Annotated in this window: 42 protein-coding genes; 21 read left to right on the top strand and 21 right to left on the bottom strand. The window is 72.2% G+C overall.

What is annotated here, in order from left to right; translation table 11 throughout:
- Positions 1–183 precede the first annotated feature (183 nt).
- Positions 184–1,128: an FKBP-type peptidyl-prolyl cis-trans isomerase gene (locus tag ABZ194_RS25750; protein ID WP_355599583.1), complete on the top strand. Its 945-nt coding sequence runs from the start codon at positions 184–186 to the stop codon at positions 1,126–1,128.
- A 654-nt stretch (positions 1,129–1,782) separates the two neighbouring features.
- Here the strand turns inward: ABZ194_RS25750 and ABZ194_RS25755 are convergent.
- Positions 1,783–2,919 (bottom strand): DUF3866 family protein, encoded by a 1,137-nt coding sequence (locus tag ABZ194_RS25755; protein WP_355599584.1) that lies wholly within the window; start codon positions 2,917–2,919, stop codon positions 1,783–1,785.
- Between the two features lie 56 nt (positions 2,920–2,975).
- On the opposite strand from ABZ194_RS25755, the gene ABZ194_RS25760 reads away from it, so the two are divergent.
- From ABZ194_RS25760 to ABZ194_RS25795, 8 genes are all read left to right on the top strand, one after another.
- The gene (locus tag ABZ194_RS25760; protein ID WP_355599585.1) at positions 2,976–3,935 is read left to right on the top strand and encodes a WYL domain-containing protein; all 960 of its coding nucleotides are present in this window, start codon (positions 2,976–2,978) and stop codon (positions 3,933–3,935) included.
- Between the two features lie 85 nt (positions 3,936–4,020).
- Positions 4,021–4,977 carry a WYL domain-containing protein gene (locus tag ABZ194_RS25765; protein WP_355599586.1) on the top strand — a complete coding sequence of 319 codons (957 nt, stop codon included), beginning with the start codon at positions 4,021–4,023 and terminating at the stop codon, positions 4,975–4,977.
- 24 nt (positions 4,978–5,001) lie between these two features.
- Positions 5,002–5,190, top strand: coding sequence for a hypothetical protein (locus ABZ194_RS25770; RefSeq protein ID WP_355599587.1), 189 nt, complete (start codon positions 5,002–5,004; stop codon positions 5,188–5,190).
- Between the two features lie 64 nt (positions 5,191–5,254).
- Positions 5,255–5,578 carry a Sec-independent protein translocase subunit TatA gene (tatA, locus tag ABZ194_RS25775; RefSeq protein WP_355599588.1) on the top strand — a complete coding sequence of 108 codons (324 nt, stop codon included), beginning with the start codon at positions 5,255–5,257 and terminating at the stop codon, positions 5,576–5,578.
- 47 nt (positions 5,579–5,625) lie between these two features.
- Entirely contained in the window at positions 5,626–6,525 is a 900-nt protein-coding gene (gene tatC / locus ABZ194_RS25780) for a twin-arginine translocase subunit TatC (RefSeq protein ID WP_355599589.1), read from the top strand.
- 27 nt (positions 6,526–6,552) lie between these two features.
- Positions 6,553–7,437, top strand: a complete 885-nt coding sequence (locus ABZ194_RS25785; RefSeq protein ID WP_355599590.1) for a YegS/Rv2252/BmrU family lipid kinase — start codon at positions 6,553–6,555, stop codon at positions 7,435–7,437.
- A gap of 153 nt (positions 7,438–7,590) precedes the next feature.
- Positions 7,591–10,320 (top strand): DEAD/DEAH box helicase, encoded by a 2,730-nt coding sequence (locus ABZ194_RS25790; RefSeq protein ID WP_355599591.1) that lies wholly within the window; start codon positions 7,591–7,593, stop codon positions 10,318–10,320.
- Between the two features lie 161 nt (positions 10,321–10,481).
- Entirely contained in the window at positions 10,482–10,649 is a 168-nt protein-coding gene (locus ABZ194_RS25795) for a hypothetical protein (protein ID WP_355599592.1), read from the top strand.
- A gap of 153 nt (positions 10,650–10,802) precedes the next feature.
- Here ABZ194_RS25795 and ABZ194_RS25800 read toward each other — a convergent pair whose 3' ends face one another.
- The 3 genes from ABZ194_RS25800 to ABZ194_RS25810 are packed head-to-tail and all read right to left on the bottom strand — an operon-like array spanning position 10,803 to position 14,447.
- Positions 10,803–12,230, bottom strand: coding sequence for an RNB domain-containing ribonuclease (locus ABZ194_RS25800; protein WP_355599593.1), 1,428 nt, complete (start codon positions 12,228–12,230; stop codon positions 10,803–10,805).
- Between the two features lie 37 nt (positions 12,231–12,267).
- A complete protein-coding gene (locus ABZ194_RS25805; protein WP_355599594.1) occupies positions 12,268–13,197 on the bottom strand; it encodes a 5'-3' exonuclease in 930 nt (309 codons plus the stop codon).
- Positions 13,198–13,214: 17 nt separating this feature from the next.
- A complete protein-coding gene (locus tag ABZ194_RS25810; protein WP_355599595.1) occupies positions 13,215–14,447 on the bottom strand; it encodes a SpoIIE family protein phosphatase in 1,233 nt (410 codons plus the stop codon).
- Positions 14,448–14,679: 232 nt separating this feature from the next.
- Between ABZ194_RS25810 and ABZ194_RS25815 the strand changes: the two genes are divergently transcribed.
- Together ABZ194_RS25815 and ABZ194_RS25820 are read left to right on the top strand one after the other, a co-directional pair.
- Positions 14,680–15,789 carry a Xaa-Pro peptidase family protein gene (locus ABZ194_RS25815; protein ID WP_355599623.1) on the top strand — a complete coding sequence of 370 codons (1,110 nt, stop codon included), beginning with the start codon at positions 14,680–14,682 and terminating at the stop codon, positions 15,787–15,789.
- A gap of 100 nt (positions 15,790–15,889) precedes the next feature.
- Positions 15,890–17,032 (top strand): acyl-CoA dehydrogenase family protein, encoded by a 1,143-nt coding sequence (locus ABZ194_RS25820; RefSeq protein ID WP_355599596.1) that lies wholly within the window; start codon positions 15,890–15,892, stop codon positions 17,030–17,032.
- A gap of 38 nt (positions 17,033–17,070) precedes the next feature.
- Here ABZ194_RS25820 and ABZ194_RS25825 read toward each other — a convergent pair whose 3' ends face one another.
- The 3 genes from ABZ194_RS25825 to ABZ194_RS25835 all read right to left on the bottom strand — a co-directional run bounded on the left by ABZ194_RS25825 (position 17,071) and on the right by ABZ194_RS25835 (position 20,373).
- Positions 17,071–17,760, bottom strand: coding sequence for a hypothetical protein (locus ABZ194_RS25825; RefSeq protein ID WP_355599597.1), 690 nt, complete (start codon positions 17,758–17,760; stop codon positions 17,071–17,073).
- 134 nt (positions 17,761–17,894) lie between these two features.
- Positions 17,895–19,307, bottom strand: coding sequence for an NAD(P)/FAD-dependent oxidoreductase (locus ABZ194_RS25830; RefSeq protein WP_355599598.1), 1,413 nt, complete (start codon positions 19,305–19,307; stop codon positions 17,895–17,897).
- 73 nt (positions 19,308–19,380) lie between these two features.
- The gene (locus ABZ194_RS25835) at positions 19,381–20,373 is read right to left on the bottom strand and encodes a pirin family protein (protein ID WP_355599599.1); all 993 of its coding nucleotides are present in this window, start codon (positions 20,371–20,373) and stop codon (positions 19,381–19,383) included.
- 148 nt (positions 20,374–20,521) lie between these two features.
- Between ABZ194_RS25835 and ABZ194_RS25840 the strand changes: the two genes are divergently transcribed.
- Complete coding sequence (locus ABZ194_RS25840) at positions 20,522–20,998, top strand: winged helix-turn-helix transcriptional regulator (RefSeq protein WP_355599600.1); 477 nt, start codon at positions 20,522–20,524, stop codon at positions 20,996–20,998.
- Positions 20,999–21,096: 98 nt separating this feature from the next.
- On the opposite strand, the gene ABZ194_RS25845 is transcribed toward ABZ194_RS25840, so the two are convergent.
- Entirely contained in the window at positions 21,097–22,293 is a 1,197-nt protein-coding gene (locus ABZ194_RS25845) for an ROK family transcriptional regulator (protein ID WP_355599601.1), read from the bottom strand.
- 315 nt (positions 22,294–22,608) lie between these two features.
- On the opposite strand from ABZ194_RS25845, the gene ABZ194_RS25850 reads away from it, so the two are divergent.
- The 4 genes from ABZ194_RS25850 to ABZ194_RS25865 all read left to right on the top strand — a co-directional run bounded on the left by ABZ194_RS25850 (position 22,609) and on the right by ABZ194_RS25865 (position 28,355).
- A complete protein-coding gene (locus ABZ194_RS25850) occupies positions 22,609–24,819 on the top strand; it encodes an ATP-binding domain-containing protein (RefSeq protein WP_355599602.1) in 2,211 nt (736 codons plus the stop codon).
- Positions 24,820–25,350: 531 nt separating this feature from the next.
- The gene (gene lnt, locus ABZ194_RS25855; RefSeq protein WP_355599603.1) at positions 25,351–26,997 is read left to right on the top strand and encodes an apolipoprotein N-acyltransferase; all 1,647 of its coding nucleotides are present in this window, start codon (positions 25,351–25,353) and stop codon (positions 26,995–26,997) included.
- Positions 26,997–27,740 carry a polyprenol monophosphomannose synthase gene (locus ABZ194_RS25860; RefSeq protein ID WP_355599624.1) on the top strand — a complete coding sequence of 248 codons (744 nt, stop codon included), beginning with the start codon at positions 26,997–26,999 and terminating at the stop codon, positions 27,738–27,740. The genes lnt and ABZ194_RS25860 overlap by 1 nt, the downstream gene beginning before the upstream one ends.
- A 72-nt stretch (positions 27,741–27,812) precedes the next feature.
- Positions 27,813–28,355 (top strand): FxsA family protein, encoded by a 543-nt coding sequence (locus ABZ194_RS25865; protein WP_355599604.1) that lies wholly within the window; start codon positions 27,813–27,815, stop codon positions 28,353–28,355.
- 23 nt (positions 28,356–28,378) lie between these two features.
- Here ABZ194_RS25865 and ABZ194_RS25870 read toward each other — a convergent pair whose 3' ends face one another.
- The 8 genes from ABZ194_RS25870 to ABZ194_RS25905 all read right to left on the bottom strand — a co-directional run bounded on the left by ABZ194_RS25870 (position 28,379) and on the right by ABZ194_RS25905 (position 35,501).
- Positions 28,379–28,825, bottom strand: a complete 447-nt coding sequence (locus tag ABZ194_RS25870; RefSeq protein ID WP_355599605.1) for an SRPBCC family protein — start codon at positions 28,823–28,825, stop codon at positions 28,379–28,381.
- Between the two features lie 61 nt (positions 28,826–28,886).
- Positions 28,887–31,037: a peptidase domain-containing ABC transporter gene (locus ABZ194_RS25875; RefSeq protein WP_355599606.1), complete on the bottom strand. Its 2,151-nt coding sequence runs from the start codon at positions 31,035–31,037 to the stop codon at positions 28,887–28,889.
- Complete coding sequence (locus ABZ194_RS25880) at positions 31,034–31,222, bottom strand: hypothetical protein (RefSeq protein ID WP_355599607.1); 189 nt, start codon at positions 31,220–31,222, stop codon at positions 31,034–31,036. Before ABZ194_RS25880 ends, ABZ194_RS25875 begins: the two co-directional genes overlap by 4 nt.
- The gene (locus tag ABZ194_RS25885; protein ID WP_355599608.1) at positions 31,219–32,229 is read right to left on the bottom strand and encodes a TIGR04500 family putative peptide maturation system protein; all 1,011 of its coding nucleotides are present in this window, start codon (positions 32,227–32,229) and stop codon (positions 31,219–31,221) included. The genes ABZ194_RS25880 and ABZ194_RS25885 overlap by 4 nt, the downstream gene beginning before the upstream one ends.
- Positions 32,226–33,206 (bottom strand): MvdC/MvdD family ATP grasp protein, encoded by a 981-nt coding sequence (locus ABZ194_RS25890; protein WP_355599609.1) that lies wholly within the window; start codon positions 33,204–33,206, stop codon positions 32,226–32,228. Before ABZ194_RS25890 ends, ABZ194_RS25885 begins: the two co-directional genes overlap by 4 nt.
- A 188-nt stretch (positions 33,207–33,394) precedes the next feature.
- On the bottom strand, positions 33,395–33,535 hold the full coding sequence (locus tag ABZ194_RS25895) for a putative ATP-grasp target RiPP (RefSeq protein WP_355599610.1): 141 nt from the start codon (positions 33,533–33,535) through the stop codon (positions 33,395–33,397).
- 224 nt (positions 33,536–33,759) lie between these two features.
- Positions 33,760–34,326: a snapalysin family zinc-dependent metalloprotease gene (locus tag ABZ194_RS25900; RefSeq protein WP_355599611.1), complete on the bottom strand. Its 567-nt coding sequence runs from the start codon at positions 34,324–34,326 to the stop codon at positions 33,760–33,762.
- 53 nt (positions 34,327–34,379) lie between these two features.
- The gene (locus ABZ194_RS25905) at positions 34,380–35,501 is read right to left on the bottom strand and encodes a S1 family peptidase (RefSeq protein ID WP_355599612.1); all 1,122 of its coding nucleotides are present in this window, start codon (positions 35,499–35,501) and stop codon (positions 34,380–34,382) included.
- A 620-nt stretch (positions 35,502–36,121) separates the two neighbouring features.
- On the opposite strand from ABZ194_RS25905, the gene ABZ194_RS25910 reads away from it, so the two are divergent.
- Both ABZ194_RS25910 and ABZ194_RS25915 read left to right on the top strand, forming a co-directional pair.
- Positions 36,122–36,292, top strand: a complete 171-nt coding sequence (locus tag ABZ194_RS25910; protein WP_355599613.1) for a hypothetical protein — start codon at positions 36,122–36,124, stop codon at positions 36,290–36,292.
- Between the two features lie 113 nt (positions 36,293–36,405).
- Complete coding sequence (locus tag ABZ194_RS25915) at positions 36,406–36,855, top strand: hypothetical protein (RefSeq protein ID WP_355599614.1); 450 nt, start codon at positions 36,406–36,408, stop codon at positions 36,853–36,855.
- A 115-nt stretch (positions 36,856–36,970) separates the two neighbouring features.
- Here ABZ194_RS25915 and gdhA read toward each other — a convergent pair whose 3' ends face one another.
- The 5 genes from gdhA to ABZ194_RS25940 form a co-directional block, all read right to left on the bottom strand.
- A complete protein-coding gene (gene gdhA / locus ABZ194_RS25920) occupies positions 36,971–38,314 on the bottom strand; it encodes an NADP-specific glutamate dehydrogenase (RefSeq protein WP_355599615.1) in 1,344 nt (447 codons plus the stop codon).
- 160 nt (positions 38,315–38,474) lie between these two features.
- A complete protein-coding gene (locus tag ABZ194_RS25925; protein ID WP_355599616.1) occupies positions 38,475–39,203 on the bottom strand; it encodes a DUF3152 domain-containing protein in 729 nt (242 codons plus the stop codon).
- A gap of 165 nt (positions 39,204–39,368) precedes the next feature.
- A complete protein-coding gene (locus ABZ194_RS25930) occupies positions 39,369–39,812 on the bottom strand; it encodes a type II toxin-antitoxin system PemK/MazF family toxin (protein WP_355599617.1) in 444 nt (147 codons plus the stop codon).
- A 118-nt stretch (positions 39,813–39,930) separates the two neighbouring features.
- Entirely contained in the window at positions 39,931–40,125 is a 195-nt protein-coding gene (locus ABZ194_RS25935) for a DUF5302 domain-containing protein (RefSeq protein ID WP_355599618.1), read from the bottom strand.
- A gap of 246 nt (positions 40,126–40,371) precedes the next feature.
- Positions 40,372–40,554: a hypothetical protein gene (locus tag ABZ194_RS25940; protein WP_355599619.1), complete on the bottom strand. Its 183-nt coding sequence runs from the start codon at positions 40,552–40,554 to the stop codon at positions 40,372–40,374.
- Positions 40,555–40,633: 79 nt separating this feature from the next.
- Here ABZ194_RS25940 and ABZ194_RS25945 point away from each other — a divergent pair, with 79 nt between their 5' ends.
- The 3 genes from ABZ194_RS25945 (at position 40,634) to ABZ194_RS25955 (ending at position 43,043) form a co-directional block, all read left to right on the top strand.
- The gene (locus ABZ194_RS25945; RefSeq protein WP_355599620.1) at positions 40,634–41,080 is read left to right on the top strand and encodes a MarR family transcriptional regulator; all 447 of its coding nucleotides are present in this window, start codon (positions 40,634–40,636) and stop codon (positions 41,078–41,080) included.
- Between the two features lie 30 nt (positions 41,081–41,110).
- A complete protein-coding gene (locus ABZ194_RS25950; protein ID WP_355599621.1) occupies positions 41,111–41,335 on the top strand; it encodes an HGxxPAAW family protein in 225 nt (74 codons plus the stop codon).
- Between the two features lie 382 nt (positions 41,336–41,717).
- The gene (locus ABZ194_RS25955; RefSeq protein ID WP_355599622.1) at positions 41,718–43,043 is read left to right on the top strand and encodes a cation:dicarboxylase symporter family transporter; all 1,326 of its coding nucleotides are present in this window, start codon (positions 41,718–41,720) and stop codon (positions 43,041–43,043) included.
- The last annotated feature ends 91 nt before the right edge of the window (positions 43,044–43,134 follow it).

Raw genomic sequence — 43,134 nt, forward strand, 5'->3', positions numbered from 1 at the left:
GGGGAGACCTCCTCGGCGGGCGACCGGCGGTGAAGCAGGAAACCCCGCGGGCGACCGTGGGAATCTCCTCCCTTCAGGGAGGAGAGGATGTCAAGCTTCGGTAAGGTCGTCCTCCGGCTTACCGTACCCGTATGTGAAGGCGGGTAGTGTGGCGCAAACCTGACGTCTGCTTGAGGGATACCTATGCGCCGCCGCAGCATGGCCGTACTGGCCGCAGTGCCTCTTATGTTCGCCGCAGCCTGCGGCTCCGGGGGCGAGACCACCACCGTCGGCACCGTCGGTGGATCGGCCCCGGCGCTGAAGGTGACCGGGGCTGCGAACGCCAAGCCGAGTGTGGCCTTCCCGCCGAAGGTCGTCGAGACCTCCTCCTACCAGGTGGTCACGCCCGGCACCCTCGGCGCCCCCGCCAAGGCGGGCGACAGCGTGGTGGTCAACTTCACCGTCTTCACCTGGGACGGCAAGGACAACAAGCTGGCAGCCTCGACCTATGACGAGGGCGGGCCGCAGCTCATCACGCTCAACGAGCAGGTTCCCGAGATCCTGCGCAAGGGCTTCGCGGAGACCAAGGGGGGCGGCCGTTTCCTGTCGGTCGTCGCCAAGGACGCGCTTCCCAAGGAGCAGCAGGCCCAGGCGCCCGCGGGTCAGTCGCAGGTCTTCGTGGTCGACGTGGTCGGTGTTCCCGAGGGCAAGGCGGCTCACGGCGCCGCGGCCGACGCCGGCCTCAAGGGGGTCAAGGTGGAGAACCCCGGCGGTGACGCCGCGCCCAAGCTGACCACCAAGACCAAGGAGAAGGCTCCCAAGGAGCTCGTCGCCAAGACCGTGATCAAGGGTACCGGCCCCGAGGTCAAGTCCGGTCAGTCGATCCTGGTCCAGTACGCGGGCAAGATCTGGGGCTCGGACCTTGAGTTCGACAGCAGCTGGTCGCGCGGCGGCGAGCCGATCATGTTCCAGATCGGCACCGGCAAGGTCATCAAGGGCTGGGACCAGGGCCTGGTCGGCGTCCCCGTCGGCAGCCGGGTGCTGCTGAGCGTCCCGCCGGACCTCGGCTACGGCAAGGAGGGCTCAGGCGAAAAGATCAAGGGCACCGACACCCTGGTCTTCCTGGTGGACGTGGTCGCGGCCTACTGACGATCGCCCGCTCGGGTGCTCTCTCCGGGCACCGTGCCCGGCGGTTCCATCGAGTCGTCTCACTCCGGGGTCCGGCCACGCGGCCGGACCCCGGAGTTGTTGACGGCCGTCCCGGGCGGGGCCTCCGGCCTGGGACGGCCGGTGGGGCCGTGCGCACCGGTACGTTTTCCCGGGTGACCGGTGACCGGTGACCGGTGACCGGGTGAGCCGCTCCCCGAGCCGGATGGTGTGCCGACGGTCACCCGGCGCGGGGACATGTTCGGATATTCCGGAAAACACGACCATCTCTACGGAAACAATGCTGCGGAGATTGACGAGGCGTCACTTTTCCTGACTCTGCGGCATGGTCGAGTCAGAGACCGTGTTTACAGCGGGCCGTGTTTACAGCAGGGTGCTTTTTCTCCAAGAATCGCGGCTCTTGTCATAAACGGCGCGTGGATGGCCAGACGTCGGCCCGGCGAACTCCGAGATTCGGGAACCCATGATTCGGAGGGCGTGTCAATCTCCGTGTCGCGGTGAAAACCCGCCGCGGTGGCACCGGAAGGCGGGGTTCGGCCGACCGGTGGACGACGCCCGGTCCACCGGTGAGCGCCCGGCCGAGGTCCCCCGAGTCGCACCGAGGCCCATCGGGGGGGCCGGGGCCGCGGAGAGGGGTCATCCGCCCACCGAGGGCAGCAGCGAGGCGGCGTGGCGGCCGGCGGCGGCCGAGGCCAGGAAGTAGGCCAGGTCCTCGTCCAGGCCGCGGCCCATCGTGGACAGCCGGACCGGAGAGTCTCGCAGCGCCTCGTACAATCCGTCCACCGGCACCCCGACCAGCTCGTGCCGTACGGCCAGTGGCCCGGCCTGCTCGGCCACCCGCCTGCCGAAGTCGCCGGGCAGCTCCGGCACCGCGACCTGGGCCGGTGCCAGGGCCACCCGGCCGTAGGCGGTCAGCGAGTGGTGGGAGACCCCGATGTGCCGCTCCCGCAGGTCGCCCTCGCTGACCCGCAGCGCCGCGACGGGGCGCCCTCCGAGCACCGAGACGGCGTTGACCGCCTCTCCGGCCGAGACGCCGGAGAAGCCCCAGCGGGTGCCGGTACCCAGGTTGCCCGGTCCCTGGGTGACGATCGCCACGTCGGCGCCGAGCACGTGCCGGGCCGCGAGCAGTCCCGTGTGCGGCGTCACGGCCTCCAGATCGCCGCCGAAGGCCTGGCCCACCGTGACCACCCCGTCCAGCCAGCCCACCTCCCTGAGCCGGGCGCAGGACATGGAGAACCAGGCGGGCAGCGCGCCGCCGTCGAGCATGACGTAGGCGACCCGGGCGGCGGGCCCGCCGGGCTCCGCCTCGGCGGGGCCGGACGTCCGGCCGGAGGGCCGGAGGGGAGGGCGTGAGCCGTACAGGCCGCACAGGATCGCCGGGAGCGCCGAGTGCAGATCGGCGACGATCACCGGCATGCCGTCCAGCGAGTCGGCGTCGCGGAGCGTTTCGTGAAAGGGCGATTCCTGCTCGTCGACGCCCAGCACGGTGGGCTGCAGCGGGGTGTAGCGGGCCTTCACCAGATGTCCGGGGCCCTGTGGATCTTTCGGTAATCTGTCCGGAAGCGCCACCACCATGGCGTAGCCTCCCGTACCGAGACCCATCGCGAGCGCGGTCGTGTTGAGCAGCACCGCATCGCCTGGCTCCGGGTGTCCCACCAGGGCGGGATAGGCCAGCGCGCGAGCGCTGCCCTCCTCGGTGGTGACGTCCAGTTCCATCGCCCCCGGCCACTCGCGCCGGATCCGCACGACCTCGCCCCTGCGCCATCTGATCACCGGGGAAGAGTAGCGTCACCTGGACGTAGAGTCATTTGAACAGGGAAGGAGGCCGGATGTCGCGCCGGAAGACCGAACGGTTGCTGAACCTTGTGATCTGCCTGCTGGCCACGCGGCGGCCGCTCAGCGCCGAACACATTCGCCACGCGGTGCCCGGCTACGACGCCGCCAACGACGAGGCCTTCCAGCGGATGTTCGAGCGGGACAAGAACGAACTGCGCGAGATCGGCATTCCGATCGAGGTCCACAAGGACCCGTGGGAGGAGGATCCGGGCTACCGGATCGTCCGGCAGGCCTACGAGCTGCCCGAGATCACCCTTGAGCCCGACGAGGCCGCGGTGGTCGGCCTGGCGGCCCAGGTGTGGCAGCGGGCCAGCCTGGCCGAGGCCGCGAGCGGGGCGCTGCTGAAGCTCCGGGCCGGGGGAGTGGAGACCGACGAGGGCGGCGGGATGGCCGGCGGGGCGCTGGAGCTGCGGGTGGACACCCGGGACCCGTCCTTTCCCGCGCTCTGGGAGGCCGTGCGCGACCGGCGCGCGGTCCGTTTCGACTACCGGGCGGCGTCCAGCGGGAGCGTGCTCACCCGTACCGTGGAGCCGTGGGGCGTGGTCAGCCGCCGCGGCCGGTGGTACGTGGTGGGCCACGACCGCGACCGTGACGCGGCCCGGGTGTTCCGGCTCAGCCGGATCAGCGGCCCGGTCGTCCCGGTGGGCCGCCCGGGGACGGTGACGGTCCCCGAGGGGGTCGACATGACGTCGATGGTCGGCTACCGCGACGACATGACGGTCTCCGAGCGCACCGCCCTCATCCGGGTCCGCGAGGGCGCCTGCCAGGGGTTGCGCCAGGTGGCGAGGGCCGTGCGGCCGGGAGCCGACGGCTGGGACGAGCTGGACGTGGACTTCTCCGATCCCGGGCGGCTGGCCGGATGGGTCGTCGGCTTCGCAGCCGACGCCGAGGTGGTCGGGCCGCCGGACGCCAGGGAGGCCGTGATCCGCCGTCTGAAGGGGGCCCTGGCGTGACGCGCGGGAGGGCGGCGTGGCGCGTGGGGGCGGGGAAGCGGCGGACGATCGATCGGGGCGTCATGGACGTGGAGCGGAGCGAGGCATGAGCACGGCCGACCGGTTGCCCAGACTGCTGGCGCTGGTGCCCTATCTGATGTCGCACCCCGGGGCGCAGGTGCCCGAGGTGGCGAAGATCTTCGGGCTGAGCGAGAAGCAGCTCATCGACGACCTGCAGCTGGTGTGGATGTGCGGGCTGCCCGGCCACACGCCGGGTGACCTGATCGACGTCTCGTGGGACGGCGGTGAGATCGTCATCGACAACGCCGACACCATCGCCCGCCCGCTGCGGCTGGGCGTGGACGAGGCCAGCGCCCTGCTGGTGGCCCTGCGCGTGCTCAGCGAGATGCCCGAGTTCGGCGAGCGCGACGCGCTGGTCCGGGTCATCGCCAAGTTCGAGCGGGCCGCCGGTGAGGGCGCGGCGGCGGTCAGCAGCCAGGTCGCCGTCGAGGTGGACGCGACGCCCGACGCGCTGCCCGTCGTCAACGAGGCGCTGCGGCGCGGCAGGCGGCTGTCGCTCCGCTACTACGTGCCGGGCCGCGACGAGATCACCCCGCGCGAGGTCGATCCGATGCGCCTGGTCGTGGTGGACGGCCGCTCCTACCTGTCGGGCTGGTGTTACCGGGCCGAGGCGGTGCGGCTGTTCCGGCTGGACCGGGTGCTCACGGTCGAGCTGCTGGACGTGGCGGCCGACCCGCCGGCCCACGCCGAGCCCGGCGAGGTGACGCCCGGGGTGTTCCGGCCGTCGCCCACGGACGAGCTGGTGGAGCTGGAGCTGACCCCGGCCGGCCGCTGGGTCGCCGAGTACTACCCGTGTGAGCAGGTCACCGAGCTTGGCGAGGGCCGCCTGCGGGTGGCGCTGCGGGCCCGCGACCAGGGCTGGCTGGTACGGCTGGCCCTGCGCCTGGGCGACACCGGCCGGGTGCTCTCCCCGGACTCGCTGGCCGCGGGTGTCAGGGAGGCCGCGGCCTCGGCGCTGAGCCGGTACGAGTCGGCCTCCTGACGTCCGGCGTTATGATCTGCCGGTATGACCTGGATCTTCGCCGCGGCCGGGCTGGGCCTCGCCGGGCTGCTCCTGCTGGGTTTCCTGGCGTTCCGCGTGCTGCTGGCGGCCCGGAGGCTCGGCGGGGAGGTGGAGCGGGCCGGCCGGAGGCCGGCCCCGGCACAGCGCGTCCTTGACGAGCGGATCCGGACAGTCCGGTCGCGGAAGGGGTGAGTCTGTGTCCGGGGGAGCGTACGATCGGGCTGAGAGTGCATGTCGTTCGGCGTAAGGATGTGTCATGCCCAACCTGGGTGTTCCCGAGCTTCTGATCATCGGATTGCTTCTGGTGCTGCTCTTCGGCGCGAAGAAGCTGCCCGACACCGCTCGCTCCCTCGGCCGGTCGCTCCGCATCTTCAAGTCGGAGACCACCAAGCTGCGTGAGGACGAGGAGACGACCACGGCGACCGCCACCGTCGTCCAGCCTCCGCCGGCCGCCGTTCCGGCTCCGCAGCCGATCCCGCCGGCCGCCCCGCCGACCGCGACGGTGGAGGAGCAGGCCCGCGCGCTGGAGGAGCAGGCCGCCAGGCTACGCGCTCAGGCGGGCGCCCCCAAGCCCCAGTAGGCTGCCCTACGTCCGGATCATTCCACTCGTCAGACCGGGATTCGTGAATGGCGTTGCTGAAGTGGCCCAGACCGGGCCGTAACGGGCCGGGGTCATCCCACGACGCGGCCGAGGGGCGCATGCCGCTCATGGAGCATCTCCGTGAGCTGCGCAACCGCCTGGTCATCGCCCTGCTCGGTCTGCTCGTCGGCATCGTCATCGGGTTCGTCTACTTCGATCCGATCTGGACGTTCCTGCAGAGGCCGTACTGCGCACTGCCGCAGGCCCAGCAGCTGAGGCCGGGCGAGTGCTCGATGCTGGTCCTCGGGGTCTTCAACTCCTTCTTCGTCAACCTCAAGGTCGCGGCCATGTTCGGCATGGTGGCGTCCTCGCCGGTGTGGCTGTGGCAGCTCTGGGCCTTCGTCACGCCGGGTCTGTACCGCAACGAGAAGCGCTACTCGGTCATGTTCATGGGGCTGGCCATCCCCCTGTTCCTCGGTGGCGCGGCCCTGGCCTACGTCGTCATGTCCACCGGCCTGTCGATCATGCTCGGCTTCGCCCCGCCCGGCACGCTGACCGGTCTCACCATCGACGAGTACCTCGACTACGTCCTGATCATGATCATCGTGTTCGGGATCTCGTTCGAGCTGCCGCTGCTGATGGTCTTCCTGAACGTCATCGGGGTCCTGCCGCGCTCCCTGGTGGCCAAGCACCGCCGCATGGTCATCTTCGTCATGTTCGTCTTCGGCGCCGTCGCCACCCCGGGGGGCGACCCGTTCACGATGATCGCGCTGGCCCTGCCGATGGTGCTCCTGTTCGCCCTGGCCGAGGGCTTCATGTATCTGCGCGAGAGACGCCTGCCCAAGGACGAGGACTTCTCCCACCTGTCCGACGACGAGGCGTCCCCCCTGCTGGAGGACGACTCCCCTCTCGATCCGGGCACGGCGGGTGGCGACCCCGATAAATAGCGTCAGATAGGCGGTATGTTCCGGTCTGTGTCCGGAGAGATCGTCGTCCTCGTCAACCCCGCGGCCCGTGGCGGCCGTTCGCGCGCCCTGCTCGCCCCGGTGCTCGGCAGGCTCCGGAGGGGCGGCCGTGAGATCTCGGTGATCGTCGAGGGGTCCGCGGCCGAGACCCTTGAGCGCGCCCGTACGGCCGTCGCCGAAAACCCCGGCGCGCTGGTGGCCTTCGGCGGCGACGGCCTGGTCCACCTGGCCCTTCAGGCGGTCGCCGGCACCGGCGTGCCGCTGGGGGTCATTCCGGCGGGGACCGGCAACGACATCGCCGCCGCGCTCGGCCTGCCGAAGGGCGACCTGACGGCCGCCGCCGACGTCGTGCTCAGGGGCGAGACGCGGGTGATCGACGCCGCGAAGGCCGGCGGCGAGTGGTTCGCCGGGGTGGTGGCCTGCGGGTTCGACTCCCGCGTCAACGAGCGGGCCAACCGGATGACCTGGCCGCCCGGCATGGCCAGATACGTCGTCGCGCTGGCCGGGGAGCTGCGCTCCTTCAGGCCGATCCCCTTCCGGATCGGCCTGGACGGGCCGGACGGACCCGAGACGATCGAGTGCGAGGCCATGCTGGTCGCGGTCGGCAACACCTCCTCCTACGGCGCGGGGATGCGGGTCTGCCCGGACGCCGTTCCCGACGACGGCCTGCTGGACGTGACGATCCTCGGCGCCGTGCCCAAGCGGACGTTCCTGCGCACCTTCCCCCGCGTCTACCGGGGCTCCCACGTCACCCACCCCTCCGTCGCGGTCAGGCGCGCCCACAGGGTCACCCTGGAGGCCCCCGAGGTGGTCGCCTACGCCGACGGCGAGCGGCTCGGCCCCGTCCCGCTCGTCTGCGAGATCGTCCCCGGCGCGCTGCGGGTCCTGCGCTAGGCCGGGATCCGCTCGCCGGCGGGCCACGGGTCCTCCGCCGGAAAAGGGTCCTCCTCCGGCGGCGGCACGGGCCGGTACGGGGCCGGCCGATCGCCTCACCGACCTGAGCCGCGGCGGACCGACCGGAATCCCGATATCGGTAGGCTTGGAGACATGACGACCCCAGCGGAACGTTACGCTGCCTTCCGTCAGAGCCAGGCCGACAGCGGGCCGGCGCTGACCTCGTTCCGTGGTCTGTACGACTTCGAGCTGGACGACTTCCAGCTCGACGCCTGCCGCGCCCTGGAGGCCGGCGACGGGGTGCTCGTGGCGGCCCCCACCGGGTCGGGTAAGACCGTGGTGGGCGAGTTCGCGGTGCACCTGGCCCTGCAGGAGGGCCGTAAGTGCTTCTACACCACCCCGATCAAGGCGTTGTCCAACCAGAAGTACAACGACCTGGTCAAACGGTACGGCGCGGCCAAGGTCGGCCTGCTCACCGGAGACAACAGCGTCAACGGCGAGGCCCCGATCGTCGTCATGACGACCGAGGTGCTGCGCAACATGCTCTACGCCGGTTCCGCCACCCTGGCCGGGCTCGGCTTCGTGGTGATGGACGAGGTGCACTACCTGGCGGACCGGTTCCGCGGCGCGGTCTGGGAAGAGGTGATCATCCACCTGCCCGAGTCCGTGCGGCTGGCCGCGCTGTCGGCCACGGTCAGCAACGCCGAGGAGTTCGGCGAGTGGCTGGGTGAGGTCCGCGGCGACACCAGTGTCATCGTGGACGAGCACCGCCCGGTCCCGCTCTGGCAGCACATGCTCGTCGGTCACCGTCTCCACGACCTGTTCGTCTCCGACGAGGACGGCCGGCGTCCACTGGTCAACCCCAACCTGCTCCGTCTGGCCAGGGACGAGGAACGCCAGTCGTACGGCAAGGGCCGGCGAGGCTACTCCCGGCCGCGCAGGGGCGGGCCGCCCGACCGCGCCCAGGCCATCGAGCGCCTCGACGCCGCGGGCCTGCTGCCCGCGATCACCTTCATCTTCTCCCGGGCGGGCTGTGACGCGGCCGTCCTGCAGTGTCTGCACGCCGGCATCCGGCTCACCACCGACGCGGAGCGCCACGAGATCCGGCAGATCGTCGACGAGCGGACCGCGCACCTGCCCGACGAGGACCTGGCCGTGCTCGGCTACCTCGAATGGCGCGACGCCCTGGAGCGCGGCCTGGCCGCCCACCACGCGGGCATGCTCCCGGCCTTCAAGGAGGTCGTGGAGGAGCTGTTCACCCGTAACCTGGTGAAGGCCGTGTTCGCCACCGAGACCCTCGCGCTGGGCATCAACATGCCCGCCCGCTCCGTGGTGATCGAAAAACTCGACAAGTGGAACGGTGAGACCCACGCCGATCTCACCCCGGGTGAGTACACCCAGCTCACCGGCAGGGCCGGGCGGCGCGGCATCGACGTCGAGGGTCACGCGGTGGTTCAGTGGCAGCCGGGTATGGACCCGCTCCAGGTCGCCGGTCTGGCCAGCACCCGCACCTACCCGCTGCGCTCCAGCTTCCGCCCCTCCTACAACATGGCGGTCAACCTGGTCGGGCAGGTTGGCAGGGAACGTGCCAGGACGCTCCTGGAGTCCTCTTTCGCGCAGTTCCAGGCGGACCGGGCCGTGGTCGGCATCGCCAAGCAGGTACGCCGGCACGAGGAGGCCCTGCAGGGATATCGCGAGGCGATGACCTGCCATCTGGGGGACTTCGAGGAGTACGCCGCGATGCGCAGGGCGTTGTCCGATCGGGAGGCCGAGCTGTCACGCCGGCGAGGCGCGGCCCGCAGGGCGCAGTCACTGCGCTCGCTGGAGGCGCTGAGGCCCGGCGACATCATCCGCGTTCCCGGTGGCCGCAGGGCCGGGCTGGCGGTCGTCCTCGACCCCGGCCTCAACTCCCGGGGGGAGGGCCCCTCCCCGCTGGTGCTCACCATCGGCAAGCAGGTCAAGAAGCTGTCGCCGGCCGACTTCCCGGTCCCGGTGGAGCCGGTCGAGCACCTGCGCATCCCGAAGAACTTCAATCCGCGCTCACCGAAGGAGCGGGCCAACCTGGTCTCCTCCGTGCACGCCAAGATCGGTGACCGCGACTTCGGAAAGCCGGACAGGGCCCGCGACCACGCCGTCGAGGACGACGAGATCATCCGCCTGCGCAGGGAGATTCGCCGGCACCCCTGCCACGGCTGTGACGAGCGGGAGGACCACGCCCGCTGGGCGGAGCGCTACTACAAGCTGCTGCGCGAGACCGAGGGCCTGCGCCGCAGGGTCGAGGGCCGCTCCCACGTGATCGCCCGCACCTTCGACAAGGTCTGCGGGGTGCTCGACCAGCTCGGCTACCTCGACGGCGAGGCCGTCACCGCCGAGGGCCGCCGCCTGGCCCAGCTCTACACCGAACTCGACCTGCTCACCGCCGAGTGCCTGCGCGCCGGGCTCTGGGACGACCTCGATCCGGCCGAGCTGGCCGCCGCCGTCTCCTCGCTGGTCTTCGAGTCCCGGCAGGCCGACGAGGCCCGGCAGCCCCGGATCCCCGCCGGCGGCGTGCAGAAGGCGCTTGGCGAGATGGTTCGCCTCTGGGGTGAGCTGGAGTCCATCGAGAGCGACCACGGTCTGTCGTTCATCAGGGAGCCCGATTTCGGGTTCGCCTGGGCGACCTTCCGCTGGGCCAGGGGCCATAATCTGGACGCCGTGCTCGGTGACGGGGTCAACGGCTCCGAGCTGGCCGCCGGTGACTTCGTGCGCTGGGTCAAGCAGCTGCTCGATCTGCTCGGCCAGATCTCCGACGCCGCTCCGGCCGGCGGCAGGGTGAGGCAGAGCGCGGGCAAGGCCATGGACGCGCTGCGGCGTGGGGTGGTGGCCTACTCGTCCCTGGCCTGAGGAGCGGCCTGAGAAGCGGGGGGAGGCGGCCAACTGACCGCCCGGTCAATACCTCGTGACGGCTGGCGTGCAGAACGTCACCTTCAGGGCTGTTTCTGGGGAGATGGTACTGGAAATCCCCATGTCGGACCCCGTTGAGTCCCCCGTACACGGAGGTAGGCATGTTCGCCCTCATCGCCGCGCTGCTGTTCGCCCTCGCTCTGATCTTCCAGCTCGCCGGCGTGGCCGTCGGCACCATCGTGACCGTCACCACGCTCGTCCTCGCCGGGCTGATCTGCGTCGCACTGCACCTGCTGGGTGTCGGCGCGGGCTGGAGCCTGAAGCGCTGACCGCTCCCGCGGCTCCCGGGGCCGCGTCCGGCCCCCGGGCGCGGCGCCGGTGGTCCCGGGGTTTCGGTACTCCGGGAATTCGAGTGACCCGGGCGGTCCCGCGGCCTGTGCGGAGCACCCGGCCCCCTCTTTCGGGAGCCCGCCGCCTCCCCGTCAGGCCAGGCTGAAACGGACCTCTCTGGTGGCCGGGTCGGCACGCGTCAGCCGTACCCGGACCGTCTCGCCCAGCGGAAGCCGCTCACCGTCGCAGCGGGCCACCACCGGGGGGTCGCCGATCTGCACCTGGCCCCACGGACGGCCGTCGTCCACCTCGATCACCACCGCGTCGAACGTCTGGCCCACGCGCTCGCGCAGCACGAACGCCTCCACCAGGTCCACGCACGCCCGCTCGACCGATCCCGCCCGCCGCCCGGTCACGTGCATGATGCCCGGCAGTTCGCCCATGGCCCGCTGGATCTCCTCGGGCACCGGCTCACCCGCCGCGACGGACAGGCAGATCTCGGTGGCGTAGCGGTCGATGAGGCGGCGCAGCGGCGCGGTCACGTGAGCGTACGGCGCGGCCACCGCCGCGTGCCCGGCGTGGACGGGGGGCTCGCCGTTGAAGGCCACATACCCGGCCCCGCGCAGCAGTACCGTCGACTCCGCCAGGAACGCGGCCTGCTCGGGGAGTTTGGGGTCGAGGCCGTGGACGACGTCGCCGTAGGCCGCGCCCTCCGGCCACGGCACGCCGAGCGCGGCGGCCACCCGGCGGACCTGGGCGATCCGCTCGGCGGGGGCGGGCGGCAGCACCCGCAACAGGCCGATCTCGGCGTCCAGCATCATCGAGGCGGCGGCCATCCCGGTCAGCAGTGAGATCTGCGCGTTCCACGCCTCGGCGTCCAGCGGGGCGCGCAACTCCACCCGGTAGCCCTCCCCGTCGGGGACGACCTCCTGCTCGGGTGTGGGCAGCGTGACACCGCCCCTGGCCCGCTCCAGCCCCAGGCGGAGCCGGCCGATCTCGGCCAGCAGCCGCAGCGTGCCGTCGGCGGTGCCGGTGTCCACCGAGGCCTGGACATAGTCGTAGTCGAGCCGTTCGCGGCTGCGCACCAGCGCCCTGGTCACGTCGGCGCCCACCGTCCGCCCGTCGGCGTCCAGGTCGACGCACCACAGGACGGCCGGCCGGATGGCGCCGGGCAGCAGGCTGGCCGCGCCCTCCGACAGGATCGCCGGATGCAGGGGCACCCGCCCGTCGGGCATGTAGACGGTCTCGCCCCGGCTGCGGGCCTCGGTGTCGATCGCCCCGCCGGGCCGTACGAACGCGGCGACGTCGGCGATGGCGTACCAGACGCGGTAGCCGCCGGGACGTTCCTCCAGGTGCACGGCCTGGTCCAGGTCCATGGATCCCGGCGGGTCGACGGTGATGAGCGGCAGGTCGGTGCGGTCCAGGTCGGGCAGCGCGGGCACCTCGGCGACCCACTCCGCCTCCTCGGTCACGGCCCGGGGGAATCCCTCCGGCAGCTTCACCTCCCGGCGGATCCGGTCGAAACCGTCACGGAGTCGTGGATGGGACTCTCCGGGCACCCGGATGCTCTTGTGCGGCACGGGGGTCAACCTACCGCTCCGTGCCGCGTGGGCGGCCTCAGCCCCCGGACGCCCCCGGGGCCTCGAACAGGACCTCCGACAGGCGGCTCAGGGGACCGTTCAGGCCGTAGCGCCCGGCCAGGGCGTCGAGCGCCTCCGGGTCGCGAGGCCTGAGGGGCAGGGAGAGGTCCAGGTCGGGGAGGGGCACGTCACGGACGACCTGGACCACCGCCGGGGCGACCCGCAGGTAGTCGCGGGCCGCGCTCAGCCTGGCCCGCCGGGCGGCGGTGAGGCCGTCACCGCCCTCTCCGCCGTCCAGGGCTCCGATGAGGGCCTCCAGCGCGCCGAACCGGTTGATCAGGTCGGCCGCGGTCTTGTCGCCGACCCCCGGCACGCCGGGCAGGCCGTCGCTGGGGTCGCCGCGCAGGGTGGCGAAGTCGGCGTAGCGGCGGCCGGGCACGCCGTACCTGGCGGACACGGCGGCCTCGTCGACGACCTGGAGGTTCTTGACGCCCTTCGCGGTGTAGAGGACCCTGATCGGCCGGGTGTCGTCGACGAGCTGGAACATGTCCCGGTCGCCGGTGACGATGTCCACCGGGCCCCGGGCCCGGACGGCCAGCGTGCCCATCACGTCGTCGGCCTCGTAGCCGGGCACGCCGACGCGGGCGATGCCCGCCGCGTCGAGAACCCGCTCGATCACCGGCACCTGCGGGGCGAGCGTGCCGGGGATCTCCTCGCCGCCGCCGGGGGCGACCCGGTGGGCCTTGTAGGTCGGGATCGCCGCCACCCGGAAGGCGGGCCGCCAGTCGGCGTCCATGCAGGCGGCCAGCGCGCCGGGGGAGTGCTCCCGGACCAGCATGGCGATCATGTCGATGAGGCCGCGGATCGCGTTGACGGGCATGCCGTCGGGGGCGGTCACCGACTCCGGCACCCCGTAGAAGGCGCGGAAGTACAGGGACGGGGTGTCGAGAAGCATCAGCCCGGGCATGGCGACCATTTAACCAATCAACCAAGCACCCCGATCACCAGCACGCAGGTGTCGTCTTCGGGGTTGGGCCCGCCGACCGACTCGATCAGCCGGTCAAGCCCGGTGGCCAGCTCGGCGTCCGAGGCGCCGCGGAAGAGGTCGGCCGCCGCGGCCAGGGTCAGCGCGAGACCCTCGTCGATGTCGCGGTCGCGCCGCTCGACCAGGCCGTCGGTGAAGAGAAGCAGCAGGTCGCCCGGGAGCAGTCTCACCCCGGCCGGCTCGTACGGCTCGGTCAGAGTGGCGCCCAGCAGGACCCCGGCGGGCGGATCGAGCTGGGCGGCCACCCCGTCACGGATGAGGATCGGCGCGGGGTGCCCGGCCTGGCTCCAGGCGAACACGCCGGTGGCCGGGTCCAGGTGGCCGATCACCGCGGTCGCGGTGGTCTCCTCCATCCGGTGCATTACCAGGTCGTTGAGCCAGGTCAGCAGCCGGTCGGCGGGTTCGCCGGTCATCGACAGGCCGATCAGCGCGTGCCGGAGCCGGGCCATCCGGGTGATCGCCGGCAGGCCGTGGCCCGACACGTCGCCGATGGTCAGCAGCACCCGGCCGTCGGGCAGGGGGACGGCGTCGTACCAGTCGCCGCCGAGACCGTCCTTCACCCCCGCCGGAATGTAACGGACCCCGATCCGGGTGCCGGGCGGCCCGGCGGCCGGCCCGAGGCCGGGCATGATCGCCTCACGCAGGGCCGCGTTGACCTGCCGCTCCCGGGCGGCCCGCTCGCGGACCTCCAGGAGCCGGCGCCGGGACCCCAGCATGACCTGCTCGGCTCGGCGGCGGCCGGTGACGTCCTGGATCACACCGTGAACGGCGGCGCGTCCCTCGGCCGTGACGAGGTCGAGGACCACGCACAGGTTCCGGACCTCCCCCCGGCGGCGGATGCGGAACTCGGCCCGCCCCGGCTCGGCCAGGTTCACCACCGCCCGCAGCAGCGCGTCGAGGGCAGCCCGGTCCGCGGGCTCGACCTGGCCGACCAGGTCGCGCAGGTGGATCGGGCCCGCGCCGGGGTCGCGGCCGAAGATGACGTAGGCGTGGTCGGACCAGGTGGACTCCCCGGTCTGGAGGTTCCACTCGACCCAGCCCAGGTTGCCCAGTCGTTCGGCCTGGGCCAGTCGCGCGGTGAGAAGTTGTTGTTCCACGGCCATGTGCTCGCCCAGCTCTCCGCGTAACCGCTGCACCATCTCTGCGGCGGTCAGCGGGGCGGAACCGGTCACGAGGTCGTTTCGTGGGTGGAGGGGTGGCTGGTGGCCGCCCACTACGCCGACCATGTAGCTCGCTCTCGAAATGTGGGGACCTGCGGACATCCTGCCGACAAAATGTGATCGTCCTTCAACGGATTGTAGTGATGGTGCCGCGGACCTGGCGGCTTTTCCCGGACTTTCCCCGGCCACCCCCGGCGCCGGGTACGGTCGTGATGTATCCCGGATTACATTGGTTGATGTGACAATGGAGTCCTCTGATCTGTATCCCATCACCCGCCTGGCCGCGGCCCGTGAGGCGGCGGCCGTCGCCGGACTCGACGCGCTGCTGCTCACGCCCGGGCCCGACCTTCGCTATGTGACCGGCTACGAGGCGTTGCCGCTGGAGCGGCTCACCTGCCTGGTGCTGCCCGTCAAGGGTGAGGCCTTCCTTACCGTGCCGCGGCTGGAACTGCCCGCCGCCGAGCACTCCCCGGCGTCGAGGCTCGGCGTCGAGTTCGTGCCCTGGGAGGAGACCGACGACCCCTACGCGGCCGTCGCCGCGCGTCTGGGCGGCGTCGCCCGGGTGGGCCTGGCCGACCGCATGTGGGCTCTGCAGTCGCTGCGCTTCCGCGACGCGCTGCCCGGCACCGAGCAGGTACTGGCCGGGACCGTGCTGCGGGATCTGCGCATGCGCAAGAGCCCGGCCGAGGTGGCAGCCCTCCGAGAGGCCGGGGCGGCGATCGACGCCGTGCACGCGCAGGTGCCCGGCTTCCTGCGGGCCGGCAGGACCGAGCGCGAGGTCGGCAGGGACATCGCCGAGGCGATCATCGAGGCCGGGCACTCGATCGTCGACTTCGTCATCGTCGCCTCCGGGCCCAACGGCGCCAGCCCCCACCACGAACTGTCCGGCCGGGTCATCCAGCCGGGTGAGCCCGTCGTGGTCGACATCGGCGGCCAGATGCCCAGCGGCTACTGCTCGGACTCCACCCGGGTCTACTGCATCGGGGAGCCCCCGGCCGCTTTCGCGAAGTACTACGACGTGCTCCAGCGCGCCCAGGAGGCCGCCTGCGACGCCGTACGGCCGGGCGTTTCGTGCGAGTCGGTCGACGCCGCCGCGCGCGACGTGATCGCCGCCGAGGGCTACGGGGAGTACTTCATCCACCGCACCGGTCACGGCATCGGCCTGGAGACCCACGAGGAGCCCTACATCGTCGCGGGCAACGCCGAGCCGCTGGCGCCGGGCCACGCCTTCTCCATCGAGCCGGGGATCTACCTGCCGGGGGCCCACGGTGCTCGCATCGAGGACATCCTGATCTGCACCGAGGAGAGCGGCGAGCGGGTCAACCACCGGCCTCGCGAGCTTGTGGTCGGATAATCACACGCACTCGTCATCGTGTAACAAGTGCCACAATCGGGGTGGCCGGTGATCCCGGCTGCCCCGTTGTCGTTCGCGCCATGACCTGGAGTGTGCGGATATGACCGTTGAGCGAGTGCTGCCGACCCCCGAGGCCCACGATCTGCTGGAGCTGGTCCGCGACCTGATCGGCAAGGAGGTCGCGCCCCGGGCGTCGGCCGACGAGGCCGCCGGGCGCTTCCCCCGCGAGGTGTTCGCCACCCTGGGCGGGGCGGGGCTGCTCGGCCTGCCCTATCCCGAGGAGCACGGCGGCGCGGCGCAGCCGTACGAGGTCTATCTCCAGGTGATCGAGGAGCTCGCGGCCGGCTGGCTGGCGGTCGGGCTCGGCCTGTCGGTGCACACCCTGTCCTGCTTCCCGGTCGCCGCCCACGGCACCGCCGCGCAGCGTGCCGCGCTGCTGCCGGACATGCTCGGCGGCGAGTCGCTGGGCGCCTACTGCCTGTCGGAGCCCCACTCGGGATCCGACGCCGCCGCCCTGACCACCCGGGCGGTCCCCGACGGCGGTGGCTACGCCGTGGACGGCGTCAAGGCGTGGATCACCCACGCCGGCGTCGCCGACTTCTACACCCTGCTGGCCCGGACCGCCCCCGGCGGAGGGCGCGGCGTCTCCTGCTTCCACGTACCCGCAGGGACCGGCGGCCTGTCGTTCGGCGAGCCCGAGCGGAAGATGGGCATGCGGTCCTCGCCGACCGCCCAGGTCCGCTTCGACGGACTGCGGCTGGCGCCGGACGCGCTGCTGGGCGCGGAGGGCGAGGGTTTCCGCATCGCCATGGCCGCCCTGGACGGCGGCAGGCTCGGCATCGCCGCCTGTGCCGTCGGCCTGGCCCAGGCCGCGTGCGACGCGGCCGTCGCCTACGCGGGGGAGCGCCGTCAGTTCGGCTCGCGGATCGCCGACTTCCAGGGGATCGGCTTCATGCTCGCCGACATGGCCACCCGGATCGCCGCCGCGCGCGCCCTCTACCTGGAGGCCGCCCGCCTGCGCGACGCGGGCCGGCCGTACGGCACGCGGGCCGCGATGGCCAAGCTGTTCGCCACGGACATGTGCATGAAGGTCACCACCGACGCCGTCCAGGTCTTCGGCGGCTACGGCTACGTGGAGGACTTCCCGGTCGAGCGCTACATGCGGGAGGCCAAGGTCCTGCAGATCGTCGAGGGCACCAACCAGGTGCAGCGCCTGGTGATCGGCCGCTCGCTGACCCGTTAGGGGCGGCCGGGGGCACGGGTGCCGCGATCACGGTGAGGTCACCACAGCAGGCGCAGCAGGGAGAGCACGGTGAAGACGGCGGCGCAGGTGAGCGTGATGATCATGGTGCGCAGCCGGGCCGAGGTCGTCGGGCGGAGCAGGAGCGGGAACGACAGGCCCATGACCACCAGGGCGGAGAGGATCCACGGTCCGCCGGGCTGCACCCCGCCGTGGGGCAGGGAGGCCGCCTGCTGGATGTCCCGGGCGCCCTCGGTGAACATCAGGCCGCCGACCAGCCCCACGGCCACGTCGCCGGCCAGGTCGCGCCGCCGGCTGAGGTAGCCGAGCGCGCCGAAGCCGATCACCGTGATGCTCAGCGCGGCCTGCCAGCTCTCGTCGGGCCTGCTGATCAGGGTCGCGTCGTGGTTGAGCGCGTGGGCGACCATGTGGCCGGCCATCAGCCCCGCGGCGGTCAGCAGACCGTTCAGCGCGGCCCAGGCCGCGCTCGCCGCGGCGCGTGTCATGACGAGGACCAGCAGCCCGTAGGCGTACGGGTCGTAGACCGCGGCGATGTCCGCGGGCAGCACCTCGGCGAGCGACTCGCCCACCAGGCCCAGGACCATGCCCAGTCCGAGCCCGGCGAGCATCCAGTTGATGATGAGGCATTCCCGCCTGTCCAGCGCCTGGAAGTCGACCTGCCAGTGTGTCTCGCGCCGGCTACGGCGCATGCCCCTGTCCATGGCCGCCATTTCGCCCCCTAAACGTGGTGGGAGTCGGCCTGCCCAATACGTTTCTTCACATTGGTGCCCCATGGAGCCGAAAATATGACAAAAGAGGCAAAAAAATCGTTTTCCGCTGTCCGGCGCCGACCTCGCCGGACCCCTCAGAGCCCGTACTCCTCCAGCAGGCGCAGCCAGACCTCGCTGACCGTGGGGAAGGCGGGGACCGCGTGCCAGAGCCGGTCGAGCGTCACCTCGGCGGTGACCGCGACCGTCGCCGAGTGCAGCAGCTCGGCCACCCCCTGGCCGGCGAAGGTCACGCCGAGCAGGACGCGCCGCCGCTCGTCCACGACGGCCTTGGCCCTGCCCCGGTACCCGTCGCCCAGCAGGGAGGCGCCGGAGACCGCGCCCAGGTCGTACTCGACCGCGCGCACGTCGAACCCCTCGGCCCTGGCGACGGCCTCGGTGCGCCCGACGGCGCAGACCTGCGGGTCGGTGAAGATCACCTGGGGGGCGCCGTACCCGTCCGCCGCGTCGCGCAGCGCCGGCAGGTCGTCGCGCTCCCCCCGCGCCCGCGCCACGATGACGTCGCCGCACACCCGCGCCTGGTACTTGCCCATGTGGGTGAGCAGGTTGCGGCCGTTGACGTCGCCCACGGCGTACAGCCAGCCGCCGTCGGCGTCGGTCGCGAGCATGCTGTCGTGGACCCCCACCGGGCCCGTGTCCGGCAGACCCGCGGTGTCCAGGCCGAGGTCCGCCGTCGCGGCCCGGCGGCCGGTGGCCACCAGCAACTCGTCGGCCTCCACCCGTGACCCCTCGGCCAGGTGCACGGTGACCGCGCCGCCGGGCTCGGGCCGCTCCACCCGGACCACCCGGGCGCCGGCACGCACCTCGACGCCGCCGGCGGCGAGCGAGGCCGCCACGAGCTCCCCGGCGAACGGCTCCATCCGGCCGAGCAGAGAGTCACCCCGCACCAGAAGCGTCGTCTCCCCGGCGCCGAGCCCGTGCAACGCCTGCGCCATCTCGCAGGCCACCACGCCCCCGCCCAGCACGGCCAGCCGCCGCGGGACGGCCCGGACGGCCGTCGCCTCGTGACTCGTCCACGGCGAGGACTCGGCCAGCCCGGGGATCGGCGGGATCACCGGGCGGCTGCCGGTGGCCAGCACGACGGCGTGCCGGGCGCGCAGCGGGCGGACGGAGCCGCCCGGGACGGCCACCTCGACCCGCCTGGTGCCCCGCAGCCTGCCCCGGCCCCGCACGAACGTCGCGGGCAGGTTCTCGACCCACTCCACCTGCCCGCCGTCGTCCAGGTGCGACACGGCCTCGTCGCGCCGGGCGAGTACGGCGGCGACGTCGATCGGCCCCGGCTCCAGGCCGGGCACCCGGCCGACCTCGGCGGTGAGCTCCACCGGGCGGAGCAGGGCCTTGCTGGGGACGCACGCCCAGTAGGAGCACTCCCCGCCCGCCAGGTTCTCCTCCACCACCGCGACGCTCAGCCCCCCTCGGGCCACGCGGGCCGCGACGTTCTCCCCGGCGGGACCGGCGCCTATCACGATCACGTCGAACTCGTCGGACACGATTGCCTCTACCTCCCAGAGCGAACGGGCCGGCCGCCGGTCTCGGCGGGACGGTCCCGGGCGCACCAGCCTTTCATCCCCGCCGACGGCGCGGGGGGATCCGGCCGGGCGTCTCGCGGCGACGCCCGCGAGCCCTCAGCGGGACCCCGGGCAGTTCCGGCGCGGGCAGCGGGGCGCCCACGGGGCCCGGCACCGTGCCGAACCCCCCGCCCCCCGTCCACTCCCGCCGGAACTCCACGATCTCGTCGTGATCGCGGCCCACGAAGTTCCACCACATCACGATCCGCTCCTCGAACGGCTCGCCGCCCAGGAGCAGCACGCGCGCCGGCCCTCCGGCCCGCAGGACGAGGCCCGGCCGGCCGGTGCCGAGATACAGCAGGGGGCCGGGCGCGAGGCCGGTCCCGCCGACCTGGGCCGCGCCGGACAGGGTCAGCGCCGCGTACTCGAAGTCCGGGCGCAGCGGGATCCGGGCCTCGGCCCCCGCCTCCAGGGACACCTCGGCGCCGACGAGGGGGCTGTAGGTCCTGGCGGGTGACACCGCGCCGCCGAGCTCGCCCACGAGCACGGTCGCGGTGAAGCCGGGGCCGGCCAGTGACGGCAGCGCCGGATGGTGCGCGAAGCGCGGCTCCACCCACCGGTGGGCGTCGGGCAGCGCCACCCAGAGCTGCACCCCGTGCAGTTCGGCGTCGCGGGGCGACTCCTCCGCGTGGGAGACGGCACGGCCCGAGGTCATGAGGTTGAGCTGTCCGGGCCTGATCGGCTGCTCGCTGCCGAGGCTGTCGCGGTGCAGCACCTCGCCCTCCACCAGCCAGCTGACCGTCTGGAGACCGCTGTGCGGATGCGGGGGCACCCGCATGGTCGCCGCCTCCGGGCCGTAGTGGTCCACGAAGCACCAGGCGCCCACCATCCGGATCTCCCGGTTCGGCAGGGTCCGGGTGACCCTCATCCCCCTCGGGCCGCCCAGCACCACGTCGCGGCCTGCCAGCAGCTCGTTCACCGGTTCCGTGGCGACGTCCGCGAGGCCGCCGCACTCCGCCTCCCGCGGGTTCCGCTCCAGGTTGCTCATCCGCAGACTGTACGACGCCCGCCCGCCCCGGCCGTCCCGCGCCCTCTGCGCGGCGCCCGTCCCGGTGAGGCGCGCCGGGCGGGGTTGGGACCATGCCGTGACCATGGGGCGGTGCCGGGGCGCGCCGGGTGCCGTTACCGTTGACCGGGTGGAGGAGATCGACCGCCGGATCGTGACGTTGCTGGCCGGGGACGGCCGGATGAGTTTCACCGACCTCGCCAGGGAGACCGGGCTGTCGGTGTCGGCGGTGCACCAGCGGGTGCGGCGGCTGGAGAAGCGCGGGGTCGTGCGGGGGTACGCGGCGCTTGTGGACTACAACGAGGTCGGGCTCCCCCTCACCGCTTTCGTGTCGATCAAGCCCATCGACCCGGCCGCCGCCGACGACGCCCCCGACCGGCTGTCCCACCTGGGTGCCATCGAGGCGTGCCACAGCGTGGCCGGCGACGAGAGCTACATCCTCAAGGTCCGTGTCTCCTCGCCGCTCGGGCTGGAGGAGCTGCTCAACCAGATCCGTACCTCGGCCAACGTCTCGACCCGTACCACCGTCGTGCTCAGCACGCCGTACGAGCACCGTGCCCCCGAGATCCTGGGCGCGGACGACGACACCTCCGCCGAGCCGGCCTGACGCCTCCGGCTCGTCCGCGCCTCTCCCCCGGGACACCCGGCCGCCGGCGAGGCCCGCCGGCGGCCGGATATCCCGCCACCTCGCCGGTGGGGGAGGGGTCAGGCGGGGAGGGAGGAGCCGAAGACCTCGTCACGGGCGGCGGCGAGGGCGAGATCGAGCGCGCCGGTGAGGACCGGGTTGCCCTCGACGGCGGACAGCAGCAGCGGGGGCCGGGGGACGGTCAGCGCGTGGAGTTCCCGCTCGACGAGCTCTCGCAGGGTCTCGCCGCCGGCCAGGGGGGTTCCGCCGGTCAGCACGATGAGCTCCGGGTCGACGACGGAGGTGATCGAGGCCAGGCCGACCGCCAGCCTGGCGGCCACGTCGCGCAGCCCGGCGCGGGCGTCGCCGGCGTGCTTGCCGCCGCCCTCCGAGACCCGCACGGCGTTCCGCACGGCCTGCGCGAAGGTGGCGCCGCGCACGCCGTACGATCTGAGGATCCTGAGTACGGCGGCCCCGCCGGTGAGGGCCTGGTAGCCGTGGGCGGCGAGGTGTCCCGGCTCGCGGGCGACCGGCGCGCCGGGGGCGGGCAGGCAGCCGATCTCGCCGGCGCCGCCGGTGGCGCCCCGGTGCAGCCGGCCGCCCAGCACCAGCGCGGAGCCGAGGCCCTCGTCGGCCCTGAGCAGCACGAAGTCCCGGTGCCCGCGGCCCGCGCCGTGCGCCTTCTCGGCCTGGGCGACGAGGTTGACGTCGTTCTCCACGGCGACCTGGACGCCGAGCCCTCCGCCGAGGGTCGCGACCAGGTCGGGGATGTGCCAGCCGGGAGTGCTCCCGCCGGTGGCGTAGCCGAGCCGGCCGGTGCCGGGGTCGACCGCGCCCGGCACGCCGATGACCACGCGCCGCAGGCCGGCCGGGGCCCGGGCCCCCTCAAGCGCGGCGCGGACCTTGTCCACAACGTTGCCCGCGGAGCGGCCCGGGGTGGGCAGCCGGTACTCGCCGACCACCGTGCCGGTGATGTCGGCGACCCTGGCGTCGATGTGCGCGGGGGTGACGTCCAGCGCGGCCACGTACGCGGCGGCGGGGTTGAGCCGGTAGACCTCGGCGGCCCGGCCGGGCCGCCCCTCGCGGACGCCGTTCAGCACGACCAGGCCCGCCCCCCGCAGCCGGGCGAGCAACTGGGAGGCGGTGGGCTTGGACAGGCCGGTGATCGCGCCGATCTCCGGCCGGGTCAGCGGCCCGCGCTCCAGGAGTGCCTGCAGGGCGGCGCGATCGTTGATCGCCCGCAGCAGGCCGGGGGTGCCCGGGGTCGGCTGGGTCACCGGTCCTCCATGTCCGTGTGTGTCGCGGTACCGCCCATCCGGCGGAGTTAGGAAACCTTCCTAACGTGAAGTGACGGTAAGGAGACCCGGTGAACCCGGTCAAGTACGCGGGGGGTGCCGCAATCAACCTGTGACGACGGCCTGATGGGGGAACATCTCAACGGACCTGCTAGGGTGATGGTTTGTCACAACAACTAGCCCAATGGCCCGGAGTATCCCATTACTATCAACGATAATGGAGCGACGGCGACCCGTCAAATCGAGCTCGCCAAGGAGCAGGAGTACGTCTCCGGTCTCTACCAACGGCTCGACCTGTTGCGCGAGCGCACCCAGCGTCAGCTGGACGGCGTGCTGGCCCAGGGCGGGAGCGGCGGCACGCACCAGAACCGCTCCGAGCGGGACACCTTCGCCGGGATGTACGCCGAGCGTTTGGGCCGCCTCTGGGCGGTCGAGAACGGTCTTTGCTTCGGACGGCTCGACAACGCCGACCAGACCTCCCTCTACATAGGCCGCATCGGCCTGGCGGACGACGAACAGCGGCGGCTGCTGATCGACTGGCGGGCCCCGGTGGCCCAGCCGTTCTACGGTGCCACCCCCGCGGCCTCGATGGGGGTCACCCGCCGCCGCCACCTGCAGACCAAGGGCCGCAGGGTGATCGGGGTCGACGACGACCTGCTCGACCTCGACAGCCTCACCGAGGAGGACGCGGCCACTCTCAACGGCGAGGCCGCGCTGCTGGCCTCCATCGCGGCCAGGCGCACCGGGCGCATGCGCGACATCGTGGCCACCATCCAGTCCGAGCAGGACCGGATCATCCGCTCCGATCTCAGCGGCGTGCTGGTGGTGCAGGGCGGCCCCGGCACCGGCAAGACCGTGGTGGCCCTGCACCGGGCGGCCTACCTGCTCTACACCCACCGTGACAGGCTGGCCCGCAGGGGGGTGCTCATCCTCGGCCCCAACCTGACCTTCCTGCGCTACATCGAGCAGGTGTTGCCCTCCCTGGGCGAGACCGACGTGCTGCTGTCCACCGTCGCCGAGCTCTATCCCGGGGTCACCGCCACGGTCAGGGAGCGTCCCGAGGTCGCCGCGCTCAAGGGCGAGGGGCGGATGGCCCAGGTGGTGGCGCGGGCCGTAAGGGAGCGGCAGCGGGTGCCGCGCAGGCCCGTGGAGATCCGCCTCGACCGCCACACCCTCAGGCTCGACGGCCCCGTGCTGGAGGCCGCGCGCAACCGGGCGGCCCGCTCCAGGCGACCGCACAATGAGGCGCGCGGGATCTTCGTCCGCCACCTGCTCAACGTGCTCGCCCGGCAGGCCGCCAGGGAGCTCGGGAAGGGGACGATCAGCGACGACGAGCTGGCCGACATCCGCGAGGACCTGCGCACCGAGCGGCCCGTCAAGGCCGCGCTGAACAGGTTGTGGCCCTACACCACCCCGCAGCAGCTCCTCATCGGGCTGTTCACCTCCCGTGAACGGCTGGACTACGCCGCGGCCGACCTCACCGAGGCCGAGCGCGGGCTGCTGCTGCGCGAGCCGCCGCGCAAGGGGGACGGCTGGTGGGCCGCGTCCGACGTGCCGCTGCTGGACGAGGCCGCCGAGCTGCTCGGCGACATCGACCCGGCGGTGCTGCGGGCCGGCGCGTGGGTCGCCGAGGAGGAACAGGCCGCGGCGCGCGCCGCCGCGCTCGACGAACGGCGGCACCAGCTGAACTACGCCAAGGAGGTGCTGGAGCTGACCGGGCTGTCGGAGATCATGGACGCCGAGAGGTTCGCCGCCAGGCACCTGAACGACGAGGTGTACCTGACCACCGCGGAGCGGGCCGCGGTCGACCGCACCTGGGCCTTCGGCCACATCATCGTGGACGAGGCGCAGGAGCTGTCGCCGATGGACTGGCGGATGGTGATGCGGCGCTGCCCGAGCCGGTCGATGACGATCGTCGGCGACCTCGCGCAGACCGGGTCCTCCTCGGGGGTGAGGTCCTGGGCCCGGATGCTCGACCCGTACGCGGCCGGGCGCCGGCGAGAGGAGCACCTCAGCGTCAACTACCGAACCCCGGCCGAGCTGATGGCCGTGGCCGCCGACGTGCTTCCCCTGATCGGCCCCGGCCTGGTCGCGCCCACCTCGGTCCGTGAGACGGACGCGCGTCCCTGGGCCGCGTCCCCGCTGGAGTCGCTGCCCGAGGTGATCAAGAGCGAGATCGTCGAGGGCGGACGCCTGGTCGTGATCGTCCCCGAGTCCGGGGCGAGAGAGCTGGGGGAGGTCGTGACCCGGTCCGTCGAGGGGGCGGTCGCCGGGCCCGGGGCCGCCGCCCTGGACGCCCCGGTCGCGGTCCTGACCGTCGCGGAGGCCAAGGGGCTGGAGTTCGACGCGGTCGTCGTGGTGGAGCCCGAGCTGATCCTGCGGGAGTCCCCCCGGGGGGCCAGCGACCTTTACGTCGCGATGACCCGGGCGACGCAGCGTCTTGGCGTCGTCCACAGCGGCCCGCTGCCCGAGGCGCTCGCTCGACTTGAGCGACATCGGATCACATGAGACCATTGACGGCTCTCGTCGATCATGTCCCAGCTGCGAAAACTTGATGTTTCCGCAGTTGGGGACAGGGTTGACATCTGCGCTGGGGTCGGTAGTTTGCTGCCCAGTCCAGCACGGGACTGGCCGGTTGGCCGCCTTTCGACATCGTCGGTTCCTGCGCCCGTGACGGGGGTCACCCCGTCCGTACAGCCAGGCGCAGGGCCGCCGTTCCGTCGAGGCGGGGCACCCCATCCGGGCGGGGGGTTGGACCCAGGAGGGGCCCGGACACCCAGTAGACAACGGCAATCCGCGCTCGCCGCCGACGGGACGGAACCGGTCCGAAGGGTCGTCCGGGCCCTCTTCCCGCTCCCGTGCGAGCGCCGCAAGCGTCGGGGTGATCCTCAAACGAGGGTCACCCCGTTGCCGTGCCCGAGCCCGGTGATCCCCCGCTTTGGGAGTGTGGCGGCCGGGCGGTACCGTTCGGGGGAAAGACAGGTCAGGGCCGCGTAATCCGTCCCCACGACCCCCACGACATCCCGAGGAGCCCCGCCCGTGGCGCAGGAGAAGACGGCCGCCCCGGCGCCGGAGGCGGTGGCGACGGGCGGCCCGCCGGGCGGGCGGCCCCCCCTCCGGCGGCGGATCCCCGCGGCCGGGATCGCGGGCGTCGTCGCCGGCGGCCTGCTGCTCTTCCTCGCCTTCCCGCCCCTCGGGCTCTGGTTCCTGGCGCCGCCGGCCATGGCGCTCCTCGTCCTGTCGGTGCGCGGTGTGCGCCCCCGGCGCGCCCTGTGGCTGGGCTTCCTGGCGGGCCTCGCCTTCCTGCTGCCCGCGCTGCACTGGGTCAGCCCGATCGGAATGGACGCCTGGCTGGGCCTGGTGGCCCTGGAGAGCCTGTTCTACGCGGCCTGGGCCGCCGGGGCCGCCCTCACCTCCACGCTGCCCCTGTGGCCGTTGTGGAGCGCCGCGCTCTGGGTGGCCGTGGAGTGGGCACGGGGGACCTTCCCGTTCGGCGGATTCCCCTGGGCGAGGGTGGCCTTCAGCCAGGGGGAGTCGGTCTTCACCCCCTACGCGGCCCTGGGCGGGGCGCCGCTGGTGAGCTTCGCGGTGGCCCTGTGCGGCGGCCTGATCGCGCTGGCGGCGCTGAGGCTCGCACCCGGGTCCCCGCGGTCCTCCCGGAACCCGCCGCTCACCCGGGCGCTCGTCCTGCCGCTCGCCGGGGCGCTGGCGGTCCCGGCAGCCGCGTTCGCCGTCCCCCGGCCCGGTGACGAGGGCGGGGCCGTGACCGTCGGCGTCATCCAGGGCAACGTCCCCGGGCGAGGCATGAACCCCCTGGGGGACTCGCCGGCCGTGGTCCTCGGCAACCACACCCGCATGCTGCACGAGATGGCGCGGGCCGTACGGGAGGGCGGGACGCCCAGGCCGGACCTGGTCGTGCTGCCGGAGAACTCCACCGACATCGACCCCTACCGCAGCGACCTCGCCCACCGGGCGATCGACGAGGCGGTCAAGGACATCGGGGTGCCCGTCCTGGTCGGCGCCGTGGTCGGCGTCGGCGAGGCCAACCGGGCGACCCGCAGCCTGGTCTGGGACCCGGTCAGCGGCCCCGGCGCCTACTACGACAAGCAGAGGCTCGTCCCGTTCGGCGAGTACACCCCGCTGAAGGACCTCGTGCTGGCGCTGTTCGACCGGGCCGGTCTGGTCGGCAGGCAGTCGGTGCCCGGCACCCGCGACGGCGACCTGAGGGTGGGCCCGGTGACCATCGGCGCGATCAACTGCTACGAGGTGGCCTTCGACGGCGTCGTGCGCGGGACCGCGGCCACCGGCGCCAGCCCGCTGGTGGTGCAGACCAACAACGCCACCTACGCGCTGACCAACCTGCCCGCCCAGCAGCTCGCCATGTCCCAGCTGCGCGCCGTCGAGCACAACCGCGCCGTGATCACCGCCGCGATCACGGGTATATCCGCCTACGTGACCCCCGACGGCACGGTCGCCTGGCGGACCGGCGAGCTGGTCCCCGCGGCGAACGTGCTGACCGTTCCGATCAGAACCTCCGTAACGGTCGCCACCCGCGTGGGCGCGCTGCCAGAGTGGGCCATGGTACTTGTGGGTACGGGCGCGCTGGCCATGGGCCGGTGGCGCCGGACGCGCCCCCCGGCACACTTCCCGGGCCGGGAGGACAGGCGGCAGGTGGGAGAGGCGTGATGGAGCGGATGCTCGGCCGGGTGCTCGTCATCGTCCCGACCTACAACGAGCGGGACAACCTGCCGATGATCACCGAGCGGGTTCGCGCCGCGGTGCCCGAGGCCCACCTGCTGATCGCCGACGACGACAGCCCCGACGGCACCGGTGCGGTCGCCGGCGCGCTGGCCGGATCCGACGACCACGTCCACGTGCTGCACCGTCCGGGCAAGCAGGGGCTGGGCGCCGCCTACCTCGCGGGCTTCCGCTGGGGCCTGAACGAGGGCTTCGACGTCCTCGTGGAGATGGACGCCGACGGCTCCCACCGGCCCGAGGAGCTCCCCAAGCTGCTGGAGGCGCTCGCGGACGGCGCCGACCTGGTGATCGGGTCCCGCTGGGTGCCCGGTGGCAAGGTCGTCAACTGGCCCGCCTCCAGGGAGTTCCTCTCCCGCGGCGCGAACGTCTACACCCGGATGATGCTCGGCGTCCCGGTCCGCGACGCCACCGCCGGATTCCGCGCCTACCGCGCCTCCACCCTGCGGAAGATCGGCCTGGACGACGTGGAGTCGCAGGGCTACTGCTTCCAGGTGGACCTGACGCTGCGCACCGTCCGCCACCACCTGCGCGTCGCCGAGGTGCCCATCACGTTCGTGGAGCGCACCGCCGGGGCCAGCAAGATGAGCCGGGGCATCGTGGCGGAGGCGCTGTGGCGGGTCACCGTGTGGGGTCTCTCCGGCCTGCCCGGACGTCTGCGCCGTCCACGCTGAGCGAACGCGGAACGCGCCGCCGCCCGAGGACGTTGTCACTGTTGTAGGGCTGTCGCGTGAGTTGAGGAAAAGATGCGCCTTGTGCTGTTCCTGATCCTCCTGGGGATCCCGGTCCTGGAGATCTGGACGCTGATCCAGGTCGGCCAGGCCATCGGCGGCTGGCCCACCGCCGCCCTGCTGCTCGCCGCCGCCCTGCTGGGCGTCTGGATCATCCGCGGGGAGGGCCGCAAGGCCCTGCGGAACCTGCAGGAGGCCCTGCGGAGCGGCCGGATGCCCGAGCACGACCTCGCCGACGGCGCGGTGGCCGTCGCGGGCGGCATGCTCCTGATCGTGCCGGGCTTCGTCACCGACCTCCTCGGGCTGCTCTGCGTCCTGCCCCTCACCCGGCCGCTGGTCCGCGGACTCGGTGCGGCGCTCTTCGCCCGGCGGATCCGCGGGCTCGCCGAGGCGGGTCCGGGCGTGGGCTCGCCGTTCGGCGAGGCGGGCCCGCCCTTCGACCTCTTCGACGCGGCGCGTGGCCGGGGCTCGGGCCCCGTCATCCACGGCGAGGTCATCAGGGACGAGCCGGGCGGCCCGGCCGTCCGCGACTCCGGACGCGGCATCACCGACCGCTGAGGCCCACCGGGAGCCGGCGGGGGTCAGCGGGACACGCTGAGGCCGGCCAGGCGGCGCAGCGAGAGCCGGAACAGCGCCGCGTTCACCGGTCTCACCAGCGGCCATCCGAGCCGCCCCACCGGCCCGAACGGCAGGTCGAGCTCCTCCTCCCAGACGATGGTGCTGCCGCCGTCCTCGCGGGGCAGCACGCGGAAGACGCCGGTCCCGCGCACCAGGCGGCCGGTGTGCCGGACCGTCACGCTCCTGGGCGGATCCCACCCGGTGATCTCCATGGTGTCCAGGAACCCGACCGGGCCCAGACCGGTGAAGGCCGCCAGGCGGCTTCCGACGCCACGGCCGTCGCCGGCGGTGACGCGCGCGCGGGTCAGGACCATCCACTCGTCGTGGCGCGGCCAGTCGGTCAGCACGGAGAACACCCGCTCGGGACGGGCCGCCGTGTTCACCGAGACGGTGATGCGGGAGTGGGTCACGCCCGTTCCCTCCCCCGGGACGCCCACCCCCGAAACCCCGTCCCCCTCCGTGGAGGCGGCGTCAGGGGGAGGCGGGGACCGCCCCCGAGGTCTGGGCGGCCACCAGGGTGGCGTAACGGCCGCCCCGGGTGAGCAGGCCCTCGTGGGTGCCCCGCTCCACGATCCGTCCCTCGTCGACGACCAGGATGAGGTCGGCGTCCCTGACCGTGCTCAGCCGGTGGGCGATCACGATGCGCGTCTGGGTGAGCCAGCCGAGGTTGGCCTCGATCCGGGCCTCGGTGGTGCTGTCCAGATGGCTGGTGGCCTCGTCGAGCAGCAGGATCTTCGGCCGGGACAGCAGCGCGCGGGCGAGGGCGAGCCGCTGCCTCTGGCCGCCGGACAGGCCGCCGCCCTCCACGAGCATGGTCTCGTATCCCATCGGCATCATGCAGATCTCGTCGTGCAGGCAGGCGAGCTCGGCGGCCTGCACGATCTGCTCCGTCGACGCCTCGGGGGCGTTGAGCGCGATGTTCTCCCGGATCGAACCGGTGAACAGCGACGGCTCCTGGGTGACCACGCCGAACTGGCGCCGCAGGGAGCGGAGGTTGAGCTCCGTCAACGGCACCCCGTCATAGCTGAGCCGCCCCTCCGACGGGGTGTGCAGGGCCAGCAGCAGCCGGGCCAGGGTGCTCTTGCCCGCCCCGGACGGACCGACCAGGGCGATCTTCTGCCCGGAGCCGATCGACACCGAGACGCCGCGGAGCGTCCACGGGCCACGGGGGTCGTAGCGGAAACCGACTCCGTGCAACTCCACCGATCCGCGCAGTCTGAGCACCTCGACGCCGGAGGTCGGCTCGGGCTCGGAGGCGAGGATGTCGGACAGCCGGTCGAAGTGCGCCCCGGCCTGCTGGAGTCCCTGGAAACTGGTCATCAGTGAGGCGATGGGGGTGAGCGCGGCGACGGCCAGGGCGTTGAGCGCGAGCAGGGTGCCCAGGGTCAGCTCCCCGCCGAGCACCCGCCACGCGCCGACCCAGAGCAGCGCGAGCGGGGCGAGCAGGCGGAGCGTCCCGAGGGCGGCGTCCAGCAGGCCCTGGGTCAGGCCGCCCCGCATGTCGGCGTTGAGCTGGTGGGTGAAGTGCTTCGACCACTGCGCGACCGCGCGGTGCTCGGCCCCGGACGCCTTGAGCGTCTCGATACCGCCGATGGCCTGGACGAGCTGACTCTGGGTGGCCGCGAAGGCGGTGAGCTCCTCCTGGGTGAGGCGTCCGACCCTGCGTGCGGTGACCAGCAGCAGCAGCACCTGCAGGGCCGCGAACCCGAGCAGGCAGGCGCCGAAGACGGCGTCCCGGCTGAACACCAGGATCAGGTAGCCGATGGCGAGCGGGCCGTCCAGCAGCGCCGACAGGGCCTGCCCGGTGAGCATCTCGCGCAGCACCGCCACGCTGCCGGCCCGCGTCATCAGGTCGCCCTTGCCGCGCAGCGCGAAGTAGCGGTACGGCAGGGCGACCAGGTGGGCGACCACCCCGCCGGTCAGCTCGGAGTCGGCCCCGGCGCGGATGGCGACCAGCAGGACCGAGCGGAGGCAGCCCACCACGAACTGCGTCGCGGCGGCGAGCGCCAGCCCCAGGCCGATCACGGCCAGCACCCCGCCCGCCCCCGCGGGCAGGACCCGATCCACCAGCGCCTCGGAGAAGAACGGCAGCACCAGGCCGAGGAGCTGCAGCAGCAGCGAGGCCAGGACCACCTGGGCGAGCAGCCCCTTTCTCCGCATCAAAAGCGCGCGGATGAACCGTCGGCGCCAGGCGTGGCCGGGGCTGGAGCGCCCGGGGCGGAAGCCGGGTCCGGGTTCGAAGGCGAGCAGCACGCCGGTGAAGCCCTCGTCGAACTCCTCGGTGGTGAGCCTGCGGCGCCCCCCGGCCGGGTCGACGACGTGGACCCGGTCCCGCTCCCAGCGTTCGACGACCACGAAGTGGTTGAACTGCCAGTGGACCACGGCCGGCATCGGCACGCGGGCGAGGTCGGACGGGGCCAGGGAGAAGGCCCGCGCCTTCAGCCCGCACTCCTTGGCACCCTCCAGCAGCGCCTTGGCGCTGAGACCGTCCCTGCCGATCTGGAGCCGGTCGGTGATCTCGTGCAGCGAGGTGCGGCGGCCGTGATGGGACAAGACCATGGTCAGGCAGGCGGCCCCGCACTCCGTGGCGGTGTTCTGCAGCACGACCGGCACGCGTCTCACGGCGCACCCCCCGTCCGGGCCCGCAGCAACAGGGCGAACGCGACCCCGGCGGCCAGCAGCAGCGCCACCAGCGCCCAGAGCGCCACCAGCGTGCCCGTACGGATCGTCAGCGGGATCCCCTCCCGTTCCGAGGAGGCCCGGTGCCGCCGCAGCGACTCCTCACGGAAGACGGCGCGTCCCATCACCAGTGCCACTCGATCGAGGCGTGCCCGCGGCGCTCGGCCAGCCACTCGGCGAACGCCACGCGGCCGGCCGCGGCCAGCGTCCGCTCGTCCGCCGACGCGGGGATCACGGGGACACGGTCCAAGACGATCCCGGCGATGAAGGCCGTGCCGTGGGCCACGGGCCCGACCACGGTCCCCGGCGAGGCGTCCCTGAGCGGTTCCGGCAGCTCGAAGGCCAGGCGCTCGGCGATCGTCGTCTCGGTCCCGCCGTCCGCCTCCGCGGTGAGGGCGGTCAGGTCACCGCCGCCGATCCGGGCGAGTTCGGCGGCACGGCGGGCGAGAGACCGCTCGGGGCCGGTGATCCAGACTCCGCGGACCCGGTCGAACGTCCGGGGTTCGGCCGCCAGGCGCACCGGTCCGAGCTCGGCCTCCCTGCGCCGGCGGAAGCTCCGCCGCCTGGCCACACCGGCGATGTAGGTCTCGAACTGGGGCGGGGTCATGCCCATCTCGGCCAGCCAGGCCAGTGTCGAGGCGCGGTCGTGCAGACCCCGGCCCCGCCGGAACTCGTCCGCCGCGGCCTGCAGCTCCTCGTCGTCGACCGGCCCGGTGTCGCCCTGGAGTTCGTTGAGGATCAGGCACTGATCGACGATCTCGTCGTGCGGCGTCGCGTCGCGGCGCGACAGCGACCGGATCATGGTCAGCGCCTGGGCGACCGACAGGTGCACGTCGTCGACGCTGACCAGCTGGCCCGCCGCCCAGTGCGTCGAGTGGTCGATCAGCCAGGGCACGCCGTCGTCGGCCGGCGCGGTGAGCGCGACCGTTCCGCCGTCCGGGGCCTCCAGCAGAAGGTCGAAGTCGACCACCTGGGTGCCGGGGCGTTCGTCGACGACGAGTTCGGCGTGGAGGCCGGGATGCCCGGCCGCCCACGCGGCGGCCGCCCGCCGGGCCTCCTCCACCCGGGCCCGCCGCCGGGGCAGGCCGCGCAGCAGCCGCACGCCGGACTCAAGTATCGTCCCGAGATCACTCATGATCCATTCCTGTTGTCCGTCTCCACGAGCCAGTCGGCGATCGCGTCGCCGATGGGCAGTCCTGCGCGCTGCTCCAGGAAGCCCCAGGCCCCGTTGGGGTTGATCTCCAGGAACACGTACGCCCCTTCCGGGGTGAGGATGAGGTCGATCGCGCCGTAGGTCAGCCCCAGTGAGGTGACGAGCTCCACACACCGGCGTTCCAGGTCGCCGGGGAGCCGGTGGGCGGTGTAGAGCACCCGGTCGTCGTCGTAGTGCCGCCAGTCGTCTCTGGCCCGGTGGGACGCCTGCGAGTCGATCTCGGCGGCGAAGACCCGGTCACCCACCACGATCACGCGGAGTTCCACGGCCTTGGGAATGTACGGCTGCAGGATGACCGGTTCGTGCCGGAGGCGGTGGCGCGAGGTGAGGTGGCGCCGGGTGAGGACGGTGGTGTACGTGCGGTGGTCGACGCCGTCGACGTCGAACTCGCCGGAGTCGATCTGCTTGGCGATCAGCCGCCCGGACGTCCTGTCGTGGAACGGCACCAGTTCGGCCGGATCGTTGGTGAAGACGGTCTCCGGCACCGAGAAGCCGAGCGCCGCCGCGCGGGCCATGTGAATGATCTTGTTGTGCGCCCGGCGCTCGGTGTCCCTGCGCGAGGGCAGCCAGCGGGCCGGGGCCAGCTCCCAGGCTCCGTCGAGCAGGAACTCCGCCTGCCGGACCACGTGACGGCGGTGGGAGGGCGCGGTCACGTTCCCGGCCGGGGTGGGCGCGTTCGGGCGCCGCCGCCACACGGCACGCACCGTCGACAGATCCAGCCGCTCGGTGCCGGTGTCGAGCACCATCCGGTGCCCGTCGCCGGTGAGGACGGCGGTGAGGGTGCCGAGGGCCGGGAAGTCGCCCGGGTCCCACCAGGTCACCGGCGCGCCCCGGCGCCTCAGTGCCGGCAGCACCATCTCGACCGTGTCGTCGCGCCGGTCGCTCAGTATCAGGATCACGTTCACCCTCGTCATGGAAGAGACGGCGGGGCGGGGAGCGCCCACCCCGCCGCGTGTCCGATCATCGACCCTCCGCCCTCACCGGGTCCGGCGCCTCCCACCGCGCCGGTACGGCGAGGCGGTGACGCCGGCCTGATCGGCGGCCGGCGAGCGGCGCGCGATCCGGTGAGGGGTCCCGGTCACGGCACCTAGCTGACGGTCCACTCGCAGGCCTGGCCCTTGCTGTTGCGCCAGGACACGGACATCCGGCCGCCGGAGACCTCGCCCAGCTCGGCCTCGGACAGCTCGGCTCCCTCGAACGGGATGTCGTCAATGTTGATCTTCGACATTCTTGGTTCCCTTCCGCCGCTTTCACGACGATGGTCGATCCCCCCGGGGCACCGGCGCGCGGTGACCCGCTTACGTGAGGAGACGTTAGGGACCCCAACTTGTCGATCTCTTGTAGCGGACTTGGAGCCGCGGCTCATCGGGGTCGCCCGGTCGCTTCGGGGCCCGGACAGACGGAAGGCCGGGCCGGTCGGGGCGACCGGCCCGGCCAGACGGCCGTGGTGTCCTACGGGGTCGTGGACTCCAGGTCGTCGACATAGGTCCGGCCGAAGCCGGCGGCCGGGGCGAAGCCGCGGAAGTTACCTTCCACCTCGGCCCTCTCGGCCGCGTTCGGATAGGGGTTGGTGCAGCCGGTGCCGGCGCTCGCACCGGACATCAGGTCTTCGCACAGGCCGGTGCGCCGGTCGGGCAGACCCAGGATGTGGCCGATCTCGTGGGTGGCGATGCGCAGCGGGTCGTGACCCTCGGTGGTGGCCTGCCTGCCCATCCACACGGTGCCGCGCCCGAGATCGGTGAGCTGGGCGCGGGGCCAGCCGTCGTCGGCGAGTACCACGAAGTCCGCGGGGTGACCGGCCACCAGGCGGACATCGGTCACGCTGGAGTTCCAGATCTGGGCCGCCTGGTCCACGGTGGAGCGGAACTCGGCGGCGTGGCCGGCGTCGTACCGGAGTATCTGGACGGCGGCCACGCCGGTGGACGCCCGAGCGGCCGTTCCGGCCTGGGCGGGGACGACGATCGCCAGGGGCGAGAGGCTCAGGACGAACGCGATGACGAAACGGATGACTCTTGACACTTTGCCGGGCCTCCGGGGGATGCTCGTTGATACGAGGCGGAAGAGGAGAGTTGTCAGCCGACGCGGAGCGTGAGCCCGTAGGTCTGCAGGATCTCGTTGATCGGCTGGTGGTAGGTCGTGCCGCCGGACCGGCAGTTTCCGGAACCGCCGGAGGTCACGCCCTGGGCCTGGTCGCCGGAGACGAACGGGCCTCCGGAGTCACCCGGCTCGGCGCACACGCTGGTCCGGGTCAGGCCGGTGATCGTGCCCTGCGGGTACGTGACCGAGGCGTTGTGCTGCTGGATGGTGCCGCAGTGCCAGCCGGTGGTGGAGCCGGAACGGCAGACGGAGGCGCCGACCACGGCCTGGGCGGACCCGCGGACGACGACGTTGCCGCCGGTCGCCTTGACCCAGGGTTGCGGGGTGTGGCCCGGGGCGGCGACCCAGGCGTAGTCGTTGCCGGGGAACGACGACCCCTGGAAGGTGCCGTACGGATTGCTGGTCCCGCTGCCCGCCTGGCCGCAGTGCCCGGCGGTGGCGAAGCCGGGGGTGCCGCCCCTGGTGACGGGGAAGCCGATCGAACAGCGGCTGCCGCCGTCGATGTAGTACGGGTCGCCGCCCCGGAGGTTGACGAGGGGGCGGGGGCGTTCGCCGGAGACCACCACCCGCACCGCGTTCCTGTCCACGCCGGAGGCGGTGACGAGGGCCTCGCCCTCGGCCTGCCGGGGAGCCAGCACCGTGACGCCGTTGGTGCGGATGTCGATGTACCAGAGGGCCGCGCCGCTCTTCACCTGCTCCGGAGCCCGGTCGAGCCGGTCCTTGAGCGCCTCAAGCCGGTTCAGGCTCCGGCCGACGACCACCGGCCGGGCGCCCTCCGCCGCGATGGTGTCGGCGGTGGTGGCGTCGGTGGTGGCGACGGAGAGTACGGTGGCGTCGGCGCTGAGCCAGGCACCGGCGTACTTCTCGCCGAGCGTCCTGCTCAGCGAGGTCTCGGCGACGGCGGCGCGCGACTCGTTGGCCAGCCGGGTGACGGCCTGCTCGACGGTGATGCCGAGGTCACGCCGGAGCGCCTCGATGAGCGAGGGGGGCTGGGCCGCGGACAGCGGGGCCTGTTCGGCGGCGGCGGGGGCCACGGTGGCCGCCGCGGAGAGGGCGGCCATGGCGGTAACCGCCAACAGGGGGTGTTTACTCGACATGTGCACTCCTGGTGGGGGGTGCTGTCAAGGTATGCGGCGTGACACAAGGGGGGGATGTGGCAAAAAACCCCTATCGCCGTGTTATGACATCGCGGTGGTATGGCCTCGCGACGGTATGGCCCTCGGGGGTGCGGCTGCCGGGCGTGACACATTACCCGAAGGTGAACCGGCCGGGTACGGACGCGTCCCTCCACAGAGCCGTGGCCGCCGGCCTCCTTGGCCTGCCATGCCCGGTCCTCCGAGGTTTCCCGTGCTCGGAGCCGCATCCGGGCCGGTCGCGCTCCGGTGTGTCCCGGTAGGGTCCGGGTGGCCGGGTGTGCGCGCCCCGCGTGGCCGGTGCGGCGGAAGCCGGTGCCACCGGTTCGTCCTGATCCCCTCGAAGAGGCCGCCATGACAGCCTTCCGGGGCGCGGGACCGCGATGGCCGCCGGTCCGCGGGCGGACGCGCGGCCTCTGACAGTGATCAAACGGGGTCGAGTCAAATCGCGGGTTCTGGGCACGCGGTACCCGTGAGGATAGATTGCTTGGTCCCACGGACCGCCGGTCGGCCGCGGCGATGACGCCCGGCCGGGGTTCCGCTTGGAGCGTTCCGTTGAGGTTGCCACAGGAGGATGCGCGTCCATGACCCACCAGCCCGCCGACGACGGTGGATCCGGGCACGAGGAGCAGTCGACGTTACCCCGCCGTGACGAGGCGTCCCGCTGTCCCCACACCGAGGCCGGCCGCCGGTGCGTCCTGCCGTCCGGTCACGGACTGGAGCACATATACCCGTACCGGAAGACCGCCCGCTGAACTCCGGTGGCCGCTGCCGCGTCCGCGGGGGCCGTGAACCGGGGACGCCCGGTCGAATAGCATGTGATCGCACCTGTACGGCGGGCGGGGCGAGAGGCGGGAGCGGGTTCCTCATGTTCGACGACAAGACGCAGGAGACCCTCCGGCGCCTGCTGGACCTCGCCGAGCACCCCGCGACCTCGCAGCCCGAGCGGGCTTTGGCCGTCGCCAGGGTCAGGGCGCTCATCATGGTGCCCGAGGGGGACGCCCGCCGCGCGCCGGTCACCGCGGCCGTGGAGGCCGACATGCTCGGAAAGATCAGGCCGCTGACCCGCGGGGTCGACGAGGACCTGGTGAACGAGGTGCACGGCGATCTCTACGCCTTCGGCACCCGTTACCGTGTGATCGGCGAGGTGGCCGACGAGATGGCCCGCCTGCTCGAACGCTGGAGCGGTGCCGCCCCGGGCAGGAGACACCGGCACGAGGAGACGGTCCGGACGACGGCCTCGAAGCTCGCCTACCTCCTGGAGCGCCGGGATCTGTTCCGCAGGCCGAGGTGGAGCAGCCGCCCACCGGCGAGGTAGTCCCCGCTCTCCTGGCCGGGCCTTTCCCGGGGTTTCCCATCGTTTCCCATCGTTTCCCGTGGTTTCCCGCCCTCCGGCACCTCGGCTCCGTTGGCGAGGTGGCGGCGGGAGGTGCTCAGATCAGGCCGAGCGAGAGCATCGCGTCGGCGACACGCTTGAACCCGTCGATGTTGGCCCCGGCCACGTAGTTGCCCGGCATGCCGTACTCGTCGGCGGTCTGCAGGCAGCGGCCGTGGATGTCACGCATGATCTGCCGCAGGCGGGCCTCGGAGAACTCGAAGGTCCACGAGTCGCGGCTGGCGTTCTGCTGCATCTCCAGCGCGCTGGTGGCGACCCCGCCCGCGTTGGCGGCCTTGCCCGGTCCGAAGGCGACGCCCGCCTCCTCGAAGATCCGTATCCCCTCGGGGGTGGTGGGCATGTTGGCGCCCTCGCCGATCGCGACGCAGCCGTTGCGGACAAGCCTTTCGGCGTCCCGGCCGGTGATCTCGTTCTGGGTGGCGGACGGCATGGCCACCTCGCACGGCACGTCCCAGACGCTCGCGCCGGGTACGAAGATCGTGCTCCCGCCGCGGCGCTCGGCGTAGGTGTCCATCCGGCGGCGTTCCACCTGCTTGACCTGCTTGAGCAGGTCCAGGTCGATCCCCTTGTCGTCGAGGACGTAACCGGAGGAGTCGGAGCAGGCGATCACCACGCCGCCGAGCTGCCGCACCTTCTCGATCGTGTAGACGGCGACGTTGCCCGCCCCGGACACCACCACACGCTTGCCGTCGAACGACGTTCCGCGCGCCTTCAGCATCTCGTCGACGAAGAACGCGCAGCCGTACCCGGTCGCCTCGGTCCGCACCTGCGCGCCGCCGTAGCTGAGCCCCTTGCCGGTGATCACTCCGGACTCGTAGCGGTTGGTGATGCGCTTGTACTGGCCGAACAGGTAGCCGACCTCGCGCTGCCCGACGCCGATGTCGCCGGCCGGGACGTCGGTGTACTCGCCGATATGGCGGTAGAGCTCGGTCATGAAGCTCTGGCAGAACCGCATGACCTCGCGGTGGGAGCGTCCCTTCGGGTCGAAGTCGGAGCCGCCCTTGCCGCCTCCGATCGGCAGGCCGGTCAGGCTGTTCTTGAAGATCTGCTCGAAGCCGAGGAACTTGACGATGCCGAGGTAGACCGAGGGGTGGAACCGCAGGCCCCCCTTGTAGGGGCCCAGCGCGCTGTTGAACTCCACCCGGAAACCCCGGTTGATGTGCACCTCGCCCCGGTCGTCCTCCCAGGGCACCCGGAAGATGATCTGCCGTTCGGGTTCGCAGATCCGTTCGATCACCTTCGACTCGGCGTACTCCGGATGTTTGCCGAGCACCGGCCCGATGTTCTCCAGCACCTCGCGGACGGCCTGGTGGAACTCGATCTCCCCCGGGTTGCGGCGCAGTACGTTGTCGTAGACGTCCGACAATCTCTCATGCAGCATTCAGACGGTCCCCTCGCTCAATAAGAGGCATAACTCCGCATACACCTTATGGTCTGACAAACGGTGCATTTTCAAGGCCCCCGTGGTACCCGCCCCGTCCGCCCCGCCGGACGGGGCGGCGGGGACGGCCGCACGCGGGCGGGGAGTCCCGGAGCGAGCCTCAGCGCCGGGGGGAGGGCCAGGGGTTGGGGCGGCAGCCGGACAGCGACTTGGTCTGCTGGAGCATCACCGGAGCCCGCCTGCCCGGTCCCGGACACGGTACGTGGCCGTGGCCGAGGCCGTGACCGACCTCGTGGTTGACGACGTACTCGCGGTAGGAGGCGACGTCGCGGCCGTAGCCCCGCGCGCCCGCGTTCCACCGCACCGCGTTGACGACCGCGCGCCCTCGGTTCCAGCAGGACAGCGCGCCAAAGGTGATCAGCGGCCTGCACCGCCGGTCCGTCGTCGCCGGGCTGGACAGCGACACCCGGAATCTCACCGGCCCTCGCCCGACCCGCTGGAACCGGAACCCCCAGCCGCGCCGGTCGTTGAGGATCCTGTGCACCTCGTCGGCGAACTCGCGCGGGTCGAACGGCAGCCCGTCCTCGACCTCGACCGTGTACCGGACCGCCTTGCCCTCCCCGTGGTTCCCGGGAGGCCGGGCGTTGCCGGGGACCACGGTGTACCGGCCACTCGCCGACGCGGGAACCCGCTCTCTCAGGGGCTGCCGCCGCCCGTTGGCGAGCAGGAACGTCCGCTCGGGCGCGGGCCCCCCGGACTCGGGCGGGGCCGGGGGCGGGGTGGGCGTCACGGAGACCTCGGGCAGGCCGGGGGCGGGGAAGTCGGGCGGCGCGGGTTCGTCGCGGGCCGGTGCCGGACGACCGCTCAGCAGTACACCGCTACCGACCATGAGTGACGCCGAAATGCTGACGGCAAGAAGCCACAAAAAGGGCTTACTCTCATGAAGCCTAACGTTCCTCGACATAGGCCGTAAACCTTATTACCGATCGATATAACCCATCACCGCGGATCCGTCCGGCGGCCCCGGCCGCGGAGCGGTGTCGCCGCGGGCCGTCTAACCGTCGGCGGCCCAGCCGTGGACCGTCCTCAGCACGGCCGCGACGCGGGCGAACCGCTGGGGGTCCAGGACCGACCCCTCGCGGCGGATGCCGTCCTCGTCGAGCTCGAAAACCCGGTCCAGGCGCAGGTGGGAGACCCGGTTCTCCCGATCCCAGCGACCGGGGCCGAGCTCCAGCCACCCGCCTGGATCGCCGTTGCCGCCGCGGCTGGACAGCATCATCGCCAGCAGCCTCCGCCGGTGGCGGCCGACGACCAGTAGCGGCCGGTCCTTGCCCCTGGTGGGATCCTCCTCGTAGGGGACCCAGGCCCAGACGATCTCACCGGGGTCGGCGAGCCCGTCGAGATCGGGGGAGTAGTCGAGACAGGCCGCCCGGCTCACGCCGTGGACCTCCCGGACCGCGCCGCGAGCCGGTCGCGGGTCTTCATCGAGATCACGCACAAAAGCACCCTATTGGACGGGTACGCGTGGAACCGGGCGCCGCCCGTCCACCCGTTCTCACCGGGAGGGCGGTGGGGCGGTGGGGCGGTGGGGCGGTGGGGCGGTGTTCGAGCCTGGCTCAGCCGCCGCTCTTGCGGCGGAAGGAGCGCTTGCCCCCGACCGGGCCGTGGGCGCCGTGGATCTTCGAGGAGCCCTTCCCCTTGCCGCCACCGCCCAACTCCGCCTGAGCGAGCTTCTTACGCTCCAGTGCCTCGCGGAACTTGCGCTTCAGCTCGTCTTCGGAACTCTCGGGCTCCGGCGTGACGTCAGACATACGGACCTCCTGAATCTGGACGAGCAGTCCAACTCCGGCCAACCGGATCATCATCCTCTCATGTCCCTCAGCGGAAGCCGGTTGACGGGAACAGGAGAGGCTCTTGTTCACCAAGGTAGTCTGGGCGGAGGCTCGCCGAGCATGATCGCGGCCTCCCGGTTCGGCGGACCGCCTTCATCGAGCCCGGGTGACGCCCCGCAGGCGGTGTTCTCGGTTTCCTCGGCGGTTTCGGGATCTTCGGGGGTTTCAGTGAAGGCCCATGGCTATCAGCAGCAGAAGGCCCGCGATGTGGCCGATGACCACGAACACGATGACGAAGATGAAGACGAACTTCGCCGGCCCGTGCTCGAAGTGCTTGCCCTCCGTGAGCGACGGGCGCAGGGCCTGACGCTCGGCGATCCGCTCCTCGATCGGCTTGCGGTGAAACATGGGACTCCTTTGCCGGCCGACGGTTGGGGCCACAATAGTTTGTGTACCAATTATCGTACTATGTCGGCAGGAGGGGTGTGTGAGCGACATGACCGACGCCTTAAGCCTGGAGCGCCAGGTGTGCTTCGCCCTGGCGGTCGCCTCGCGCGGCGTCATCGGAGTGTACCGGCCGTTACTGCAGCCCATGGGCCTGACCCATCCCCAGTACCTGGTGATGCTCGCCCTCTGGGAGCACGCGCCGCTGTCGGTGAAGGAGCTGAGCAAGCTACTGCAACTCGACCCCGGTACGCTGTCACCGCTCCTCAAACGTCTTGAGGCGATCGGCTACATCCGGCGGCAGCGGGACAGCCAGGACGAGCGGGTCCTGGTGGTCACGCTCAGCCCGGAGGGCCGGGCGCTGAGGAGCGAGGCTGAGAGGATTCCGCCGTCCGTCGTCGAGCGCCTGGGTATGGACCTGGAGGAGCTAGAGGAGCTCCACCGGTCGCTGACCAGGGTGATCGCCGCGGCGAACGGCGCGCATCGCTGATGCGCACAGAAGAGAGGACAGAGAAGGCTCATGGCTGGAAGCCACGGAGGAAGCCCCAAGTCTTGGCTTGCGGTGGTCGTCATTCTGCTCGGGTTCACCGTCGGCGGTGTGGCCCTGTGTATCGGTCCCAGCTGGACGCTTTTCTGGGTGGGAGCCGTAATCGTCGCGGTCGGCGGTGTGATCGCCCTGGCGGTCGACATCTTCTCCGACGTGATCGTGGACGCCCCCCGGGTGCCGCTGGACCACGGTAACTGATCACCGGGCGCTCGCGGCGTGCGTCCCCGGTCCTTCGGGGCCGGGAGGATGTCAGAGTTTCGGCGGGACCTCCTCGACGGAGGGGGAGGGCTCGGAGGCGGTGCGCGGGCCGGCCGGGGGCGCGCCGGGGTGCCGTGCGCCCCGGTGGGAATCGGACGTGCGCCCGGGCCGCCGCCGACTCCCCGGGCCCGTTGAGAGCCCCGAGCTCTCCGGACTCCCCGGGCGGCCTCCCGTGATTTTCCCGGGTTTTCGGACTTCCCTAACTCATCGAACTTCCCGGCTGTCCCATCCGAAAAGCGGATAACGCTGACGTGGGCCGGAGTGTGGGTTCTCATGGTTGCCGGACCGGAGTTTCCGCAGAGACCGGGGAGGCCGAGCGCCCATGTCCCGAGATCGAACCCGATACCTTTACGCGGCCGTCGTCCTCGCGGTGGCCGCCGGGGTCGCCGTCGGGCTCGCTGCCCCCGGCGTCGCCCTGGAGCTCAAACCCCTGGGTACGGCCTTCGTCGGGCTGATCAAGATGATGATCGGCCCGATCGTCTTCTGCACCATCGTGCTCGGCGTCGGATCGGTTACCGGGGCCGCCAGGGTGGGCCGGGTCGGAGGCCTGGCACTCGGCTACTTTCTCGCCATGTCGACCGTGGCACTGGCCGTCGGCCTGGCCGTGGGCAACCTGGTCGACCCCGGCCAGGGACTCCACCTCACCGAGGAGCTCCGCCGGGCCGCCGAGACCGAGGCGGTCAAGGGGGGCGAGAGCGACACCGTGGCCTTCCTGCTCGGGATCATCCCGGTCACGCTGATGTCGGCGCTCACCGAGGGGCAGGTGCTGCAGACCCTGCTGGCCGCCCTGCTCACCGGATTCGCCCTGCAGGCCATGGGGGAGCGAGGGGCGCCGATCCTGGCCGGCGTCGCGCACGTCCAGCGGCTCGTCTTCCGCATCCTCGCCATGATCATGTGGGCCGCCCCGGTGGGGGCCTTCGGCGCGATGGCCGCCGTGGTGGGCGCGACCGGGGTGGACGCGCTCAGGAGCCTCGCCGTCATCATGCTCGGCTTCTACCTCACCTGCCTGGTGTTCGTGCTCGCCGTACTGGGGCCGCTGCTCTGGCTGGTCGCCCGGGTCAACCTGCTGTCACTGCTGCGCTACCTCGGCCGGGAGTTCCTGCTCATCCTGTCCACCTCGTCCTCGGAGTCGGCGCTGCCCCGGTTGATCGCCAAGATGGAGCACCTCGGCGTGAGCCGTCCCGTCGTCGGCATCACCGTGCCGACCGGCTACTCGTTCAACCTCGACGGCACCGCCATCTACCTGACCATGGCCACCCTCTTCATCGCGACCGCCACCGGCGCCCCGCTCTCGCTCGGTGAGCAGGTCTCCCTGCTGGTCTTCATGGTCATCGCCTCCAAGGGAGCCGCCGGAGTCACCGGCGCCGGCCTCGCCACCCTCGCCGGCGGCCTGCAGGCCCACCGCCCCGACCTGGTCGACGGGGTCGGCCTGATCGTCGGCATCGACCGTTTCATGTCCGAGGCCCGCGCGCTGACCAACTTCGCCGGCAACGCGGTCGCCACCGTCCTGGTCGGCACCTGGACCGGTGAGTTCGACCGGCAACGCGCCGCCGAGGTGCTGTCCGGCCGGCTCCCGTTCGACGAGACCTCCCCGCTGGACGATCCGCCGCCCGCGGACCGGACGGATCCGGCGATGTCGCAGGTCTAGTGCGACGTTCCTCAAAGCAGGTAGATAAAGCGGCGTCGGCGGGGGCGAGGCTCGGGAGCTGGACGGCCCCAGACCCAGGGACGGGCGCGGG

This window comes from Streptosporangium sp. NPDC006007 (assembly GCF_040614315.1).
Lineage (GTDB): Bacteria > Actinomycetota > Actinomycetes > Streptosporangiales > Streptosporangiaceae > Streptosporangium.

Excerpts from the sequence above, each read along its gene's own strand:
- ABZ194_RS25750 (WP_355599583.1), top strand. The coding sequence starts at position 184 with ATGCGCCGCCGCAGCATGGCCGTACTGGCCGCAGTGCCTCTTATGTTC.
- ABZ194_RS25760 (WP_355599585.1), top strand. The coding sequence starts at position 2,976 with ATGTCGCGCCGGAAGACCGAACGGTTGCTGAACCTTGTGATCTGCCTG.
- ABZ194_RS25765 (WP_355599586.1), top strand. The coding sequence starts at position 4,021 with ATGAGCACGGCCGACCGGTTGCCCAGACTGCTGGCGCTGGTGCCCTAT.
- ABZ194_RS25770 (WP_355599587.1), top strand. The coding sequence starts at position 5,002 with ATGACCTGGATCTTCGCCGCGGCCGGGCTGGGCCTCGCCGGGCTGCTC.
- tatA (WP_355599588.1), top strand. The coding sequence starts at position 5,255 with ATGCCCAACCTGGGTGTTCCCGAGCTTCTGATCATCGGATTGCTTCTG.
- tatC (WP_355599589.1), top strand. The coding sequence starts at position 5,626 with ATGGCGTTGCTGAAGTGGCCCAGACCGGGCCGTAACGGGCCGGGGTCA.
- ABZ194_RS25790 (WP_355599591.1), top strand. The coding sequence starts at position 7,591 with ATGACGACCCCAGCGGAACGTTACGCTGCCTTCCGTCAGAGCCAGGCC.
- ABZ194_RS25795 (WP_355599592.1), top strand. The coding sequence starts at position 10,482 with ATGTTCGCCCTCATCGCCGCGCTGCTGTTCGCCCTCGCTCTGATCTTC.
- ABZ194_RS25805 (WP_355599594.1), bottom strand. The coding sequence starts at position 13,197 with ATGCCCGGGCTGATGCTTCTCGACACCCCGTCCCTGTACTTCCGCGCC.
- ABZ194_RS25815 (WP_355599623.1), top strand. The coding sequence starts at position 14,680 with ATGGAGTCCTCTGATCTGTATCCCATCACCCGCCTGGCCGCGGCCCGT.
- ABZ194_RS25820 (WP_355599596.1), top strand. The coding sequence starts at position 15,890 with ATGACCGTTGAGCGAGTGCTGCCGACCCCCGAGGCCCACGATCTGCTG.
- ABZ194_RS25825 (WP_355599597.1), bottom strand. The coding sequence starts at position 17,760 with ATGGCGGCCATGGACAGGGGCATGCGCCGTAGCCGGCGCGAGACACAC.
- ABZ194_RS25835 (WP_355599599.1), bottom strand. The coding sequence starts at position 20,373 with ATGAGCAACCTGGAGCGGAACCCGCGGGAGGCGGAGTGCGGCGGCCTC.
- ABZ194_RS25860 (WP_355599624.1), top strand. The coding sequence starts at position 26,997 with ATGGAGCGGATGCTCGGCCGGGTGCTCGTCATCGTCCCGACCTACAAC.
- ABZ194_RS25865 (WP_355599604.1), top strand. The coding sequence starts at position 27,813 with ATGCGCCTTGTGCTGTTCCTGATCCTCCTGGGGATCCCGGTCCTGGAG.
- ABZ194_RS25885 (WP_355599608.1), bottom strand. The coding sequence starts at position 32,229 with ATGAGTGATCTCGGGACGATACTTGAGTCCGGCGTGCGGCTGCTGCGC.
- ABZ194_RS25895 (WP_355599610.1), bottom strand. The coding sequence starts at position 33,535 with ATGTCGAAGATCAACATTGACGACATCCCGTTCGAGGGAGCCGAGCTG.
- ABZ194_RS25905 (WP_355599612.1), bottom strand. The coding sequence starts at position 35,501 with ATGTCGAGTAAACACCCCCTGTTGGCGGTTACCGCCATGGCCGCCCTC.
- ABZ194_RS25910 (WP_355599613.1), top strand. The coding sequence starts at position 36,122 with ATGACCCACCAGCCCGCCGACGACGGTGGATCCGGGCACGAGGAGCAG.
- ABZ194_RS25915 (WP_355599614.1), top strand. The coding sequence starts at position 36,406 with ATGTTCGACGACAAGACGCAGGAGACCCTCCGGCGCCTGCTGGACCTC.
- gdhA (WP_355599615.1), bottom strand. The coding sequence starts at position 38,314 with ATGCTGCATGAGAGATTGTCGGACGTCTACGACAACGTACTGCGCCGC.
- ABZ194_RS25925 (WP_355599616.1), bottom strand. The coding sequence starts at position 39,203 with ATGGTCGGTAGCGGTGTACTGCTGAGCGGTCGTCCGGCACCGGCCCGC.
- ABZ194_RS25935 (WP_355599618.1), bottom strand. The coding sequence starts at position 40,125 with ATGTCTGACGTCACGCCGGAGCCCGAGAGTTCCGAAGACGAGCTGAAG.
- ABZ194_RS25940 (WP_355599619.1), bottom strand. The coding sequence starts at position 40,554 with ATGTTTCACCGCAAGCCGATCGAGGAGCGGATCGCCGAGCGTCAGGCC.
- ABZ194_RS25950 (WP_355599621.1), top strand. The coding sequence starts at position 41,111 with ATGGCTGGAAGCCACGGAGGAAGCCCCAAGTCTTGGCTTGCGGTGGTC.
- ABZ194_RS25955 (WP_355599622.1), top strand. The coding sequence starts at position 41,718 with ATGTCCCGAGATCGAACCCGATACCTTTACGCGGCCGTCGTCCTCGCG.